This window comes from Desulfovibrio sp. An276, assembly GCF_002159665.1.
Classification (GTDB): domain Bacteria; phylum Desulfobacterota; class Desulfovibrionia; order Desulfovibrionales; family Desulfovibrionaceae; genus Desulfovibrio; species Desulfovibrio faecigallinarum.
The window spans coordinates 1-41,250 of the sequence record NZ_NFJC01000028.1; the positions used below are offsets into that span (position 1 = coordinate 1).

A 41,250-nucleotide genomic window follows, 5' to 3' on the forward strand; every position below is an offset into this window, starting at 1 on the left:
TTTTTTGAAGTCATAAAACACTGTAACAGCAAGAAATATCTGGAAATATTTGAGGACTGAGCAGGATTAAAACGCACCATCAGGTATCGAGATTCTGGAAATTCACGAATATAGGTCAGTCCTTGTGTCTCACGCCTGCACAAAAGCTCTTCCTCAAAAAAAGCAGAAAAGCAGCCCCTTCTTCTGCGCTCTTGCGTGCGCCAGAAGTTTTGCATTGGAACAGGAACAATTTCAAAGCAACGCACTCGTATTTTCTTCCTTCGTGGGGAGACAAAAACAAATGTTACAGAAGTGTGACGCAGACAAAGTCAGACACGAGAGTGCGCAAGAAGTCTGGACCAGTAACAAAAAAGATAGTATTCTGTCGACACTAGGCATACATGTATCTTCCCTGTGACAAAATACGGCAAATTGTCACCTTACGCTTGTCACTAGCAAAAATTGTCCTGTACTGGCTTGCGCCGGAATGCTTTCCCAACCTTTTTTGCTACTCCTCCCAAAGGAAAGGACGACAGGCTTGCAGGAAGGCACCGTACCTGTCGCGGGGGAAAAATAGTCACTTCGGGGCAAGTCCCCTTCGCTCAAGGAGTTTAGCAATGTCAGCGATCAAAAATGTCTGCGTTATCGGACTCGGTACCATGGGTATGGGAGCGGCAAAGTCCTGCATCAAGGCCGGGCTCAATACCTACGGCGGAGATATCAGCGACAAGGCTTTGGAAACACTGAAGGAAGCAGGTGCTGTCAAGGTTTCCAAAACCCCCAAGGAATTTGCCTCCGAGCTCGACGCAGTGCTTGTGCTTGTGGTCAACGCGGCCCAGGTGCGCAGCGTGCTTTTCGGCGACAACCCCGAGGATTGCCTGGCCTCTGCCCTGAAAAAGGGGACTCCTGTTATGGTGTCTTCCACCATGGCTGCTTCGGACGCCAAGGACATTGGCGAAAAACTGGCCTCTTACGGCCTTCCCATGCTTGACGCTCCGGTCTCCGGCGGCGCAGTCAAGGCCAATATTGGCGAAATGACTGTCATGGCTTCCGGCGATCCTGCCACCTTCGAGGCACTCAAGCCCCTGCTCGATGCGGTGGCAGGCAAGGTCTACAATATCGGCAGCGAAATCGGCCTTGGTGCCAGCGTGAAAATCGTCCATCAGCTTCTTGCAGGCGTGCATATCGCCGTTGCCGCAGAAGCCATGGCCATGGCCGCCAAGGCTGGCATCCCCCTGGACATCATGTATGACGTTGTCACCAATGCTGCCGGCAACTCCTGGATGTTCGAAAACCGCATGAAGCACGTCCTTGAGGGCGACTACACCCCTCTCTCCGCTGTGGACATCTTTGTGAAGGATCTGGGTCTTGTGACCGACACTGCCAAGGCCATGCACTTCCCCATTCCCCTGGCCTCCACAGCCTTCTCCATGTTTACTTCCGCCTCCAATGCCGGCTACGGCAGATGGGACGACAGCGCAGTCATCAAGATTTTCAACGGCATCACGCTCCCCGAAGAAAAGAAACACTAGGACGAGGACAGCCACATGACTCTTAAGATAGGCGTGATTGCCGATGACTTCACCGGCGCCACGGACATTGCGAGCTTCCTTGTCCTGAACGGCCTGAAAACCGTGCAGCTGTGCGGCGTGAGCGAAGACCTTCCGGCCCCGGACGTAGAGGCCGTGGTCATCAGCCACAAATCGCGCTCCTGCCCGGCAGAGGAAGCCATCCGGGAAACCCGAACTTCCCTGGACTGGCTCGTGAAAAACGGCTGCAAGCAGATCTACTTCAAGTACTGCTCGACCTTCGACAGCACAAGCAAGGGCAATATCGGCCCTGTCACGGACGCTCTCATGGAGAGGCTTGGCACAGGCTTTACCATCTTCCAGCCTGCACTTCCCGTGAACGGCCGCACTGTCTTCAAGGGCTATCTCTTTGTGGGTGACGTTCTGCTGGAAGAATCCGGCATGAAGAATCATCCCATTACTCCCATGACGGACAGCTCCCTCTTGCGCCTCGTTGAAATGCAGTCAAAGGGCAAGTGCGGCCTTGTCAGCCTCGAAGTGGTGAAAAAGGGCCCGCAGGCCATCAGGGATCGCATTGCCGAGCTTGAAAAGGCCGGCTTCAGCTACGCCGTGCTTGATGCCACGGACGAAAACGATCTTGTCGCCCAAGGCGAGGCCCTGAAGGACATGCCCCTTGTGACCGGTGGCTCCGGCCTTGCCATTGGCCTTGCCCGCGCAGTGCGCGAGGCTGACGCGGATCCGGAAAAAGCCCAGCAGGCAGGCTATCCCGCAGGCCAAAAATGCGCAGTCCTTTCCGGTTCCTGCTCTGTCATGACCAACAAGCAGGTGGCCTTCTACAAGGAAAGGGCAGCGGCAAAGCTCGTGGATGTGGACGCCCTGCTTTCCGAAGGCACAAACATGGACACCATGGTTGGCGAGTACAGGGACTTTATCCTCTCCCATCAGGAAGACGCCCTGGCACCTCTTGTCTACGCCACTGCCAACCCAGAGGAGCTCGCCCGCGTGCAGGAAAAATACGGCGTGGAGGCATCCTCCAGGGCTGTGGAAAACTTCTTTGCTGCCCTTGCAGCGAGCCTTGCCAAGGATGGCACGGAACGCTTCATAGTCGCAGGCGGCGAGACCTCCGGCATCGTCACCAAGGCACTGGGCGTTCAGGGCTTCTACATTGGCCCTGCCATTGCCCCTGGTGTGCCGTGGGTGCGCTCCATAAACAATCTTGTCAGCCTCACTCTCAAATCCGGCAATTTCGGTCAGGAAGACTTCTTTGTCCGCGCCCAGGAAAACTTTCCCGTCTAGGGTCTGAACCTGGCACGACACCGCTATACGGAGGTGGTGCGGGTTCCGGCCGGAGCCCGCACCAGACAAACGATGAAATACGAAAGGGAAATTGTCGAATTTGTGGAAGTCGGCAGGACACTGTACGACAGGGGGTATGCCACGGGATCTGCCGGCAACATGAGCGTACTTTTGCCTGACGGCAATATTCTTGCCACGCCCACAGGATCCTGCATGGGCAGGCTTGATCCCGAAACGCTTTCTGTCCTCACCCGGGACGGAACCCTTGTTGCCGGAGCAAAGGCCACCAAGGAAGTGCTCTTCCACATGGCCCTGTACGACAACAATCCCGACATACGCGCTGTTGTCCACCTGCACTGCTGCTACTGCACAGCTCTTTCCTGCCTGAAGGATCTTGACGAGAAAAGCGTCATACGTCCCTTTACGCCCTACGTTGTCATGCGCATGGGCGAGATTCCGCTTGTTCCCTACCACAAACCGGGCTCACCCCTGCTTGCCGAGGATCTCGGCAAAGTGGCCCCGGGACATCTGGCCTTCCTCATGGCCAACCACGGCATGATCGCCTGTGGCAAGGATCTCACAAGCGCAGTCAACAATGCAGAAGAGCTGGAAGCAACGGCAAGACTGTATTTTGTCCTTGCAAACGACAGAGATCGCATTCGCTATCTCACTGAAGAAGAAACAAGGGAGCTTAGATAATGCCCAAATTTGCTGCCAATCTGACCATGATGTTCAAGGAAGTGGACTTCATGGATCGCTTTGCCAGGGCCGCACAGTGCGGCTTCAAGGCTGTGGAATTTCTCTGGCCCTATGACTACGACAAAAAGGATCTTGCCAAGGCTCTAAAGGACAACGGGCTTACTCTCGCCCTGTTCAACACCACCGCTGGCAACGTGGCAGGCGGAGAGTGGGGCCATGCAGGCCTGCCCGGCCGCGAGGCCGACTTCAAGTCGGAAATAGAAGAGGCTCTCGACTACGCCATTGCCCTCGACTGCCGCACAGTGCATGTCATGTCCGCAGTGGTTCCCTATCCCGAGGAAAGGGAGCTGTGCCGCAACGTCTTTGTGAAAAACATGCGCATGGCTGCAGACCTTTTTGCAAAGCACGACAAGGTCCTCACCATGGAGGCACTCTGCCCGGACATCAAGCCCCGCTACCTCTACCACAGCCAGTACGAAACCATGGCCCTGCGCGAGGTCATTGGTCGTGACAATGTCTTCACCCAGCTCGACACCTTCCACGCCCAGATGGTGGACGGCAATCTCACCCACCTCATTCGCGACTTTGCCGGTGCCTACGGCCATGTGCAAATCGCTGCTGCCCCGAGCCGCCACGAGCCGGATGAGGGCGAGATAGACTACAGCTACATCTTCAGGCTCTTCGACGAAGTTGGGTATACCGGATACATTGGCTGCGAGTACAACCCTCGCGGCAACACGGAAGAAGGCCTTGGATGGTTTGCCCCCTACAAGGGCTAGTCATCTGCCGGGCTAAAGTCCCGGCCCACTCTACTCACACTTCTCGGCCTGACAGGATACGCCTATGTCAACAACAGCGTTACTGTGCATAGCACTCTTCTCGGTGCTTCTGCTCCTCTTTCTCGTGATCAGGATGAAGGTCTCGGCCTTTGTGTCGCTCCTGCTCGTGTCCATGATCACGGCACTGATAGCCGGCATCCCGGTGGACAAGGTCATGCCCACCCTCATCGCCGGCATGGGGTCAACCCTTGGCTCCATCACCATCATCGTGGGCCTTGGCGCCATTCTCGGCAAGATGATTGAAGTCTCGGGCGGCGCGGAAGCCCTTGCCTCCTACTTCAGCAGACTGCTTGGCGTGAGCAAAACCGTAGCTGCAGTCACGATCGCCGGCTTTATTCTCGGCATCCCGATCTTCGTGGACGTGGGCTTTATCATCCTGGCCCCCATTGTCCTGGGTTTTGCCAGATTCACCAAGGCCAACCCCATAGTCTACGGTCTGCCTGTGGCAGCAGCCATGCTGACCGTGCACGTGGTGGTTCCGCCCCATCCCGGCCCTGTTGCCGCAGCCAACATTCTCCATGCTGACGTGGGCATGCTGACCCTGCTCGGCATCCTCCTCTGTATCCCCACCTCCATCTGTGCCTTCTACTTTGCCCGTTCGGTCATAAGAAAGCATCTGGCAGCCAAGGGCGAGTCCGCGGAAATCCGCACGGACATCACCTCCCTGAACATGGCTGACATCCAGTCCGACAGAGTCAAGCTCGACAATCTCGAGCCTCCGAGTGTGGGCCTTATCCTTACCCTGGTCATCCTGCCCATCGCCCTCATCATGCTGGGCACGGTCTCGGCGACCGTCCTCGACAAGGCAAGCTCCCTGTACAGGGTAGCCCAGTTCCTGGGCTCCCCCGGCACGGCCCTCATGATTTCCATCCTGCTCGCCTTCTACTTCATTGGCATCAAGAGGGGCTGGGAACTCGGCCGCATAGGCGAAGTCATGGACGACGCCCTGCCCACTGCAGCAGTGGTCATCCTGGTCACTGGTGGTGGCGGCGTGTTCGGCAAGGTTCTCACCGAAACAGGCGTCGGCACGGCACTTGCCAACACCCTTGTCTCCCTGGGCATCCCGATCCTGCCCGCAGCCTTCATCATCGCGGCTGCACTGCGCGCCTCCCAGGGATCGGCCACCGTGGCCATCCTGACTACAGCCGGCCTGCTTGCAGACGCTGCAGCAGCCTACAGCGACAACTACCGCGTGATGATCACCATAGCCATCGGCTTTGGCGGCTTCGGCTTCTCGCACATCAACGACAGCTTCTTCTGGATTCTGACGAAGTATCTGAACATGAGCGTGAGCGAAGGCCTGCGCACCTGGACGCTGATCACCTCGGTGATAGGCATAGTTGGTTTCTTCTTCACCTGGCTTGTGACAATGCTCTTCTTCTAGCAAGAGAGGCTTCGTTGCCCTGAGAGAGGGCAAAGCCCAAAATGGAGGGGCGGACAAGCAGCTCAAAGCTGCATGTCCGCCCCTTTTCGTGGAGTTGTGAAATTTTTGTCCGCTAGAAGAACTTCTCGCAGACAGTCTTGTCCTTTCTGAATTTTTCCAGATTGCCCAGACGGGGATCTGGCAGATTGGCCAGAAATTCCCCCTGCGGCTCCCCGACAATGCTTGCGGAATGCAGGACAGAAGCGGCCAGTTGGCCGCAGTACCAGTCAGCGGGCAGGGACTCCCTGCTCCCCTGTGTCTTCATGCACTGCTTGCACACAGCGTTGAACTCGGGGCTCTCGTTGTTCACGGCAAGCTCCGAGCCAAGCAAAAAGAGTGCCGATGCGTCGCCGCTTGAGCGGGCGTACAGTATGGCCTTTGCGAGCTCCTGCCCCATCTCCTTTTGCTGCTTCTGGGTTTTGGCCTCCAGACTCTTCAGGATGACAAGCCCCACGTAGCCCAGGGGATCCTTTTGGGACGCTGCCCAGCCGAAGAGCTCCCTAGCCCACTCGATATTCTGCTCGCCCTTGCCCCTGAGGCCCTTGATCCAGCCAAGCTGACGTATGGCTTCCAAGGCAAGAACACGCGGATGAGGATGTGGGTGATTCTCTTGCGCAAGCAGGCTCTGAAGAAGCTCAAGCCCCTTCTCGGTATCCTGTTTAAGCCCGTGCAGACCGCGCAAAAGGGAGTCGGTAAACCAGCAGTTTGCGTCCGAATTTCCCTTCATTGCTGCTTCGTGAATGTTTTTCAGCGCGCGTTCGACGGAGTCCTCGCTATTGGGGAAGAGAATCAGCATTCTCCCCCTAGCAAAAAGCACGGCAGGGATCTTGTCCAGGCTCTTGTCGTCAAGAAGCGTGTCCTCGTGATACTCTATGAACTTGTCCCCCCAGAGAAATTCCGCAAGGATCGTATCACAAAGATCTTCCGGATAACCGGCTTTTGCTGCCTGAAGCAGCAGCTTGTCTCCCTTTGGATCGTCGAGAGTGCGCAAAAGGCGCCCCTGCAGACCGTGGATCCTGGCTGCGTAGTCGGCACCAAGATTGGGATGGCGGAGTATCCCTTCCAGCAGGAACACATCCTTTTCCGCAAGACCTACATAATGCGACCCGACAAAGTTCGCCTGTATGTACTGGAACAGGGCTCCCAGATCGCCCTGCATGAGAGCTCTCTCGTAAAAACGCGTCACACGCGGGTCCGGAAACAATCTGGAAGATTGATGCTCACAGCTATCCAGAGACTCTGCGAACAGGCGCATGGCCCCTGTGTGCTCCTGCTCAATCAACGACTGAATGAGCGGCATATGCTTTGTGAAGGAGCTCACCGCCTCATTGTGCGCCCTGAATTTTTTGATATTCATGAGCATGACCAGGGCATCCCAGCTGTGATCCAGGGCCAGTGCGTACACGTGTTCCAGAACACTCTCAATCGCCTTCTGCTGCGTCTGTGTAGGGCAAAGCAATCCGTCTGCGGAGGCAAAGACCATCTCGTCGAAGTTGGCATCCAAGGCTTTTTGGACCCATGACTGCGCAGCTTCAGGCTCCCCAAGAGCATTGTAGGCGAAAAAGAGCATGCAATAGGCATAGGAAAAACCGCCGCTGGCTGCGACATCCAGCAGTGCCAGAAATTTCTCCCTTTTCTCTGTATCCGCCTTGCCCAGCTTGTCCAGATACATGTCTCCGGTCAGCTCAAAGAACATTTGCAGGGCCACAAAGCAGGAGGCGAGAACAGACCCCTCCTCGGCCATGGATTTAAGCTGGGCTACAACCTTTCCGCCAGTCCGAACTTTCGGAAACTTTTTCTCCTCATCAAATGTCCGTATCCCGGAATTCCGAAAACTGTAGGGGTTGCCATACTTCTTTTCGAAATCAAGGATGCAGCCGCAGGCTTTCCCCTCAAGTTCCAGATCAAAGCCGCCTTGCTCACTGTCAGCCTCGCGCTGTGCCTGAAGCCATCGCGTAGCCTGATCCCCCAGGGAGCGTGTTCCGAAATACAGGCTTGATGCATCAAGCTTTGGCGCGCCGGAAGCTGTCTTACCGCGCCCCTTGCCCCTGGATTTTGCTATTCTTTTTCTTGTTGCCATATAGTCCTCTTGGCTGATTATGAAATTGTGGGCATTTGCAATGCACTGACTTTCGACAATTTTGCCTGCCTATTTCCACTCTTCCCGGACAAGACCGGTCAAATCATACTCGCCGCTCTCCACAATATCCGCCCGCACCATGGCGCCAGGTTCGGTTCCGGGGCCGCTTATGTAGCATATGCCATCCACGTCCGGAGCCTGGAACCACACACGGCCGTTGTGCAGGCCGGGCCATTCGGGATTGATGCTGTCTACAAGCACGTCCTGCACGCTGCCCACCTCGGCCTCGAGCCTTTCCCTGCTTATTTCCTGCTGCAGTTCCATGATCAGCGCCCTGCGCTCCTCCTTCACACTGTCCTCCACCTGGTTGGGCAGGGAGGCAGCGACAGTTCCTTCCTCGGGCCAGAAGGTAAAAACCCCAAGCTGGGTAAAGCGCATGCGCTCTACAAAATCGTACAGATGCTTAAAGTGCTCGTCCGTTTCCCCGGGGTAACCCACAATAAAGGTTGTGCGCAAAGCCGCATCCGGCAGGGCCTCGCGTATGGTTTCGAGCACGCGCTCGGGCTCTACGGCAAAGGGCCTGCCCATGCCGCGCAGGATATCGGGATGGCTGTGCTGCAGGGGAATGTCAAAATAGGGCAAAAGGGCATCCACGTCCTTCACTGCCTGCAAAAGTTCCCCTGTTATCCCCTTCGGATAGAGGTAGAGCATACGCAGCCAGGCTATGCCGTCGATGTCTCCGAGCCTGCGCAAAAGATGGGGAAAGGCACTGGCGTCGTCTCCGAGATCGTGGGCATAGTCGCTGAGATCCTGGGCAATGAGCACAATCTCCCTGGTCCCCTGGTCTGCCAGCATATGCGCCTCACCCAGAAGTTCCTCCATGGGAGCGGAGTGCAGGGGACCACGGATGGAGGGAATGGTGCAAAAGGCACAGCGGTGCCTGCAGCCCTCGGAAACCTTCAGGTAGGCGTAGGACGGAGGAGTGGACACAAGACGTCCAGACGATGCTGCACCTCCACCAAGGGCGGCAAAAACCATTGCCCCCCAGTTCTCCCTGGATGCCGGCTCAAGCCACAAATCCACCTCTGGCAGGCCATCGGCAAGACTGTCCCTGCCGTAACGCCCGACCAGGCAGCCGGCAACGCACAAAAGAGCCTTTTTCCGTTCTTCGGCGAGGTCAAGAATGGTGCGCACGGATTCCCTGACTGCCGGCTCTATGAAGCCGCAGGTGTTCACAAAGACAAGGTCCGCTTCTGAAGGCGTATCCGTGAGCCGGACATTCTCCCCAAGCTGACCTACAAATTTTTCCGTATCCACCCTGTTCTTGGGACAGCCAAGGCTCTTGCAGTACACGACAAGCCCTTCCCCTGCCTTCTCTTCCATAACTGCCATAGTATCTCCAGGCCCGCAGACAGGGGCCCCTGTCTGCGGGAATGCATTGCAAAACAGTACTCTACATTTCATGCCATGGCTGGTGAGGACAAGTTTGCCAAAAAAACGGCTCGCAAAAAGCGCTCTCACGCGCCTGTCCCGCAAGATCCGGCAGCCGGCAGAAGCGCAAAAATCTGCCTGCCTTTTTCAAAAAGCAACCGGTCCACTGCCAAGGCAATGCTTTACAGCAGGTGTCAGCATAAGGTATAAATAAATTCCTGTCTATCACCATATCACAATAACTTGATATATGGATATGCAAATACTCTCTTCAGCTCAAGCACTAGCCGACTGCTGCCGCAGCTGGCACAAGGAAGGCAAGACCATAGCCCTTGTACCCACCATGGGCTACTACCACGAAGGGCATATGTCGCTCATGGACAAGGCCCGCACCCTGGCGGACAAGGTCGTTGTCAGCCTTTTTGTCAATCCCACCCAATTCGGCCCCAATGAAGACTACGCTTCCTATCCTAGGGACATGGAACGCGATGCTGCCATAGCCAGGGAACACGGCGCAGACCTTCTCTTTACGCCCAGCCCTGACGAGCTCTACGCACCGGACGCCGGCACATGGGTAGAAGTTCCGGAAATGGGGCAGCTTCTGTGCGGTATCTCGCGCCCCATCCACTTCCGCGGCGTGTGCACTGTGTGCACAAAGCTCTTTTTGCTCAGCCAGGCCGACTACGCGGTCTTTGGCAACAAGGACTGGCAGCAGCAGGCCATCATCCGCCGCATGGTACGAGATCTCTTCATCCCGATCACCATTGTTGGCGTGCCCATTGCCCGGGCCGAAGACGGCCTCGCCCTCTCCTCCCGCAATGTCTACCTGACAGAAGAGGAGCGCGCTCAGGCGCCCGAAATCCACAAGGGCCTTGTCTATGCCAAGACAATGGTCGAGCACGGGGAAACCAGGGCCAATGTGCTGAAGGAAGCCGTGCTGCGCCGCTGGGCCTCCACGCTGCCCCTTGGCCGCCTCGACTACCTGCAGGTCATTGACAGCGCAAGCCTCAGCCAGGTTGAGGAAATCACAGGCCCTGCCACAATGGCCTGCGCCATCAAGATGGGCAAGGCCCGTCTCATAGACAACATCCAGCTCAATTAGCGTTGACTCTTCCCGCAAGGATGCCCTGTCGGCATCCAGGAGAAATCATGCAGACCAAAGGAACCTATTTCTTCACCTCGGAATCCGTCACCGAAGGCCATCCCGACAAGGTGGCAGATCAGATCTCCGACGCAGTTCTCGATACCCTCCTTGCCCAGGATCCCGATGCCCACGTGGCCTGCGAAACCCTGGTGACCACGGGCATGGCCATTATTGCCGGCGAAATCTCCACCAAGGGCTACGCGGATCTGCCCCATGTTGTGCGCGAAACCATCAAGAGCGTGGGCTACAACAGCTCCGACATGGGCTTTGACTGGCAGACCTGCGCTGTGCTCTCCACCATTGATCATCAGTCTCCGGATATTGCCCAGGGTGTCCTGCGCGAAAATCCCGAGGACCAGGGCGCCGGCGACCAGGGCATGATGTTCGGCTACGCCTGCGACGAGACCCCCACCCTCATGCCGGCCCCCATATTCTGGGCCCATCAGCTCTCGCAGCGCCTGACCAAGGTTCGCAAGGACGGCACAGTGGGCTTCTTCCGTCCCGACGGCAAGACCCAGGTTTCCTTTGAATACCACGACGGCGTTCCGGTTCGCATCAACAACGTCGTGGTGTCCACCCAGCACGAACCCCACGCAAGCCAGGATGACATCATTGAGGCAGTAAAAAGCCAGGTCATCCGTCCAGTGCTCGAACCTTCTGGCTATTTCAACGAAAAGGACTGCGAAATCTTCATCAACACCACAGGCCGCTTTGTGGTGGGTGGCCCCATGGGCGACTGCGGCCTGACCGGCCGCAAGATCATCCAGGACACCTACGGCGGCACAGGCCACCACGGTGGTGGCGCCTTCTCCGGAAAGGACCCCTCCAAGGTGGACAGGTCCGGCGCCTACATGGGCCGCTACATCGCCAAGAACATCGTGGCCGCAGGCCTTGCCAAGGTGTGCGAGGTACAGATTGCCTACAGCATCGGCGTGGCCGATCCCGTGAGCATCCTTGTCACTTCCCAGAACACCAGCGAATATCCAGACAGCGTCCTCACCGATGCCGTGCGCGAAGTCTTCAATCTGCGCCCCTACTACATCACAAAGCGCCTTGACCTGAAGCGCCCCATCTACAGCAAGACCTCCTGCTACGGACACTTTGGCCGCGAGCTTCCCGAATTCACCTGGGAAAAGCGCGACGCAGTCAACGATCTTGTCACAGCTGTGCAAAAGCACTAGACCTTTCGGGCGCCGCGCTTGCGGCGCCCTTTTGCTTGGCGCAAGGTCGCTTTTCCCCCGCCGCTCCTGCGCCCTGGAGGGCATATGGCAGTTGCCTTCTCTTTTGACGAAACAGAACAGCGCATCCTTTCCGGCATCGTTTGCGATGCCATTGAAAAGCGCCTGCAGGGCGAAGCGCCGCTTCCCCCTGCCTCAAAAGACTACAACGCCAACCTTGTTCAAAACCTCGGCTGCTTTGTAACGCTCACCATCATGGGGCATCTGAGAGGCTGCATAGGCTCAATCGTGGGCACGCAACCCCTTGTTGTGTGCGCCTGGAACATGGCACAGGCTGCGGCCTTCAGGGATCCCCGCTTTCGTCCCCTTAAGCCCAGTGAATGGCCGCACACAAGAGTGGAAATCACCGTTTTGGACCAGCTTTCCCCCTGCCCCAATCCGGAAGCAATCGAGATTGGCAGGCATGGCCTTGTCCTGCAGTACATGGGCCGCAGCGGCGTCTTTCTGCCCCAGGTGCCGGTAGAACAGGGCTGGGATCTTGATCAGTATCTGACCAATCTCTGCTACAAGGCAGGCCTTCCGGACGGTTCCTGGAAGAAGCAGGGAGCACGTCTTTTCTGGTACGAGGGCTTCAAATTCCAGGCCCGCGGCTAAAACCGTTTTCCACGAGAAGGGGGAGAGGCTTTTGCCCCTCCCCCTTTTCGTCATGCATAGAGATTGGAAACGTATTCGCGCAGACGGAAGGTCAGCCTTGTGTAGCGCCGTTTCACATCCGCATTGGCAACAGCCCTCTCCAGGGCCCGCTTTTCGCCCACTAAAACCACCAGTTTCTTGCCCCTTGTCACTGCCGTGTAGACAAGATTGCGCTGCAGCATGATAAAATGCTGCATGAACAGGGGAATCACCACTGCCGGATACTCCGAGCCCTGGGACTTGTGGATGGAAATGGCATAGGCAAGGACAAGCTCCTCCATTTCCGAGGTCTCGTATTCGACCATCCTGTCGTCAAAGACCACATGGACGACCTTGCGGTCCGGATCGATATCCAGAATGGTGCCCACGTCACCGTTAAAGACGTCCTTGTCGTAGTTGTTGCGTATCTGCATGACCTTGTCGCCACGTCGATAGATGGTGTCGCCGCGCCTGACCTCGGGCAGGGCCCTGGGTGCGCGGCCCCCCTTCCCCATGGCCAGACCTCCGGGGTTGAGGGTCTTTTGCAGCTCACTGTTCATGCAGACAGTGCCCACAGCTCCCTTGTGCATGGGGGTAATAAGCTGGATGTCCTTCAGGGGATTCAGCCCGAAACGCTCGGGTATTTCCCTGCAGACAAGGCGTACAAGAACGTCCAGCCCGTCCTCCATGGTGGGCACTTCCAGAAAGTAGAAATCCGTGTCGCGCTCCCAGGGGGACACAAGATCGGGGACTATGCCGTTGTTGATGCGATGGGCATTGGTCACAATCTCGCTTGTCCTTGCCTGGCGAAAAATCTCGTTGAGCTCGCACACAGGCACCTTGCCCGAGGCTATGATGTCAGCAAGGACACTGCCTGGACCAACAGAGGGAAGCTGGAACACGTCGCCGACCAGAATGACGACGCAGCCCGTAGGCACGGCCTTCATGAGATAGTAGAAGATGAGGATGTCCATCATGCTGGCCTCGTCCACTATCAGAAGATCGCAGGCCAGAGGTTCTTCCTCGTTGCGCCTGAAGGTATTGTCCCCGGGATTGTATTCGAGCAGGCGGTGCAACGTCTTTGCGTCAAGGCCCGTTGCCTCTGCCATGCGCTTTGCTGCGCGCCCGGTGGGCGCAGCAAGGAAAATGCGCTTTGTGACTGCCTGAAACAGGGTAATGATGGCCTTGATGATCGTGGTCTTGCCTGTGCCCGGGCCGCCGGTGAGTACCATCACCTTGCTTTTGGCAGCCATGCGCACAGCCTCGATCTGGGCCTTGGCAAGGTTGTGTTCCTGCTTTTGCAGGGCGTCTTGCACCTGCTTGTCCACATTCCTGAACGTCACGTTCCCGGGCATCTGGCACAGACGCTCGAGATAGTAGGCTGTCTTGTCCTCGCAGCGGTAATAGGTTGCGAGATACACGGCCCTGTCCTCGCCCCTGCCGCCTGTTTCATGCGGCTGCAAAGGGATGGCGTCGACAACAATGCGGTTGTCGAGAACGAGCGCGTCTATGGCTTCCAGAACGCCTGCGGCGGGAACATTCAGCTCTTTTTCTATGCGCGCCACAAGCTCGGTTCTCGGCAAAAAGACATCTCCGTTTTCCGAGGCCTTCTGCAGGATGTAGAGCACGGCCCCCTGCATGCGCAGGGGACTGTCCCTGGGAACGCCGAGCTTTTCCGCCATGGCATCCGCTGTGAGAAAGCCTATGCCGCGTATGTCCATGGCAAGCCTGTAGGGATTTTCGCGCACCTTCTGCACGGACTGGGTTCCGTACTCCCTGTAGATGCGCACGCCGTAGGCTGCGGAGATGCCATGGGGCTGCAGAAACTGCATGAGATCGCTCAAGCTTCTGTTCTCGCGCCAGCTTTCGACAATGGTCGCGAGATTTTTCTTGCCTATGCCCCTGACGCTGGCAAGCTTTTCCGGCTCCTCGTCGAGAACGCGTATGGTGTCCTGGCCGAATGTCTTCACGACCCTTTCGGCCAAATCCGGTCCCATGCCCTTGATGAGCTTTGAGGAAAGATAGGCTATGAGCCCTGCCTCGCTGGCCGGGACCTGCTCGTTTGCACAAGCAAACTGGAACTGGCGCCCGTAGCGCGCATTTTGCACAAACCTGCCCGTAAAGGAAAGATTCTGTCCTGCCTGCGGATTGAGCAGGGTTCCCACGCAGGTCAAGCCCGACAGGGGAATACCCCTGCGCCCGGCTTCCTTCTTGTCCGGCACAACGCGCAATATGGCATAGCCATTTTCGTCGTTCTTGAAAATAATGCGCTCGATGCTGCCGCTGAAGGTAATGTCTTCCTGTATGGCCGGATCAGTGGCCAAGACTCCGGGTTTTGGGCCCTTGTTCGTGCTCTCTGGCATCAGTTTCTCCCAAGGCGGCGCTGCATGAGAAGCATGTCTGCCAAAACCAGGCTCACCATGGCCCTGTGCACGGGCACACAGCGGGGTATGGCCGAAAGATCGTGTCTGCCTCCCACGCGTATGGTCACGGCATTGCCGTTGACATCCACTGTCTGCTGCTCGCTTGCAATGGAGGAGATGGGCTTGACTGCGGCTCGCACCACAATGGTCTGACCAGAGGAAATGCCACCGAGGATACCTCCGGCGTGATTGGACGCAAAAAGTCCCCCGGGCAGCAAAGGATCGTTGTTGGCACTTCCCGTTGCGCGGGCTGCGGCAAAGCCGTCACCTATTTCCACGCCCTTGACTGCACCTATGCCCATGATGGCCGAGGCTATGCTTGCGTCAAGCTTTCCGAAGACAGGCTCGCCAAGACCGGCAGGAACGCCGTAGGCCTCTGTCTGCACAATACCGCCAAGGGTATCGTGTGCCTTTCTGGCCTCAAGCACCCTGGCGTCCCACTGGGCAACAACACTCTCGTCCGCGCTGTAGAAGGGACGATCGTAGGCGCCTTCGAGATCGATACTTGCCACGGCTATGCCGCCAAGCTCCACAGTGGCAGAGCGGACGCGTATGCCTTCGCTCTCAAGCAGTTTTTCGGCAACAGCTCCTGCAGCAACCCTGGCGATGGTCTCCCTTGCAGAGGAGCGCCCGCCGCCGCGGTGATCGCGAAAGCCGAACTTCTTGTAAAAGCCCCAGTCCGCGTGTCCGGGACGGAAAACGTCCTTCAGGTTGTCGTAGTCCCCGGAGCGCTGGTTCTCGTTGTAGACCACAAAGGCAATGGGCGTGCCCGTTGTCCTGCCAAGATAGGTCCCGGAGAGGATGTGCACGGTGTCGGATTCCTTGCGCGGAGTGGCCGTGGCTCCCTGGCCGGGTTTTCGCCTGTCCAGGGCCCTTTGCATGTCCTCCTCTGTCAGGGGGAGATTGGGAGGGCAGCCGTCCACAACGCCACCCACGGCCATGCCGTGGGATTCGCCAAAGGTGGTGACCTGGAAAAGAGTGCCAAATGTATTCTGGGACATAGCTGCCTTGCTCCTGATTGTGTATTTGTCGTCCCTGTCCGGGCAATACGCCTTGTGCCGGGTTATTGCATGATGCGCAAGCCCCTGGGCTTCACGGGTGTGCAATGATAGCAGTGCTGGCAGGCGCTGAAAAGGGTTGTGGCAGGCCTTGCGCCTGTCAGCCTTGTATCAGCCTCGCCTGCCCCTGTTGCGCAGCATGATGGTGGAGAGCACAAAAAAAAGGCAGCTCACCACAATGATGGTTGGTCCTGTGGAGGAGGCAAGCCAGGGCTGGGCAGAGAGCACAAGCCCGAGAAAGGCCGAGAGCATGCTCAAAGCCACAGCCCACCAGAACATGCCGAAAAGGGAACGTGACATGTTGCGGGCGCAGGCAGCGGGCACAATGAGCAGGGCTGTGACAAGCAATACTCCCACGGCCCACACGGAGAAGATGACCACAGCTGCCACGACGGCAGCAAAAAGATACTGCCACATGGCAACCCTGATCCCGTGGGCCCTGGCCATGATGGGGTTCAGGGCAATGGAAAGCAGGGCGTTGAAGCCGCAAAACTGCAAAACAAATACAAGGGGCAAAAGAAGCAGAAGGAAGCGTATTTCCTCTGGCCCTATGGTCAGGATGTCGCCAAGGAGAAACTGCTGCAGATTCCTTGCGCTGCCCTGTGTCCTGCTCACAACCAGAAGTCCGAAGGCCACCACAGCGGAAAAGACCACGCCAATGGCCAAATCCGAGGAAATGTTGCTCCGCCTTTGCAGGGCAATAATGCCCATGCCCACCAGTATGCCAAAGGCCAGCATGGTCATGCGCGGCTCAAGGGAAAAGAGAAGGCCCAGGGCCACGCCGGCAAAGGCCGAGTGACCTATGGCGTCGGAAAAGAAGGCCATGTGAAAATGCACTATCTGCACGCCAAGCACTGCGGCTATGGGCGCGAGCAACAAAAGGCCCAGCAGGGCCTGCTGCATAAACCTGTGCTGCAGGCAGTCCAGGGGAATACACCCCAGGGCAGAACACAAGACGTCTATCACAGCGCACCTCCCCGGCCCTGGAAGGGGGCCTCTCCCCGTATCCCGCACGGATGTTCCTGCTCGCACTGGGCAAAGGCGCCGCACTTGGGACACAAATGCTGCGGTACAGTGCACTGATCCGGGTAGATGTGGATAGGAATGCCAAAGACGGACATGAGATTGGCTGCGGTAAAGATCTGATGGGGCGTGCCCTCCTGGCAGCGTCCGTCGTATACGCAGACAACGTGGCTCGCGTAGTGGGCGGCCAGGGTCAGGTTGTGGCTGACCATGACAATGGAAATGCCGCTTTGCAGGCGCAATTCGTTCAGGATATCCCAGAAAAGGCGTTCGCCCTTCAGATCCACGCCTGCAGCCGGTTCGTCCAGCAAAAGGAGCAGGGGATCGCGCAAAAGGGCAGAGGCAAGGAGCACGCGCCGCATTTCGCCGCCGGAAAGCTCCCCAATGCAGCGGGTAGCCGCGTTCCCCATGCCCACGCGCTCGAGCGCCTTTGCCACAGCCTTTTTTCCTTCCTTTCCTATGCCAAGCCACAAGGGCCTTGTGCCGGCATTGAGGGCCAGAAATTCCTCGCAGGTGATGGGAGTGGAGGTCTGTGCCTCGAGATGCTGGGGCACATAGCCGATGCGCCCGAGGACCCCCCGGGCAAAGCGTATCTTTCCCCTGTGGGGCACCTCTCCCATGATGCTGAGCAAAAGCGTGGTCTTGCCTGCACCATTTGGCCCCACAAAGACGGTAAGTCCGCCCCGGGGTATGGAGACGCGGACGTGGTCCAGGACAGTCTTTCCCGCAAACTCCACGCTCATGTTTTCAAAGGCAATGACATGGTCTGTCATTCAATCTTCCTCTGTATCTTCCGTGTATCGTGCCAGGGAGCTACCCCCCCCCGCCAATGGCACGTGACAGTACTGACATTTTGGCCCGGGCAAGGTAGCCTTGCCCAAGGCAAAAGACAAGGCTGGCTTTTTCGGACACCCTGGCTTAATCGATGGTGCAGGGACAACAGCAACCTGCCTGTCCCTTCCCCAAAATCCATCCTGCGGAGATTTCCCTTGCCAGAACCCAATTCTTCCCTTGCGGGATTTTTCAGGGCTCTTGCCCCGATGATCCTTGGCGCAGCACTCGTTGCCCTGCCCTCTCTCTCCTCCCAGGCCCTTGCCGCGACTCAGGCAAAAGACACTGGTGTCGAAGCCGGGGCTTTGGAAAAAGCTCAAGCCCAGTCCCGGGCCCCGTCCGCTGCGAAAAACGATCCTTCGAAAAGCTCTGGCGAGGCAGAACAGGAGGCTGCAGAAACAGCAGGCGAATCTTCTGCAGGAGGCACGAACAAGGCACAGGAAAAAGCGCAGGAACAGGCGGATAAATCAGGCTCAGAAGAGGAAAAGGATAGTACCGAGGCGAGCTCCTACTCGAGCGAGGCCATGGCGCTTTGGCCGGACGTAGACAGCTTTGTCACCTCCCGTTTCGGGGAGCGGCGCGGATCCACGGTTCCCCTCCTGAGCGACGCTCCCATGCGCCCCCGCTTTCACAGCGGCCTTGACGTGCGCGGACACCTTGGCTGGCCAGTGCGCACGCTCAAAAGCGGCACTGTCCTTCTCGCAGGCATGGCCGGCAGCGCAGGCCTTACTGTGAAGATAGCGCAGACAGACGGCAAGACCGTTTCCTACGCGCATCTTGGCAAGGTACTTGTCAAAAAGGGCGACAAGGTGAAACAGGGGCAGCACATAGGCGAAGTCGGCTGCACGGGACGGACGTCCGGAGCACACGTCCACATCACTGTGCGCAACAGCAAGGGGCAGCGCACGGATCCGCGCAAGGAAATCGGGGGACTTTGGGAGCTCTACGATCCGCCTCTCGAGGATCTGAAAACTCCCCTGCAGGCCCAAGCCTGCGTGCGGCGCGGCTACAACAAGCGCCTTGCCGGCCAAAAGCAGTACTTGCGTATGCGCAAGGCCCTTCTTGAATCCGGCGCCTACAAGATTCCGGACATCGAGCCCTGGAAAAACTGAGCTCGGATGTCCACTAGATATCCACGAGCTCCACGTCTTTCTCGTCCAGCTTGCGGCCAAGGAAAAGCCCGCCTGTGGCGGCAAAACGGCGCACATTGTCTGTAGCCATGAAGCGCACACTGCCCTTTTCCCCTTGCGCTGCCATACCCTGTGTCTTAAGGATTTCTGCTACGGCCTCGGCTGTTGTGCGGGCAGAATCCACTATGGCAACATCCGGGCCCACCACATTGGCTATGGCCTTTTGCAGCAGGGGGAAATGCGTGCAGCCGAGCAGCAGCGTGTCCGGCTTGTCTTCACAGGCAAAAAGTTCTCCTATGTAGCGGCGGACCACACCCTCGACCACATCACCCTCAAGCCAGCCTTCCTCTGCAAGGGACACAAAGAGCGTGCAGGCGCGGCTTTGGATGCGCGCCTCGGGCTTTAACGCGTGAATGGCGTCTACATAGGCTCCGCCACGCACTGTGGCCTCTGTGGCGAGCACCACTATGTGTCCGCTTGACGAGGCCTGCACGGCAGCCCTGGCACCTGGCTTTATCACCCCCACCACGGGAATGTGCGGAAAGCGGTTGCGCAGGGCAGGCAGTGCAACGCTGCTTGCTGTGTTGCAGGCCACGACCAGCATCTTGACCGGCCCCATGTCCACAAGCTTGCCCGCAGCCTTCAGGGTATATTCTATGATGGTGCTGGCGCCCTTGGTCCCGTAGGGCAGGCGAGCCGTGTCGCCCAAAAAACGGTAGCTTTCCCCCGGCAGACGCTCAAGCAGTGCCCTAAGCACTGTCATTCCCCCCACGCCGGAATCAAAAATGCCTATGGGGTTGTCCGTATTGTCGACCACTTGCTCTCTCCTTGCAGGAAAGTCCTTGCTGTTTGTGCCTTTTGGCGGAAAGCGCACCTTACCCAAAAAGCAGTGAAGCGACAATATTGTCCGAAGGCACTGTCCCTGGCAGGAAACGTCCTGAAAAAAGGGCGTAAAAGAGCGCCATATGGCGTCAATTGGCAAGAATGGGAACTTGTGTTTTTCCCCTCAACGCATCAAAATGCCTTTTTTCTATGCCTTTTTTCTCAAGGTGCCCGACGTCCAGGCGGGCCAACCGCTTTCTCTCTTGGGGGGAGACATGATCGCAATCCTCGACTACAAGGCTGGCAACCAGACCAGCGTGCTCAGGGCTCTCAAGTTTCTGGGCATACCCTCTGTCATTACAGCCGATTCAGAAGTCCTTGCCAGGGCCGACGGCATCATTTTCCCTGGTGTCGGCTCGTCTGCCCAGGCCATGGATGTACTTCGCGGCGAACACCTTGATCTTTGCCTTGCCGATGCCATTGCCCGCAAGCAGCCTGTGCTTGGCATCTGCCTTGGCTGCCAGATTCTCCTCGAGCACAGCGAGGAAGGCAACACAAGGACACTGGGTCTTGTGAAGGGTGAGTGCAGAAAGTTTCCCGATACCCTGCTTCAGGAAGACGGAAGCCCGGCCCCTGTCCCCCACATGGGCTGGAACACAGTCTCCTGCACAAGAGACAATGAGCTTTTCCGTGGCATCGACGCCTCGGCCCAGTTCTACTTTGTCCACAGCTACTATGTTGCTCCCGAAGACGATCTTGTGCTCGGGCAAACCTCGTACGGAGGGCTGACCTTCTGTTCTGTCTACGGTAGATCTGGACTGTGGGCAGTGCAGTTCCATCCGGAAAAGAGCGGACGCTTTGGCCTTGCCCTGCTCAAAAACTACCACGACTACTGCAAGGAGGCCGCCAATGCTCTCTAAACGCGTCATCCCCTGCCTTGATGTGCGCAACGGCAAGCTCACCAAGGGCATCAAATTTGCCGGAAACGTGGACATTGGCGATCCGGTTGAAAGTGCCCGCAAGTACTATGAGGAAGGTGCGGACGAAATCGTCTTTTACGACATCACTGCTTCTGCGGAGGATCGCGGCATCTTCCTGGACGTAGTGGAAAGGGTGGCAGCCAATATCTTCATTCCCTTCAGCGTTGGCGGAGGCATACGCTCAGTTGCAGACATGCGGGCTGTCCTTCTGGCAGGCGCTGAAAAGATTTCCATCAATTCCGCGGCAGTGCAAAATCCCCGCCTCATCAGCGAGGGCGCAGACGCCTTTGGAAGCCAGGCCGTGGTCGTTGGCATGGATGTATTGCGCGTGCCCCAAAGCGAGGCTATTCCCTCGGGCTACGAAATAGTCATCAACGGTGGCCGCAAGCGCATGGGCATTGACGCCATTGCCTGGGCGAAAGAATGCGAGCGCCTTGGCGCGGGCGAGCTGTGTGTCAATTCCATTGACGCGGACGGCACAAAGGATGGCTACGAGCTTGCGCTCACAAGCACCATTGTGGACGCGGTCTCCATCCCGGTCATTGCCTCAGGCGGAGCAGGAAAGCCGGAGCACATGCTCGACGCTGTCACTCGCGGCAAGGCCTCTGCGGCCCTGATTGCCTCCATTGTCCACTTTGGCACCTACACCATACGCGAATGCAAGGAGTACATGGCAAGCCACGGAGCCCCGGTGCGCCTTGTCTGGTAGGCCTGACACATGACCCTCAGTGACTTTTTTGCCGAACAAAAACGCCTTGCCATAGCCTTTTCCGGAGGACTCGACAGCCGCTTTCTCTGCGCCAGCGCCCTGAAAGCCAACTGCGATGTCCTTGCCATCCACATCCGTGGCCCGCACATCCCAAGGGGCGAAAGCACAGGGGCAAGAGCCTTTGCTGCAACCATGGGACTGAGGCTCGAAGAGGTGGCGGTGGATCCCCTGTCTGTCCCGCAGATTGCAAACACGGATCCGTTACGCTGCTACTACTGCAAAAGGCTCATGCTCCAAAGCCTCGGCACTGTGCTGGCACATCTTGGCGAGGAGGAGAGGATACTCTGTGACGGAAGCAATGCAGACGATCTGTCCCGTTACCGTCCCGGATTAAGGGCACTCCAGGAAAAGGGCGTTCTCTCCCCCCTGGCCCTTGCGGGGCTTTCCAAGGCCGATATACTTAAAAGGGCAAGGGATATGGGCTTTCCCCTGCCAAAGGAACAGGCAAGGCCCTGCCTTCTGACCCGCTACGACTACCATCTTCCTGTCAAAAGGGATGAGCTTGCCCGTATCGAGGAAACGGAAGAGGCTCTGCTGCGCCTGAAGGACGAAAAGGGAAATACCTGCTTTGCCGACCTGCGCCTGCGCCTTACCCCCTCCCCTCTCCTGCAGGTCACCCGCTTTTTGCCGCAATGGATGGGGATGACGGACAAAATCATGGCTGCCAACGGCTTTGCCGACTACGCCGTAGTGGAAACTGCCAGCATAAGCGGCTTTTTCGACCAGGGGAAAAGCGGCACGGATTCAGGGAAGCACTAGTTGGACCTTGTGCAATCCGTCTTCCAAAAGGCTGTTCTCACAGCGGAAAATGGGGCAATATGGCCGCTTTCAGGCTTGCCAAACCGGCTGGAAATATTCTATAGCATGCCTTGTCTTGAGGCCGGACGCGGCCTTGAGCAGCCTATGCCAATAACAGGACAGCAAGACTGCCTTGTTTTTTAAGGAGAATACCATGGCTCACAAGAAAGTTGAACGCAAGAAGGAACTCGATCGCCGTCGTCATCGTCGTGAACAGCGCCTGAAGCAGCGCATTCACGAAGCTCAGGGCAAGAAGGCCTAGGGCTCACGCACAGTTTCTTTTTTGTCCTTAACAAGTCTGCCGTTGTCATGACGGCAGATTTTGTTCTCTATAGGGCCAAGCGCCCAAATCAGAATTTTTGTGGTCTCCTCCTGTTTTCAGGCAGGGGAGGAAAGAAGTATGCCAATTTACGAATATCGCTGCCCAAAGTGCAACAAGGTCTTCGAAGAGTGGTGCCCCCACATCACCGAGGATCATCCCAAGGAACCCTGTCCGGATTGCGGAACCATCTCGCCGCGCATTATCTCCAACACCTCGTTTGTTCTTGAGGGCGGCGGCTGGTATGTGACCGACTACGGATACCGCAAGGGCATCAAGGACGAGACTTCCGCGCCAAGCCACGGAACATCCGGCGCGTCCCATGCCCCGGAAAGTTCCGCCAAGGCTTCTGGTGAAAGCGCGACCAAGGCTGCTTCTTCGACTACAGCTTCTTCGAATACACCCGCTGCATCCGCTCCCAAGAGCACATCTGCCCCTGCCAGCACGGCTGCTGCCAAGTAGCCTGACCAAAGGGCATTGTTGCAGATCTTCAAATTCACCCCAAAAGGCAAGGAAGGCCATCGCAAGCCCCGGGGCAATCGCTTCGGCCCGGCCCTCCTGCGGGAGCAATTCTCATGATCGAACGCTACACACGCCCGGAAATGGGCAGCATCTGGACACTGGAAAACCGCTACAAATCGTGGCTGGACGTTGAAATTGCCGTGTGCAAGGCCTGGGCGGAAAAGGGACGCATTCCCGAGGAAGCGCTGCAGAACATCATAGACAAGGCTGAAATCGACGCAGACCGCATTCTCGCCATCGAGGAGATCACGCGCCACGACATCATCGCCTTTTTGACTGCCCTGGAAGAAAAAATCGGCCCTGATGCCCGTTTCATCCATCTGGGCTGCACGTCTTCCGACATCGTGGACACTGCCGGCAGCCTCCTCCTTGTGCAGGCAGGCAAGATCATTCTCAAGGACATCGACGCCGTGCTTGAAACCATCAAGGGCATGGCCATGAAGTACAAGGGTGTCCTGTGCATGGGCAGATCCCACGGTGTCCACGCCGAACCCATCAGCTTCGGCCTCAAGATGACAGGCTTCTACGCCGAATTTGCGCGTCATAAAAAGCGTCTCGAAGACGCCATCGAGGACATTCGCGTAGGCAAGATTTCCGGCGCTGTCGGCACCTACACCATCGTGACTCCGGAGGTAGAGGAAATCGCCCTTACCCACCTTGGTCTCAAGGTCGATCCCCATTCCACCCAGATCGTGCAGCGCGACCGCTACTCCCATTTCTTCACCACCCTGGCCATACTTGGGGGCGGTATAGAGCGTTTGTGCGTGGAATTGCGCCATCTGCAGCGCACAGAGGTTCTCGAGGCCGAAGAAGGCTTTGCCAAGGGCCAGAAGGGCTCTTCGGCCATGCCCCACAAGAAAAACCCCATTTCCGCGGAAAATCTCTGCGGACTGTCCAGGCTTCTGCGCTCCAACGCCATGGCAGCCCTGGAAAACCAGGCCCTGTGGCACGAACGCGACATCAGCCACTCCTCTGTGGAACGCGTCATCATGCCCGATTCCACCATTCTGGCAGACTACGCCTTAAACCGCCTGAACAGGTTGCTCGCAAACCTTACGGTCCATCCCGAGAACATGGAGCGCAACATGAACGCCTCCTTCGGCCTGTACTTCTCGCAGCGCGTGCTCACGGCCCTTATTGACAGCGGCCATCCTCGCCAGGAATCCTACGTGGCTGTCCAGAAGCTGGCCATGCAGAGCTGGGAAACACATACTCCCTTCCCCACCCTGGTCCGCCAGGACGAGCAGATGCAGGCTGTGCTTGGCAGCGACAAGATGGACGAGCTCTTTGATCCCAAATTCTATCTGCGCTATGAAGATACGGTCTACAAGCGCGTTTACGGCGATTGATTTTCGCCAAGCGAGCAAGTGCACGCTTGTCTCCCCTCAAAGCCATCTCCCTGCCCCAAGGCAGGTGCTTTAAGGAATAATTCCATGCATGAAGAACTCAAACGCAGACTGGCACGCATTCTGGTGGAAAGGTCCTACAAGGAAGGTTCCTTTCTGCTCGCTTCCGGTCGCCACAGTGACTACTACTTCGACTGCCGCGTGACAGCCCTGCATCCCGAAGGTGCCTGGCTCATAGGCAATCTCTTCTACGACGTCATTGCCGCACTGCGCGAGCAGGGCACGGAAATCAAGGCTGTTGGCGGCATGACCATGGGCGCTGATCCCCTGGTTTCCGCAACCACTGTCATTTCCTGGGAAAAGGGAGCTCCATTGAACGGCCTTCTGGTGCGCAAGGAACCCAAGGGACACGGAACCAACCAGTACGTCGAAGGTCTTGCCAACGTCTCCTCCGGGGACCCCATTGTGGTGCTCGAGGACGTGGTGACCACTGGTGGCTCCCTGCTCAAGGCCTGCCAGCGTCTGGAAATGAGTGGCCTCAAGATTGCCGCAGTCTGCACCATTCTTGACAGGGAAGAAGGCGGCAGGGAACAGCTTCTTGAGCACGGCTACAAGCTGCAGTCTCTCTTCACCCGCAAGGAACTCCTCGAATATGCCAAGGGCTAGTCAAGAGCTTCACTGCGCAAGACACTGACTATTACAGGCTCTCCCTCTGGGAGGGCCTTTTTTTTTCTGTTATACTTCGAGTTCAGATAACAAGGGAAAAGCATTTGTCTCTATACAGTTTTTGCAAAGGATATTTTGCTTTTCACTGTACAGTGAAAAGCAAATATAGGCCATTACAGGATGGCAAACTATAAAAACAAAGCAGTCTTTGTCGACTGCAAAGTCAAACAAAGACTGCTTACGTATTCCTGGCGGAGGAAAAGGGATTTGAACCCCTGGAGGACTTACGCCCTCAACGGTTTTCAAGACCGCCGCATTCAACCACTCTGCCATTCCTCCGGATGTACTTTGCTACTGGATGGCTTCCTTCAGCTGCTTGCCGGGGGTGAACTTGGCAACCTTGCAGGCAGGAATTTCCATTTCCTGCTGGGTGCGGGGATTGCGGCACTTGCGGGCAGCACGCTCAACAACCTTGAAGGTACCAAAACCGGTCAGGGTCACAGACTCGCCAGCAACCAGAGATTCGCGCAGGACTTCAATGGTGGCGCTCAGGGCCTTCTCGGCAACACCCTTGCTCTCAAGACCGGCTTTCTGGGCAATCTGATCAATCAATTCTGCTTTTGTCATAGCTATAAACTGCGAGGTTATCTCCTTGTCTTGTCAAGGAGTGGAAACGCAGCCTCCATATATTCCAAGTTAATAGGCAAGCGTGTGGCTTGAATTTTGGAAATTCACCAAGACGCTAACAACATACGATTTTTCGTATAACTCGTTGTGCTCCCCGGTCAGAAGAGAGGACACACAATACTGCAGCAAAAAAGCTCACGAAGCTCCGGCTGACACCGTTCCCTTCCATCCCTGCAAGGGATGTCCGACTGATCTTTTTTGGCGAGCAAGGCCGTGAAAGCGGCTTTACTCTAGGGAAACACCTCTTGTTCACCCCCGAAAGCGGACATAAAGAAAATCGCTATACAGGTCAACAAAAAAAAGCTTTTCCCGCGTATTTTCCTAGCCCAGGGGCTTCATGGGAATAACGCGGATTTCCGCCTTTGTTTCTCCCACTCTCTTGCGGAAGGACTGCCTGCGATCTTCACCGTCGATCAAACCTGCAATAAATTCGGCAATATGCAGTGTGTGATTCTTCCGCTTCATGTTGAGCATGCAGCGGGCTATGCCGATTTTGCAGGACGGGCAGGCCACGAGCAGGGGTTGGGCGTAATTGTCGCCCATAAGCTGACCCAGATTCTCCTGCTTGGATTTACGCAGGATGTTGTAGATCTCCGGCGTTGTCATGGAGCCTGTTCCAGATTCCGAGCAGCAGCCCTGGCTGAGCACGATATGGGCGCCACTGAAACTCTCCACTGCCTGCATGAGCGCCTGATGTCCCTTGATGATATTCACTCCCGTCCACGGGCAGTGGCAGGAGCCATGGTAGATCAGGCGTGTGCCTGCGGGCAGGGGCGGTGTCTTGCCCTTCTGGCTCTCGTTGAAAATGGGAAGGACAAGCTGGGTCAGGTCAATGGCCTGAAGGCCCTCAAAGCTCTCCTCAAGCCCCATTCTCTTCATGCCGTCGAGACAGGTGGGGCAGCTCGTGACAATGTATTTGCACTGGAAGCCCTTCTGCTGGCAGGAACGCAGGATTGCGGCCATGTACTGCCTGTTCTTGGCCTTGTTGTCCTCGTAGTGGATGTCGCTTCCGGCAGCAAGCAGGGGATAGCCGCAGCACATGTGCTTTGGCGGCACCACAACGGCAAAGCCAGCCTGCAAAAGCAGCATGACCGAGGAGAGGCCAATGCGATCGTAGAAAAGCCCGCCACCACAACCGGGGAAGTAGAACACCAGCGGAGTGTTTTGCACATCCTCGGAAGGAGAGAAGATATTGCCCTTGTGGATTTTCAGGGACTCGTAGAGATTGGTGTAGCCCATCTTGGGGCCAGGCCCGGAGAACAGGGGGCTTTGCATGTGCTTGCGCCAGGATGCCGGGGTAAGGCCCAGCACCTTGTTCTGCATCTTCTGACCAACGGAAGCGAGTTTTGCCACCTTGGGAACGCGATGGGGAACATCCTTCACGAGCCAGTCGAGCACCATGTCCTTCAGATTGTGGCCGCCTGCACCTTCGTGTTCCAGCATGGCGTGCAGGCTCAGGGAAACTTCTCCGGAAGGAATCTTCATGGGGCAGGTCTGCATGCAGCGGCCACACGACGTACAATGCTCGACCTGTGTGCGCAACTCCCGATACAGGGATGCGTCCACACTACCCTTGTTCACCTGCGAATAGTAGATGGCCTCCATGAGCATGCCATAGGCCATGTTCTTGTTGCGGGGATGAAACTGCAGGGAAGAACCCGGAATCGTCATGGGGCAGACACGCTTGCACTTGCCACAGCGCGTACAAGTCTGCACGCTGCGCAAAATGTCGATGAGCTTGTCCTTGTCCGCAAGACCGCTCTGGCTCAAATCACGGATGAGAGCGTTGAAGGAGAAGGTAAAGGGCTTTGTCGGCAGATCCCTGCTCACGAGCTTTGCGGGATTCATGACGTCACGGGGGTCTGCTCTCTCCTTGAAAGCCTTCAGATCGTTCATCTTCTTGGGTTCAAGGAAATGAATCTTTGTGATGCCTATGCCGTGCTCGCCCGAAACCTCACCGCCAAGTTCCTGGCACTTTGCCATCACATGACAGGCAACTTCCTCCGCGTGCTCTAGCATCTCCGGATCGTTGGAGTTCACGGGCATATTGATATGACAGTTGCCGTCTCCTGCATGCATATGGCTTGCCACCACAAGGCGGGAAGCTTCCATACTGGCTTCTATTTCGCCGATATTGCGGGCAAGACGGGGATATTTTTCGCGCATGCGGGCAAGAAATTCGTGCGCGCGATTCCAGATGTCCGTATCGGACACGTCCTTGCTGGACAATTCGCCCAGGGCACCCTTGGAGATGTAGGAGAACTCCCTGTTCATCTCCTTGTCTTCCATGGGAAAGCCGGAAAGCCTGCCTACGTCCTGCAGGGCCCTGCGATAGACCCTTGCGGTGCACGCTATGTTCACTTCCTCGAGGAACTGCGCAAATTCGGGGATGCGATCAATGGGGATGACTACGTCCTCGTTGATCTTGAAGCCGGATGTCCTCTTGGCAATGAGCGAGAGCCTGTGCCTGTCTTCCCAGAAGCGTTCGGCATCCTTCTTGTCGTGGGCAACATGAATGTCCACGTCTTCCTGCTTCTCGACAACCTGGACTATGTTGTCCACGCATTTGTCGAGCAGATAGGCGTCGTCGCCGTCAACCTGGACTATGATGACGGATATGGGATGGCCCTGATATTTCTTGCTCTTGGTCTGGTAGTCAATGGCCTGCACATACTTGGCATTGAACTCTTCCATGGCCGAAATGTGGGCGTAGTCGCCCTCTTCGCGTATGCGGTTGCGCAGGGCCACAAGCTCACGCACCACAATGGCAGCTGTTGTCATGCTGCGACCAAAGAATTCCAGGCACATGACGCGGCTGAACTTGGGTTTGGGGTGCGTTGTGAAGCAGGCTTCGGTAATGACGCCGTCCGTTCCTTCCTTCTGCACGCCTGGCAGGCCCCCAAGAGCCTTGTTTGTCACGTCCTTGCCAAGGCCAGGCAAACGCATTTCGTTGCCCTGCAGCCTGACCACATTGCGCACCCCCCCGCTGATATCCTTTACGGCAAAGACGGCCGTCTCTTCCGGGAGAATCTTGTGTCTGGGATGATTTTCGCGCTCGACGGAAATAATCTCGCCCGTAGGGGTCACCATGCGCCACCAAAGCAGATTGTCAATGGTGGTTCCGTATTCGAAGGCCATGGGACCACCGGCATTTTCGGAGATATTGCCGCCAATGGTGGAGGCTGTCTTGGAGGCAGGGTCAACAGAGAAGATGTTTCCTGCCCTGCTCACTGCGTCAATGACAGCCTGGGTGATGCAGCCGGCCTGACAGGTGACAGTGAGATTTTCCGTATCCACGGACGTAATCTTGTCCATGCGTGTCATGCTGACAATGACTGTGCGCCTCCTTGCGGGAACTGCGCCGCCAGTCATGCCCGAACCGCCGCCCCTGGGAATGAGGGCAAACTTCAGCTCGTTGGCCAGCTTGACGAGCTGCGATACCTGCTCGGTTGTGGCCGGTTCCACCACAAGAAGAGGCAGCTCCATGCGCAGATCCGTGGCGTCCGTGGCAGAGGCCACTATGGAGGCAGGATCCGAGAGGATGCAGTCCTCGGGAAGAAACTTCAGAAGTTCCTCCAGAAGACGGCTTCTGAACGCGACCTGTGCCTCCCAGGCAGACCAGAACATGGTAATGCCTTCGGTGATGGCCGTGGCATAATAGTGCGCAAGAGACAGTGACTCGCGCTCGTAGTGGGCGTTCACACTGCTGCGTACTGTATCTGCATTGATGAAGGGATTGTACGCTACTAAAAAGAGCTCTTCGGCTATAGAGATGGCAAGATCACGCACAGACTGCGGCCAGGCCTGAAAATCGTCTATATTGATGCGCAGTATGCTGTTGACCACGAAATCTGGAGAAATGGAAATATGCGGTCCCTTGTGAGCCATGAATTTTCTCCCTTGGTGATTTTTGGAAAAAGGCAGTATAGGCCTGCACGCCATGAGACGCAAGCAGGCAATCACCTGTCATTCTTGGGAGATTTTGCGCTGCAGGAAGCTTTTGTTTGTCAGTCGACTTGTCCGTCCTCTTCTGTCCTGCAATAGGCCCTGTAGCATCTGGCAATGGCAGAATCTGGGTCCATTTCCTGCAGACATGTGCCCCTGGCCATTCTGGGCAGTTGCACAGCCCTTGGCCTTGCGACAGGCTCACCATAGGCTCCTGCAAGGCCACGTCTTTCTCCGATAAGCGTTACCTTAACGTCATTGAAGAAAGAGGTTTCGAGGAAGGCATTGGCCCTGCTCACAATTTCGTGTTCCAGATACAGCAGTTCCTGCATGGCCATACTGTCTTCTGTCCCGAGTTCCAGCCTGTGCTCCCTGTGGCCCAGGGGCAGGCACAGGGAGGAAATTTCCTCACCCATGACAACGTGCCAGTTGCGCCAAAGTTCCACGAGCCTGAACTGTTCCGGACATCCGGCTATGGCGCTGAGGCTTTCCAGAAATCTCTGGGCCAGCGTCTCCACTCTTTCGGTGCGACGCTTGCGGATCGATTTTCTCTTGCTGAAGGACATGTCTGCTTAGCCCGGAAAAATCCTGTCTGTCTGAAATCACATCGAGAAATGCCCTTTTTTTGAGGGCACAGGGAGCTGTCAGGAACACCTGTCATGACAACGGAATATACATATTGTCAGGAGAAATCAAGGACCTGCCCACCTAAAGCCATCGCGCAAAATCGCGCAATAACCGAGTGTATCAAGTTTTTCAGCTATTGACATATAATGATATCTTGATAGACAAGGCTGCATACAGGCGTTTCAGGCAACTGCGCGCCAAGGATTTCACTTTCAGAGAATATATATGACTGTCACTCTCTTCAAGGCTCTTGCCGATGAAACACGACTCCGGCTCTTGCGTATCCTGCTTGCCCACGAGCTTTCCGTCAACGAGCTGGTTACAGTCCTGGAAATGGGGCAGTCGCGCATATCCCGCCATTTGCGCATTCTCACGGATGCGGGGCTTCTCACTTCCAGGCGAGACGGATTGTGGGTATTCTATCAGGCCCAGCAGGAAGGAGAAAATCGCCATTTTCTTTCTGCCATAGAACCCTTTCTGCAGGATATTCCCGAAGCCGCCCAGGACGTAGAGAACACAAACAGACTGCTGGAGGAGCGCAACAAGAAATCGCGCCAGTTTTTCAACGAGATTGCCGAAGACTGGGACAATCTCAACAGCGAGATTCTCGGCGATTTCGACCTTGCAGGTGCAGTCTGCAACGCCATGCCCCAAAACTGCAGGCTTGCCGTGGATTTGGGCTGCGGCACAGGAACAGTGCTCAAGCGCATGCTCGATCACTCGCTCGGTGTCATTGGCGTGGACAATTCGCCAGGCATGCTCAAGGCCTGCAAAAAGACCTTTGCGGACACAGCGGAGGCAGAACAACGCATTTCCCTGCGTATCGGCGAACTGGAGCATCTGCCCTTGCGCGATCACGAAGCGGATTTTGCCTCCATCAATCTTGTCCTGCACCACATCCATCAGCCGGACACGGTTCTGCAGGAAATCCGTCGCATCCTGACCCAACACGGCCTGCTTTTCATTTCCGACTTCAAGAAACACAAGGACGAGAGCATGCGCTCGCGCTACGGCGACCATTGGCTTGGCTTTGACACGAACAAGCTGGCCATGGCCCTGCGGGCAAACGGCTTCAGCAGAACAACAGTGCGCGAACAAAGGGTGAACAAGGGGCTGACGCTCATCATGCTCACTTCCTACGTCTCTGTACCCGGCTCTACTGGTGTCTGAGTTTCGGAACAAATCTCCCAATCCTTTCTTTCCCCTCCTACCATAAGACATTGTTGAGGCTACTATGGCTAAAGCACTTGATCTCTCGCTCGACTACAAAATCAAGGACATCGATCTCGCGGACTTTGGCAACAAGGAAATCCAGCTTTCCGAACGCGAGATGCCCGGCATCATGGAATGCATCAAGAAGTACGGCCCGGAGCAGCCCCTCAAGGGACTGCGCGTGACCGGCTCCCTGCACATGACCATTCAGACAGCCATGCTTATCCGCGCCCTGCACGCCCTTGGCGCAGACATCCGCTGGGCTTCCTGCAATATCTTCTCTACCCAGGATCACGCAGCCGCAGCTGTGGTCAAGAACGGCTGGGCCAAGGTCTTCGCCTGGAAGGGCGAAAGCCTTGAGGACTACTGGTGGTGCACGGAAATGGCCCTGACCTGGCCTGACGGCAAGGGGCCGGACCTCATTGTGGACGACGGCGGCGATGCAACACTGCTCATCCACATGGGCTACACCTGCGAGAAAAATCCCTCGCTCTTCGACAAACCCCACGCCAGCGAAGAGGAAAACATCATCTTCGATCGCCTGAAGGCCCGCTACGAGCAAGATCCGTCTCACTGGGAAACAATTGCCGCCAATGTGCGAGGTGTCAGCGAGGAAACCACTACCGGCGTGCACAGGCTGTACAGCTTTGCCAAACAGGGTACCCTGCTCTTCCCCGCGATCAACGTCAACGACAGCGTGACAAAGTCAAAGTTCGACAACCTCTACGGTTGCCGCGAATCCCTGGCTGATGGTATCAAGCGCGCTACGGACATCATGATTGCCGGCAAGGTGGTGATGGTCTGCGGCTACGGCGATGTGGGCAAGGGCTGCGCCAAATCCATGCGCGGCTTTGGCGCCAGGGTTCTGGTTTCCGAAATCGACCCCATCTGCGCCCTTCAGGCAGCCATGGAAGGCTTTGAGGTGTGCACTGTCGAGGACGCCCTGCCCATTGCCGACATCTATGTCACCTGCACTGGCAACCTCAACGTCATCACAGGTGCCCACATGGAGCAGATGAAGGACGAGGCCATTGTCTGCAACATCGGCCATTTCGACAACGAAATCGACATGCACTATCTGCTCTCCACCAAGGGCTGCGAAAAGACCAATATCAAGCCCCAGGTGGACAAGTGGAAGCTGCTCTCCGGCAGAACCATCATTGTGCTCGCCGAAGGCCGCCTTGTGAACCTTGGCTGCGCTACAGGCCATGCCAGCTTTGTCATGTCCAACAGCTTTACAAACCAGATTCTCGCCCAGATCCGTCTTGCCACGGACAAGACCCTTGCAAGGCAGGTCTACACCCTGCCCAAGGAGCTGGACGAGGAAGTGGCACGCCTGCATCTTGGACGCATCGGTGCCAAGCTCACAACTCTTACCAAGGAACAGGCCGACTATATTGGCGTCAAGGTAGAGGGCCCCTACAAGGCCGACTACTATCGCTACTAGGCCACGGGGCTCTGCCCGGGGGCAATACGCTCACAGGGGTTGCAGGACATGCCACAGCGTGCCTGCAGCCCCTTTTTCCTGTCTTGCATGAAATGCCTCCCTTTCCGCCTTGCCTTCCCCCTTGTGGGAAAAGGGGGCCAAATACCTCTAGTCAGGGAGAATTCCCCGTTGTAAAAAGGGTGAGCTTCTTTGGGAAGCAGACATGCCTTCAGAATGGCCTTTCCTCGTGCATGCCGCATTTTCACGAATTCAATCCTGTGCCACTCCAGCCTTTTTTGGATGTAGAACATGACCGAACAGACAACCTTCCAGCCAAAGCCGCGCAGCTTTCCGACCATCACGCTCGAAATGCAGCCAGGTGGGTGCATCTCGACAATTGAAAGACCCAAGACAGTGCGTCAGCTGCTCGACAGACTGGGCTATCTTGAAGAAACAGCCTTGGTGATCCGCGATGGTACCCTTCTGACGCCGGATCTTGCCATACAGCCGAACGACAGCATCATTGTGCGCGAGGTTACGTCACGGGGCTAATGGCCCAGATACAAATCCGCCACAAGATGCACTTCCAACAAGGATCTCCATGCTCGACATCTTTTCCAATACCGAACAGGCCCTGCGCAACTTTTCCATTGCCTTCATTCCGGCATTTCTCGGCATTATCCTGCATGAAATGGGACACGGCTACATGGCCCTGCGCCAGGGAGACTATACAGCCAAATTCATGGGGCGCCTCACCCTGAACCCCATTCCCCACATCGATCCTGTGGGACTCATAATGTTTGTGCTCACATCCATAAGCGGCAGCTTCGTCTTTGGCTGGGCAAAGCCTGTGCCCATTGATGTGCGCAACTTTCGCAACCCAAGGCACGGCCTCATGCTCGTGGCCTTGGCAGGCCCCCTGACCAACGTGCTTTTGGCTATACTCTTCGGCCTGCTGCTCAAGATAACCATCACTCTCTTTCCCATCCTGGCCTACCAGGACAGCAGCGCCTACATCTTTGTGCTCTCGGTGCTGCAGATGGGGATTATCATCAATCTGGGCCTTGCCCTGTTCAACCTCTTCCCCATTCCGCCCCTGGACGGCAGCAAGGTCGTCTCCTATTTCATGCCGACCCGCATGGCCATAAGCTATCTCTCCATTGAACGCTACGGCATGCTCATCCTGATTGTCCTTTTGGCCACAGGCATTCTTGGTCCGGTTCTTTCGCCCCTGCTTAGAGGCAGCTACCATCTCATCCTGAACCTCTTCGGGATACTGTAGAAAGGCGCCCTTGCCATGAAAATACTGGGCATAGACTACGGTCTTGAGCGCACGGGACTGGCAGCTACGGACGAGGAAGCAATCCTTGTCTATCCGCTTGCCACCTTCAGACTCAATGACTACCCAAATCGCAAGGCCTTTCTGGCAGCCTTGGCAGAGCGTATCCAGGCGGAAGGCACGAAAATCGTGGTCATAGGCCTTCCCCTGCTCGAAGACGGGACCGAGAGCATGACAACGCGCCAGGTGAGAAACTTCGCTCAGAGAATTCAACGCCGCATCAACTGTCCCTGCGTGTTCTACAACGAATACCTGACTTCGGAGGAAGCATTTCAGGATCTGCGCGAGGCGGGCATAGGCCAAAAGCGCCTCAAAGGAGTGCTGGATCAGCAAGCCGCAGTACGCATTCTGGAAAGCTATCTCAACGCGCCGTCCCGCGCCCTGCCCCTCGACGAGGGAATCTGAACAAGGAGTCCAGCCGTGTGGCAAACACTCAAATTTCTACTCATCAGCCTGGTATTTTGCGCGCTTTCCGCGGGAGGCTGGGTCATGTTCATGAGCAACCAGTTCATGAACACTCCCCCGGAAACACCCGGCCAGGATGTGCTGATTGACATTCAGCCCGGAGCCAGTCTGGGGAAGATTGCCGAACTTCTTGAGGAGAAGAAGGTCATCACCTCGTCCTTCAAGTTCCGCCTGCTTGCCCGATACAAGAAGGTCTCCACGGACCTGCAGGCAGGGCGTTTCAGATTCAACACAGGCTGGCTGCCCCAAAAGGTGCTCGACACCCTTGTAAGCGGACAGCCTGTCTTGAGCCGCATTACCATTCCCGAGGGGCTCACCTGGTGGCAAACAGCAAGGCTTCTGGCGGATGCGGGCTTTGCAAGCTACGAGGAACTGGCGCAGGTGGTGCAGGACAAGCAGTTTCTGCTCCACTACGGCATACCCTTTGACACAGCAGAAGGCTTTCTTATGCCGGACACCTATCTTCTGAAGACACCGGATGCGGAAAAGCCCAAGGATCCAAGGCAGGCCTGGAAGGTAGCCGGCAGGCTGGTGGACAATTTCTGGCAAAAGGCGGCAGCCGTATGGCCTGAAGGGAAGAAGCCCTCAAAAGAGGAGCTTCGCAAGTTTGTAACGCTGGCATCCATTGTGGAAAAGGAAACAGCCGTACCTTCAGAGCGGGCCAGGGTTGCGGGTGTTTACGCAAACCGTCTTGAGAAGGGCATGCTCTTGCAGGCAGATCCCACGGTGATCTATGGCAAGGGGGAAAGCTTCAAGGGCACCATCACAAAGAGCATGCTCAATGACGCAAACAATGCCTACAATACCTATCAGAAGGCAGGACTTCCCCCTGGACCAATCTGTTCCTTCGGTATATCCGCTCTTAAGGCAGCCATTGCTCCGGAAAAGCACGACTTCCTCTATTTTGTAGCCGTAAGGGACGGGGGCGAGCACAGGTTCAGCAAGACATTGAGCGAGCACAACAGCGCAGTACAGCAGTACCGCAAAAACCGCAGGGAACAGTAGGCTGCAAGCCATATCTTCCTGTGCACAGGCTTTGCAAAAAAAGCAGGAGAATTTTTGATGAAATACGTTATTGTAGAGGATTTTTCCGGTCAGGCTGTTCCCTTTATCTTCCCAAGACGTGTGGATCACGCAGACATGTGCGACCAGCTTCCCTATGGCAAGGTTTTGTCTGCAGGCTACGTGGAACTTCAGCCAGACGGAAGCTTTCTGTGCTACGGAGGCAACAACGAGCTTCAGATAAAATCCGATCCGCAAAGGGACGCAGCCATTTTGAAGGAAGCCTTCAGAAAGCGTCCGGAAAGCCCGGCCAACTGAGCAATCCTTTCCGACCAGTTTCCACATTCCCAAAAAAACAGGGTGCAGACAGAAAACTTTCTGTCTGCACCCTGTTTTTTTGAGCTTGAGCCTTGGCGGGATTATCCAGCCTTCTTTTCCTGTCCCACTATGGCTGCGTCTTCCACCACATCTTCCACCGCACCCTCTCCTTTCTTGCCTGCACCGTCACCCGTATCGGGAGCATTGGGTGCATCAGGCAGGGCCTTGAGCTCGCCGTTTTCGGAGCTGGCAAGCAGTTTGAGCTGCCCTTCCTCATAGCGCAGGGGCAGGCAATCCTTGTTCATGATGACTATGCCGGTGGTTTCAAGAACCTTCATGCGATAAGCGTATTCCTGCTCCATGCGTCTGTGCCTGGCCAAAAAGAAGAGCCTGCCAAGGTAACAGATGATGAAGAAGGCTACCACCCCCAAAAGTATCCACAGGATATAGGGCTTCAGGGCAGCACCCACAGCCATTGCCATCTGCATGGCACTGTCTATGAACAAAACAGCACAGCCCATGGCAATGAGGGTTAGCAGGATGACTATGGTAGGAGCGTGGCGCACGATGGCGTAGAAACGCTGGAACTGCTTGGGTACTTCCTCGCCCTGTCCTCCAGCTCCTCCGCTTCCTGGCTGGGGATCGCCACCGTTGAGGGAGCGGGAAAAAAACTGACCGGAAAGATGCAAAAGCAAAAGCAGGCCCACAGGAGAAAGTATAGCCGCGACCAGCCATCCTACCCAGGGGAATTTGGCCATTTTGGGACCGCCCGGCTCCACGGGCACAGCCTGGGTGACTCCGTAGAAAAAGGCTATGGCGCCCACAATGAGTTCAAGGCAGAAGACCGCTATAAGATAATAGACAACAATATCCCTGTTGCGTTCCTCAAACCAGGCGCGTCCGAGCCTGCTTTTTGCATCTTTCTTTTGCCTGGCGGATGCCTTTTGTGCCTCTGCTGCCTGTTCAGCTGTCTTTGCCGATTGGCTGGAGCTGGCCATTGCTACCTCCAAAAATGCTGTACTGATGACGCAAGGATCCGGATACTACTCTCCGCACACGAGGGGACAGCCAGTTTGAGGATCACGCATCGTCCTGCAGTCTATACCAAAGAGCTTTGCTTGCGTGAAGTCTTCTTGCACGCACGGTTTTGGCACAAAGTTTCACGTGAAACATTCTGCTTTTGAAAAACTCGAATTTGGAACTTCCATCAATTTGGCGGAGGAAAAGAGAGTTGTATCCATGGATGCAACTCCTTTGTCACCGCCAAACTCCCGAGGCATCGTCCAAAGCAAAAAAGGGCCAGAGATGTTCCCTGACCCTTGTCTTTTTTCGAAATTCCCAATCAGCCCGAGATACGGCGTATGGAAATAAGCTTGTCGCTCCAGTAGGGAGAGGAAAGCGATTCCATGCGCACCTTCGAGCCCTTGCGTGGAGCATGGATAAAGGCATTGCCTCCAGCGTACAGGCCTGTGTGCAGAGTTCTGCGCCCTATGCGGAAGACCACGATGTCGCCTGGCAGGGGAGCGTCCTTGCTCACACCATGACCTGCGCGCAGCTGATCCTTTGTGATGCGGGGAACCTTGACGCCATTCTTGCCATAGGCCCAGTAAATGAGCCCGGAGCAGTCAAAGCCCTGCCTGGGAGAGGCCCCGCCAATGCGGTAGGGCTTGCCCATTTGCGAGTAGGCTGCGCGCACTGCGCCCTGAGCCTGGGGAGAGACATCTCCTGGCGGCACGTTGTTGAATCCACCGCAACCGGCAAGCAGGCTCAAGATGGGGAGGATACAGATGAGGGCTATAGGAAAACGCTTCATGGCGGGCTCCTGCAAACAGAATGTTTCTGCTCACCTTATCGGCCCATTCCCAAAAAGGTTTACCCCTCCCGACTCTCCTTCTGAAGTAAGCCTATCTGAAGCAGGTCTATACGAGGCTTCCCAACGTCAGCTTTTTCTCCTCGTGGCGTACAACGCGCTTCTTTGAGAAGAGTGCGGCCATGTCCCTGAAAAAGCGCGAGGGCTCAAGCTCGATTTCCCGACCATAGAGTGTCCGCTTGCGGGACGAGGAAACATAGACAGCTTCCGAAGCCCTGGTCAGGGCAACATACAAAAGCCTCCTCTCCTCTTCGAGGGCTTCACCGACAAGCTCTTCTTCGCCCCCCTGCAGGATACCCCTGTCGTGGGGCATGAGACCATCATTGAATCCGGGCAGAAAGACAGCCCGAAACTCCAGGCCCTTGGCAGCGTGCATGGTCAAAAGACGCACGCTTTGCGCCTTTCCCTGCAAGACATCCGCTTCCTTGAGCCAGAGCACATGCTCAAGGAGCTTCTCCCAGCTGCCACATTTGCCAAAGGCCCTGAGCATCTCCTTCCATGCGTCCGAAGAAAGTGTTTCCTCGTCCAGCACACCCCTATCCCTGAAAACGGGCACAAGGGCTTCTGGTGAAAGCGTGCTCGCCCTTTCTCCGGCAATACTTGCAAGCCCTGCCCCAAGGCCTTGCGAAGCTACCTCGTATTCCATGAAGGAAAGGACCTTCTGTACGCCCTCATCCTGCCAGAAAAGCTCAAGCGCAGGGGCCTGCACCGGGATCCCCCTTTTTACAAGAGCCCTTGTGAGGGAGGGAATCTGTGCCTTGAGACGCACAAGCACGGCTATGTCCTGCGGAGCGATATTGTCGAGACCCGGACCTTTTTGCTCGTCCATGAGCGTGTGGGAGGACGATCCGAGCAGCATTTCCATCTGCTCGGCAATCCAGCGCTCTTCCATGGCTTGTGTAGGCGCGTCAAAGGCCGTGAGCGTTGCGGAAAGCTGTCTTGCTGCCACAAGATGTCCGGAGGCCGGCCTTTCCTGCATGGCACGACAGGCAAGATCGAGAATTTTCTGGCTTGAGCGAAAACTGGTCTTGAGGGTCATGGTCTCAAGATCAGGCCAAAGGCCTTGCAGGACGTGCACAACATCTCCCAGGGCGCCCCTGAAGGCATAGATGGACTGATCGGGATCGCCTATGCCAAAAAAGCCCCTGCCAGAGTCCGGCAAAAGAGCCTCAAGCACCTTCACCTGCAGGGCGGACAAATCCTGTATTTCGTCCACAAGGACGTGCTCGCAGGGAATGCGCTGCTCTGCCAGCCATTCCAGAAGATCGCAAAAATCGACAAAGCGCACAGGTCTGGCATTCTTGAGCCTCTTGTAGGACTCAAGCACATCCCTGTCCTGCCCAGTCTCGCACCTTTCGCGCCTGCGCCAGAAATCCTGGACAAAAGAGCGAAGCCTGTTTCCCTCAAGGCCACGCCCGCATAATTCCAGAGCCTGGCTCAAAAGGGCATTGGCTCTTGATTCGGACAAAAGGGCTACCCTTTTCCCCTGCGCTGCGGACGTCTTTTGCAAAAGGCGCCAGGCAAGGGCATGGAAGGTACCGCAATAGGGAAGAGCCCCCTCTACCCTGGTCTGAACCCTTTCAAGAATTTCCTCGCCTGCCTTGCGGCTGAAGGTCAGGGCAAGAAGATGCGAGGGTGCTGTCCCGGCCTTCAGAAGGCGTACCATGCGCTCGGTCAGAATACGCGTCTTTCCTGCACCAGGCCCTGCCAGGACAAGCAGGGGCGCACTCCCATGTGCGCAGGCCTTCTCCTGTTCCTCGTCAAGCGCAAGGCCTCCACTCTGCTCTGAAATCCGGTTTTGCTCCTTCTCGGCCTCGAGCATTTCCCTGAATTTCAGATTTGGCAAAAGGGGAGCCCTGGTCTGGCTGCGCCTTCCTTCGTCCCCTGTTTTCGAGGCTTTCGCTTTCCTTGCAGCAGAAAGCACTTTTCCGGAGCGATGAACCCTTTCCTTCAATTCCTCATCCGTGAAGACGGAAATGGTGCCAAACTCTCCGTCATAGCCTCCATGCAGCTCTATCCTGCCCTCGCGTATGCGCTGTACGGCCTCGCCAAGAATGCTGTCGTAGTCCGAGATTTCTTCTATCTCCTTCAGAGCCAGGATGGAGAACTCGCTTCCCAGGCGCTCCAATGCATCGCGAAAAAGCGGTTGCACCTTCTTGCTCGTGGGAGCAAGGCCATGAATTTGCGCAAGAACTGTTGGCAGAGGAATGATGGGATGCACGTCTGGCTCGTTTTCAAGGGCGACCTTCTCCCTCCTGTCCGCAAGTTCCCAGACCCTGTGCAGCACCCCAATGGTGAGAGGCTTGCCGCACACTGGGCAAATATTGTTCCTTGCCTGGGATTCCCCGGGCGTCATGACCACATTGCAGGCCCTGTGCCCGTCGAGGTGGTACTTGCCCTCCTCTGGGTAGATTTCCAGGGTGCCCATGAAATACTCGCCTGTATCCTTGCGTTCTGTCCTTTTGGCTGCCTTTCTCAAGGCCTCAAACATGCCGTCATAGGTAGGATTGCCGTGGAAGAGATTTGCCTCCCTGCCGAGGTTGGCCCCGGAATGGGCATCCGAATTGGAGATGAGGGCGTAGCCGTCCAGGGCAGACACAAGACGGTTCATGGCCGGATCCGAGGAAAGGCCGGTTTCAAGGGCAAAGATGTGCTGCGTGAGATCGCCAAAACAGTCCTCAATGCGGTCAAAACCGGATTTGGAGCCGAACAGGGAATACCAGGGCGTCCACACATGGGCTGGTATGAGAACTCCCTTCTCCGAAGTCTCGAGCACAAGTTCCAAAAGATCCCTGGCATCGAGCCCCAGAATGGGCCTTCCATCAGACTCTATATTTCCTGTCCGGGCAAGCTTGCGGGAAAAGTTTGCGACATCATCCAAAGTCGGGAAGAATACCAGATTGTGGATGCGGCGGGTTTTGCCATCCTTCTTGTAGATTGAGCTTATCTCGGTTTGCAGGCAAAAGAGCGGAGGCTTCGCGTCACCGATTTCCCTTTCCACCACAATCCTGTCTGCCTGGCCTTTCAGTCTGTAAAAACCGGACTCCTCGTCCAGTTCCAGATTCTCGCGCAGTTCCTTCTGCCACACGGGATGGGTAAAGTCCCCTGTGCCAAGGACATGTATGCCCTTGCACATGGCCCAGCCAGAGAGATGGGGCAGAGTCAGCTGCTTGCTTGTGGCCATTGAAAAACGCGAGTGTATGTGGAGATCGGCAATATACATGGAAGAACCTCGGTTCGAAATCAAAGTGCTCCTGAGTATTTCACAGGATGTACTTGTTGCCAAGAGGAAACAACCCGTACTGGAACAAACATTATTATTTATAAACAATGTTATTTCGGTATTACTATACGAAATCTTGCAATAACTTTTTCTTATACAAACAAATAGTACAAGAATTC

General features: G+C 56.3%; 36 protein-coding genes and 1 tRNA gene. 22 read left to right on the forward strand and 15 right to left on the reverse strand.

Annotated features, from left to right (window positions below; all coding sequences use genetic code 11):
- A partial coding sequence (locus B5F76_RS15160) for a hypothetical protein (protein WP_204218383.1) occupies positions 1-245 on the reverse strand: 245 nt, incomplete at its 3' end.
- Between the two features lie 351 nt (positions 246-596).
- On the opposite strand from B5F76_RS15160, the gene ltnD reads away from it, so the two are divergent.
- The 5 genes from ltnD to B5F76_RS10720 all read left to right on the forward strand — a co-directional run bounded on the left by ltnD (position 597) and on the right by B5F76_RS10720 (position 5,726).
- Positions 597-1,511 (forward strand): L-threonate dehydrogenase, encoded by a 915-nt coding sequence (ltnD, locus tag B5F76_RS10700; RefSeq protein ID WP_087354384.1) that lies wholly within the window; start codon positions 597-599, stop codon positions 1,509-1,511.
- Positions 1,512-1,526: 15 nt separating this feature from the next.
- On the forward strand, positions 1,527-2,804 hold the full coding sequence (otnK, locus tag B5F76_RS10705; RefSeq protein ID WP_087354386.1) for a 3-oxo-tetronate kinase: 1,278 nt from the start codon (positions 1,527-1,529) through the stop codon (positions 2,802-2,804).
- A 72-nt stretch (positions 2,805-2,876) separates the two neighbouring features.
- Positions 2,877-3,503, forward strand: coding sequence for a 3-oxo-tetronate 4-phosphate decarboxylase (otnC, locus tag B5F76_RS10710; protein WP_087354388.1), 627 nt, complete (start codon positions 2,877-2,879; stop codon positions 3,501-3,503).
- On the forward strand, positions 3,503-4,282 hold the full coding sequence (otnI, locus tag B5F76_RS10715; protein ID WP_087354390.1) for a 2-oxo-tetronate isomerase: 780 nt from the start codon (positions 3,503-3,505) through the stop codon (positions 4,280-4,282). The genes otnC and otnI overlap by 1 nt, the downstream gene beginning before the upstream one ends.
- A 64-nt stretch (positions 4,283-4,346) precedes the next feature.
- Positions 4,347-5,726 (forward strand): GntP family transporter, encoded by a 1,380-nt coding sequence (locus B5F76_RS10720; RefSeq protein WP_087354392.1) that lies wholly within the window; start codon positions 4,347-4,349, stop codon positions 5,724-5,726.
- 112 nt (positions 5,727-5,838) lie between these two features.
- Here the strand turns inward: B5F76_RS10720 and B5F76_RS10725 are convergent, their stop codons facing one another.
- Together B5F76_RS10725 and rimO are read right to left on the reverse strand one after the other, a co-directional pair.
- The gene (locus B5F76_RS10725; protein ID WP_087354394.1) at positions 5,839-7,845 is read right to left on the reverse strand and encodes a hypothetical protein; all 2,007 of its coding nucleotides are present in this window, start codon (positions 7,843-7,845) and stop codon (positions 5,839-5,841) included.
- 69 nt (positions 7,846-7,914) lie between these two features.
- Positions 7,915-9,228, reverse strand: coding sequence for a 30S ribosomal protein S12 methylthiotransferase RimO (rimO, locus tag B5F76_RS10730; RefSeq protein WP_087354457.1), 1,314 nt, complete (start codon positions 9,226-9,228; stop codon positions 7,915-7,917).
- A 304-nt stretch (positions 9,229-9,532) separates the two neighbouring features.
- Here rimO and panC point away from each other — a divergent pair, with 304 nt between their 5' ends.
- The 3 genes from panC to amrA all read left to right on the forward strand — a co-directional run bounded on the left by panC (position 9,533) and on the right by amrA (position 12,252).
- A complete protein-coding gene (gene panC / locus B5F76_RS10735) occupies positions 9,533-10,378 on the forward strand; it encodes a pantoate--beta-alanine ligase (RefSeq protein WP_087354396.1) in 846 nt (281 codons plus the stop codon).
- A 47-nt stretch (positions 10,379-10,425) separates the two neighbouring features.
- Positions 10,426-11,601, forward strand: coding sequence for a methionine adenosyltransferase (gene metK, locus B5F76_RS10740; protein ID WP_446717634.1), 1,176 nt, complete (start codon positions 10,426-10,428; stop codon positions 11,599-11,601).
- Positions 11,602-11,685: 84 nt separating this feature from the next.
- Positions 11,686-12,252, forward strand: coding sequence for an AmmeMemoRadiSam system protein A (gene amrA, locus B5F76_RS10745; protein ID WP_087354398.1), 567 nt, complete (start codon positions 11,686-11,688; stop codon positions 12,250-12,252).
- A gap of 50 nt (positions 12,253-12,302) precedes the next feature.
- Here amrA and recD2 read toward each other — a convergent pair whose 3' ends face one another.
- The 4 genes from recD2 to B5F76_RS10765 all read right to left on the reverse strand — a co-directional run bounded on the left by recD2 (position 12,303) and on the right by B5F76_RS10765 (position 17,547).
- Positions 12,303-14,633 carry an SF1B family DNA helicase RecD2 gene (gene recD2 / locus B5F76_RS10750; protein ID WP_087354400.1) on the reverse strand — a complete coding sequence of 777 codons (2,331 nt, stop codon included), beginning with the start codon at positions 14,631-14,633 and terminating at the stop codon, positions 12,303-12,305.
- Positions 14,633-15,694: a chorismate synthase gene (gene aroC, locus B5F76_RS10755; RefSeq protein ID WP_087354402.1), complete on the reverse strand. Its 1,062-nt coding sequence runs from the start codon at positions 15,692-15,694 to the stop codon at positions 14,633-14,635. Before aroC ends, recD2 begins: the two co-directional genes overlap by 1 nt.
- Before the next feature lie 168 nt (positions 15,695-15,862).
- A complete protein-coding gene (locus B5F76_RS10760; RefSeq protein WP_239407031.1) occupies positions 15,863-16,717 on the reverse strand; it encodes a metal ABC transporter permease in 855 nt (284 codons plus the stop codon).
- Positions 16,714-17,547, reverse strand: coding sequence for a metal ABC transporter ATP-binding protein (locus tag B5F76_RS10765; protein WP_087354404.1), 834 nt, complete (start codon positions 17,545-17,547; stop codon positions 16,714-16,716). Before B5F76_RS10765 ends, B5F76_RS10760 begins: the two co-directional genes overlap by 4 nt.
- Positions 17,548-17,763: 216 nt before the next feature.
- On the opposite strand from B5F76_RS10765, the gene B5F76_RS10770 reads away from it, so the two are divergent.
- Positions 17,764-18,717, forward strand: coding sequence for a M23 family metallopeptidase (locus tag B5F76_RS10770; protein WP_162608811.1), 954 nt, complete (start codon positions 17,764-17,766; stop codon positions 18,715-18,717).
- 13 nt (positions 18,718-18,730) lie between these two features.
- Here B5F76_RS10770 and murI read toward each other — a convergent pair whose 3' ends face one another.
- Positions 18,731-19,552: a glutamate racemase gene (gene murI, locus B5F76_RS10775; protein WP_087354408.1), complete on the reverse strand. Its 822-nt coding sequence runs from the start codon at positions 19,550-19,552 to the stop codon at positions 18,731-18,733.
- 280 nt (positions 19,553-19,832) lie between these two features.
- Here murI and hisH point away from each other — a divergent pair, with 280 nt between their 5' ends.
- The 6 genes from hisH (at position 19,833) to pyrE (ending at position 24,957) form a co-directional block, all read left to right on the forward strand.
- A complete protein-coding gene (hisH, locus tag B5F76_RS10780) occupies positions 19,833-20,477 on the forward strand; it encodes an imidazole glycerol phosphate synthase subunit HisH (protein WP_087354463.1) in 645 nt (214 codons plus the stop codon).
- Positions 20,467-21,246, forward strand: a complete 780-nt coding sequence (gene hisF, locus B5F76_RS10785) for an imidazole glycerol phosphate synthase subunit HisF (protein WP_087354410.1) — start codon at positions 20,467-20,469, stop codon at positions 21,244-21,246. The genes hisH and hisF overlap by 11 nt, the downstream gene beginning before the upstream one ends.
- 9 nt (positions 21,247-21,255) lie before the next feature.
- Entirely contained in the window at positions 21,256-22,065 is an 810-nt protein-coding gene (locus B5F76_RS10790) for a hypothetical protein (RefSeq protein ID WP_087354412.1), read from the forward strand.
- A gap of 439 nt (positions 22,066-22,504) precedes the next feature.
- Positions 22,505-22,885, forward strand: a complete 381-nt coding sequence (locus B5F76_RS10800) for an FmdB family zinc ribbon protein (RefSeq protein WP_087354424.1) — start codon at positions 22,505-22,507, stop codon at positions 22,883-22,885.
- 113 nt (positions 22,886-22,998) lie between these two features.
- Entirely contained in the window at positions 22,999-24,294 is a 1,296-nt protein-coding gene (purB, locus tag B5F76_RS10805) for an adenylosuccinate lyase (protein WP_087354426.1), read from the forward strand.
- 84 nt (positions 24,295-24,378) lie between these two features.
- Entirely contained in the window at positions 24,379-24,957 is a 579-nt protein-coding gene (pyrE, locus tag B5F76_RS10810; protein ID WP_087354428.1) for an orotate phosphoribosyltransferase, read from the forward strand.
- A gap of 249 nt (positions 24,958-25,206) precedes the next feature.
- On the opposite strand, the gene B5F76_RS10815 is transcribed toward pyrE, so the two are convergent.
- From B5F76_RS10815 to B5F76_RS10830, 4 genes are all read right to left on the reverse strand, one after another.
- Positions 25,207-25,296, reverse strand: a tRNA-Ser gene (locus B5F76_RS10815).
- A 12-nt stretch (positions 25,297-25,308) separates the two neighbouring features.
- The gene (locus tag B5F76_RS10820) at positions 25,309-25,584 is read right to left on the reverse strand and encodes an HU family DNA-binding protein (RefSeq protein WP_087354430.1); all 276 of its coding nucleotides are present in this window, start codon (positions 25,582-25,584) and stop codon (positions 25,309-25,311) included.
- Positions 25,585-25,965: 381 nt separating this feature from the next.
- Positions 25,966-29,532, reverse strand: coding sequence for an FAD-binding and (Fe-S)-binding domain-containing protein (locus tag B5F76_RS10825; RefSeq protein WP_087354432.1), 3,567 nt, complete (start codon positions 29,530-29,532; stop codon positions 25,966-25,968).
- Between the two features lie 119 nt (positions 29,533-29,651).
- Entirely contained in the window at positions 29,652-30,155 is a 504-nt protein-coding gene (locus tag B5F76_RS10830; protein ID WP_087354434.1) for a DUF721 domain-containing protein, read from the reverse strand.
- Between the two features lie 286 nt (positions 30,156-30,441).
- On the opposite strand from B5F76_RS10830, the gene B5F76_RS10835 reads away from it, so the two are divergent.
- The 7 genes from B5F76_RS10835 (at position 30,442) to B5F76_RS10870 (ending at position 35,978) form a co-directional block, all read left to right on the forward strand.
- The gene (locus B5F76_RS10835; protein WP_087354436.1) at positions 30,442-31,386 is read left to right on the forward strand and encodes an ArsR/SmtB family transcription factor; all 945 of its coding nucleotides are present in this window, start codon (positions 30,442-30,444) and stop codon (positions 31,384-31,386) included.
- A gap of 64 nt (positions 31,387-31,450) precedes the next feature.
- Positions 31,451-32,875 (forward strand): adenosylhomocysteinase, encoded by a 1,425-nt coding sequence (gene ahcY / locus B5F76_RS10840; RefSeq protein WP_162608812.1) that lies wholly within the window; start codon positions 31,451-31,453, stop codon positions 32,873-32,875.
- A gap of 288 nt (positions 32,876-33,163) precedes the next feature.
- Positions 33,164-33,406, forward strand: coding sequence for a hypothetical protein (locus B5F76_RS10850; protein WP_087354443.1), 243 nt, complete (start codon positions 33,164-33,166; stop codon positions 33,404-33,406).
- 49 nt (positions 33,407-33,455) lie between these two features.
- On the forward strand, positions 33,456-34,136 hold the full coding sequence (locus B5F76_RS10855; protein WP_087354444.1) for a site-2 protease family protein: 681 nt from the start codon (positions 33,456-33,458) through the stop codon (positions 34,134-34,136).
- Between the two features lie 15 nt (positions 34,137-34,151).
- Positions 34,152-34,598, forward strand: coding sequence for a Holliday junction resolvase RuvX (gene ruvX / locus B5F76_RS10860; RefSeq protein WP_087354446.1), 447 nt, complete (start codon positions 34,152-34,154; stop codon positions 34,596-34,598).
- A 15-nt stretch (positions 34,599-34,613) separates the two neighbouring features.
- Positions 34,614-35,663 (forward strand): endolytic transglycosylase MltG, encoded by a 1,050-nt coding sequence (mltG, locus tag B5F76_RS10865; protein WP_087354448.1) that lies wholly within the window; start codon positions 34,614-34,616, stop codon positions 35,661-35,663.
- Positions 35,664-35,720: 57 nt separating this feature from the next.
- Entirely contained in the window at positions 35,721-35,978 is a 258-nt protein-coding gene (locus B5F76_RS10870) for a hypothetical protein (RefSeq protein ID WP_087354449.1), read from the forward strand.
- Positions 35,979-36,079: 101 nt separating this feature from the next.
- Here the strand turns inward: B5F76_RS10870 and B5F76_RS10875 are convergent, their stop codons facing one another.
- The 3 genes from B5F76_RS10875 to B5F76_RS10885 all read right to left on the reverse strand — a co-directional run bounded on the left by B5F76_RS10875 (position 36,080) and on the right by B5F76_RS10885 (position 41,032).
- Positions 36,080-36,976, reverse strand: a complete 897-nt coding sequence (locus tag B5F76_RS10875; protein WP_087354451.1) for a hypothetical protein — start codon at positions 36,974-36,976, stop codon at positions 36,080-36,082.
- Between the two features lie 344 nt (positions 36,977-37,320).
- The gene (locus B5F76_RS10880) at positions 37,321-37,791 is read right to left on the reverse strand and encodes a C40 family peptidase (RefSeq protein ID WP_087354453.1); all 471 of its coding nucleotides are present in this window, start codon (positions 37,789-37,791) and stop codon (positions 37,321-37,323) included.
- A 106-nt stretch (positions 37,792-37,897) separates the two neighbouring features.
- Positions 37,898-41,032 (reverse strand): UvrD-helicase domain-containing protein, encoded by a 3,135-nt coding sequence (locus B5F76_RS10885; RefSeq protein ID WP_162608813.1) that lies wholly within the window; start codon positions 41,030-41,032, stop codon positions 37,898-37,900.
- Positions 41,033-41,250: the final 218 nt, after the last annotated feature.

What these genes read in the sequence shown, in the direction of transcription:
- ltnD (WP_087354384.1), top strand. Translation starts at nt 597, where the DNA reads ATGTCAGCGATCAAAAATGTCTGCGTTATCGGACTCGGTACCATGGGT.
- otnK (WP_087354386.1), top strand. Translation starts at nt 1,527, where the DNA reads ATGACTCTTAAGATAGGCGTGATTGCCGATGACTTCACCGGCGCCACG.
- otnC (WP_087354388.1), top strand. Translation starts at nt 2,877, where the DNA reads ATGAAATACGAAAGGGAAATTGTCGAATTTGTGGAAGTCGGCAGGACA.
- otnI (WP_087354390.1), top strand. Translation starts at nt 3,503, where the DNA reads ATGCCCAAATTTGCTGCCAATCTGACCATGATGTTCAAGGAAGTGGAC.
- B5F76_RS10720 (WP_087354392.1), top strand. Translation starts at nt 4,347, where the DNA reads ATGTCAACAACAGCGTTACTGTGCATAGCACTCTTCTCGGTGCTTCTG.
- B5F76_RS10725 (WP_087354394.1), bottom strand. Translation starts at nt 7,845, where the DNA reads ATGGCAACAAGAAAAAGAATAGCAAAATCCAGGGGCAAGGGGCGCGGT.
- rimO (WP_087354457.1), bottom strand. Translation starts at nt 9,228, where the DNA reads ATGGAAGAGAAGGCAGGGGAAGGGCTTGTCGTGTACTGCAAGAGCCTT.
- panC (WP_087354396.1), top strand. Translation starts at nt 9,533, where the DNA reads ATGCAAATACTCTCTTCAGCTCAAGCACTAGCCGACTGCTGCCGCAGC.
- metK (WP_446717634.1), top strand. Translation starts at nt 10,426, where the DNA reads ATGCAGACCAAAGGAACCTATTTCTTCACCTCGGAATCCGTCACCGAA.
- amrA (WP_087354398.1), top strand. Translation starts at nt 11,686, where the DNA reads ATGGCAGTTGCCTTCTCTTTTGACGAAACAGAACAGCGCATCCTTTCC.
- recD2 (WP_087354400.1), bottom strand. Translation starts at nt 14,633, where the DNA reads ATGCCAGAGAGCACGAACAAGGGCCCAAAACCCGGAGTCTTGGCCACT.
- aroC (WP_087354402.1), bottom strand. Translation starts at nt 15,694, where the DNA reads ATGTCCCAGAATACATTTGGCACTCTTTTCCAGGTCACCACCTTTGGC.
- B5F76_RS10765 (WP_087354404.1), bottom strand. Translation starts at nt 17,547, where the DNA reads ATGACAGACCATGTCATTGCCTTTGAAAACATGAGCGTGGAGTTTGCG.
- hisH (WP_087354463.1), top strand. Translation starts at nt 19,833, where the DNA reads ATGATCGCAATCCTCGACTACAAGGCTGGCAACCAGACCAGCGTGCTC.
- hisF (WP_087354410.1), top strand. Translation starts at nt 20,467, where the DNA reads ATGCTCTCTAAACGCGTCATCCCCTGCCTTGATGTGCGCAACGGCAAG.
- B5F76_RS10790 (WP_087354412.1), top strand. Translation starts at nt 21,256, where the DNA reads ATGACCCTCAGTGACTTTTTTGCCGAACAAAAACGCCTTGCCATAGCC.
- B5F76_RS10800 (WP_087354424.1), top strand. Translation starts at nt 22,505, where the DNA reads ATGCCAATTTACGAATATCGCTGCCCAAAGTGCAACAAGGTCTTCGAA.
- purB (WP_087354426.1), top strand. Translation starts at nt 22,999, where the DNA reads ATGATCGAACGCTACACACGCCCGGAAATGGGCAGCATCTGGACACTG.
- pyrE (WP_087354428.1), top strand. Translation starts at nt 24,379, where the DNA reads ATGCATGAAGAACTCAAACGCAGACTGGCACGCATTCTGGTGGAAAGG.
- B5F76_RS10820 (WP_087354430.1), bottom strand. Translation starts at nt 25,584, where the DNA reads ATGACAAAAGCAGAATTGATTGATCAGATTGCCCAGAAAGCCGGTCTT.
- B5F76_RS10825 (WP_087354432.1), bottom strand. Translation starts at nt 29,532, where the DNA reads ATGGCTCACAAGGGACCGCATATTTCCATTTCTCCAGATTTCGTGGTC.
- B5F76_RS10830 (WP_087354434.1), bottom strand. Translation starts at nt 30,155, where the DNA reads ATGTCCTTCAGCAAGAGAAAATCGATCCGCAAGCGTCGCACCGAAAGA.
- B5F76_RS10835 (WP_087354436.1), top strand. Translation starts at nt 30,442, where the DNA reads ATGACTGTCACTCTCTTCAAGGCTCTTGCCGATGAAACACGACTCCGG.
- ahcY (WP_162608812.1), top strand. Translation starts at nt 31,451, where the DNA reads ATGGCTAAAGCACTTGATCTCTCGCTCGACTACAAAATCAAGGACATC.
- B5F76_RS10850 (WP_087354443.1), top strand. Translation starts at nt 33,164, where the DNA reads ATGACCGAACAGACAACCTTCCAGCCAAAGCCGCGCAGCTTTCCGACC.
- B5F76_RS10855 (WP_087354444.1), top strand. Translation starts at nt 33,456, where the DNA reads ATGCTCGACATCTTTTCCAATACCGAACAGGCCCTGCGCAACTTTTCC.
- ruvX (WP_087354446.1), top strand. Translation starts at nt 34,152, where the DNA reads ATGAAAATACTGGGCATAGACTACGGTCTTGAGCGCACGGGACTGGCA.
- B5F76_RS10870 (WP_087354449.1), top strand. Translation starts at nt 35,721, where the DNA reads ATGAAATACGTTATTGTAGAGGATTTTTCCGGTCAGGCTGTTCCCTTT.
- B5F76_RS10875 (WP_087354451.1), bottom strand. Translation starts at nt 36,976, where the DNA reads ATGGCCAGCTCCAGCCAATCGGCAAAGACAGCTGAACAGGCAGCAGAG.
- B5F76_RS10880 (WP_087354453.1), bottom strand. Translation starts at nt 37,791, where the DNA reads ATGAAGCGTTTTCCTATAGCCCTCATCTGTATCCTCCCCATCTTGAGC.
- B5F76_RS10885 (WP_162608813.1), bottom strand. Translation starts at nt 41,032, where the DNA reads ATGGCCACAAGCAAGCAGCTGACTCTGCCCCATCTCTCTGGCTGGGCC.